The sequence below is a fragment of the Pinisolibacter sp. genome (assembly GCF_036782435.1).
In the GTDB taxonomy this organism is placed as follows: domain Bacteria; phylum Pseudomonadota; class Alphaproteobacteria; order Rhizobiales; family Ancalomicrobiaceae; genus CALBKH01.
Window position 1 is genome coordinate 56,039 of sequence record NZ_DAIPZB010000005.1, and the last position, 56,812, is coordinate 112,850.

Here is a 56,812-nt window from a genome sequence, read left to right on the forward strand (position 1 = left end):
CCTGCCGATGGCGCGGGTGCTCGGCATCCTCGATCTCGCCGGCTCGGTCCTCGGGCTGGTGCTGGTCCACACCGTCTACGGCCTCGCCTTCACCACGCTGTTCTTCCGCAACTTCTTCGTCGGCGTGTCGAACGGCATCGTCGACGCCGCCAAGATCGACGGCGCCGGGTTCTTCTCGATCTTCTTCCGCATCATGCTGCCGATGGCGCCGCCGGTGATCGTCGTCACCGTGATCTGGCAGTTCACCCAGATCTGGAACGACTTCCTGTTCGGCGTCGCCTTCACCGTCGGCGACAGCAATCCGGTGACGGTGGCGCTCAACAATCTCGTCGCCACCTCCACCGGCGTGAAGGAATACAACGTCGACATGGCGGCGGCGGTGATCGCGGCGTTGCCGACGCTGCTCGTCTATGTCGTGGCGGGCAAGTACTTCGTGCGCGGGCTCGCCGCCGGCGCGGTGAAAGGATGATCCCATGGCTTCGATCCATCTCCGCGACGTGTGGAAACGGTTCGGTGCGACCGAGGTCATCAAGGGCGTGTCGCTCGACTTCGACGACGGCGAGTTCGTCGTCCTCGTCGGTCCGTCGGGCTGTGGGAAGTCGACGCTGCTCAACCTCGTCGCCGGGCTCGAGACGCTGTCGTCGGGCACGATTCGCATCGGCGACAAGGTCGTCGACGACGTGCCGCCCAAGGACCGCAACATCGCCATGGTGTTCCAGTCCTACGCGCTCTATCCGACCAAGACGGTGCGCGACAACATCACCTTCGGCATGGTCACCCGCCGCGTGCCGCAGGAGGTCCAGGACGACGCGCTGAAGGAGGTCTCCGAGCTCCTCCACATCGACCACCTGCTGGCCCGCAAGCCCGGCCAGCTCTCCGGCGGTCAGCGCCAACGCGTCGCCATGGGGCGGGCGCTGGTCAGGAAGCCCGACGTCTTCCTCTTCGACGAGCCGCTGTCGAACCTCGACGCCAAGCTGCGCATCGAGATGCGCACCGAGATCAAGAAACTCCACCTCCGGCTCGGCCAGACGGTGGTCTACGTCACCCACGATCAGGTCGAGGCGATGACGCTCGCCTCCCGCATCGCGGTGATGGACAACGGCCATATCCGCCAGTTCGCCGATCCGGCGACGATCTACGAGGAACCGGTCGATCTCTTCGTCGCCGGCTTCATGGGCTCGCCGCCGATGAACATGCTGCCCGGCGTCATCCGCCGCGACGGCGCACCCTGTGTCGAAGTGGCGAACGGCGGCGCCGGGCCGATCCGCTTCCCGCTGGCGGCGGACGCGGCGGCGATCACCGCGACCGAGGGACAGAAGGTGGTGTTGGGCCTGCGCCCCGAGACCATCTTCGCCGCCGGCAGCAGGCTGCCCGGCCCCGATCGCTTCGTCTTCGAGGCGAGGGTCGAGGTCATCGAGCCGACCGGTCCCGACACCATGCTGGTCTTCGCTTTCGGCGACACCGAGGTGATCGCCCGGGTCGAGCCGGACAGCCCGGCGACGGTCGGCGAAGCCTTCCGTTTCGAGGTCGACATGGCCAAGGCCAAGCTCTTCGACGCCGCATCGGGCAAGCGGTTGTCCGCCCCGCGCTGACCGCCGCCCATCGAGGGTTCGGCAACCGGCGACGCGCCCGGGGCCATGGCCGGGCGTGGCCCGACGGATCATGTCGCGGCGCAAGAAAACGCGATCGAAGAACAAAGAAAAATATCACGATATTCATCATCGCGACTGTCGTCTGCGAACGTCATTGCGTCGTCGTGACGTCGCCGTTGATCTGGGTCATGGCAATTCCGACAGAAATAACAACAATAGTTCCAGTTCGGACATGCCTACCCGGCGCGATGACCAGGGAAGGAGAACGGCATGACGACCCTCCTCATTCCGAGACGCGTCCAGGACGTCGCCGCGAGCAATCTCGGCGAGTACGAGGAGGCGCGTCGCATCTTCACCTGGGAAAGCGCCCGGGCGCTGCTCGACGGGCTGAACGGCGGCGCGCTCAACATCGCCCACGAGGCGGTCGACCGCCACGTGGCGGCGGGGCGCGGGGCGAAGATCGCCATCCGCTGGATCGCCAAGGACGGCACCCGGCGCGACATCACCTATGCCGATCTCGCCGCCGAAGCCCACCGCTTCGCCAACGTGCTCACCTCGCTCGGCGTCAAACGCGGCGACCGGGTCTATACCCTGCTCGGCCGCGTTCCCGAGCTCTACGTCGCCGTTCTCGGCACGCTCGAGGCCGGCGCGGTGCTGTCGCCGATGTTCTCCGCCTTCGGCCCCGAGCCGATCGAAGCGCGCATGCGGATCGGCGGGGCGCGGGTGCTGGTGACCAGCCGCCGGCTCTACGAGCGCAAGGTGGCGAGCTGGCGGGAAAAGCTCGAGGGCCCTCTCGACGTGCTGGTGATCGACGGTGGCGGACCGCCGCCGGCGGGCACCCGCGATCTCGCCGCGGCGATGGCCGCGGCCTCGCCGCAGCACGAGACGGTGCGCACCCATCCCGAGGACATGGCGCTCCTCCACTTCACCTCGGGCACCACCGGCAAGCCGAAAGGCGCGGTGCACGTCCACGAGGCGGTGGTGGCGCATGTGGCGACCGGTCGGTTCGCCCTCGATCTCCATCGCGACGACATCTTCTGGTGCACCGCCGATCCCGGCTGGGTGACCGGCACCTCCTACGGTATCATCTCGCCGCTGGTGAACGGCCTCACCATGATCGTCGACGAGGCGGAGTTCGACGCCGAGCGCTGGTATTCGATCCTGGAGAGCGAGAAGGTCACGGTCTGGTACACCGCGCCGACCGCCATCCGCATGTTGATGAAGGCCGGCGGCGACATGGTGCGCGACCGGGATCTGTCGCATCTGCGCTTCATGGCGAGCGTCGGCGAGCCGCTCAATCCGGAGGCCGTCGTCTGGGGCGCCGAAACCTTCGGCATGCCGTTCCACGACAACTGGTGGCAGACCGAGACCGGCGGCATCATGATCGCCAACTACGCCTCGATGGACGTCAAGCCGGGATCCATGGGCAAGCCGTTGCCCGGCATCACCGCGGCGATCCTCGAGAAGACCGCCGACGGCGTGAAGCTGGCCGACAAGCCGATGACCATCGGCCAACTGGCGTTGAAGCCGGGATGGCCGTCGATGATGCGCGCCTATCTCCACGAGGAGGAGCGCTACGCCAAGTGCTTCGCCGGCGGCTGGTATCTCTCCGGCGACCTCGCGATGTGCGACGAGGACGGCTACTTCTGGTTCGTCGGCCGCGCCGACGACGTCATCAAGAGCGCCGGCCATCTGATCGGACCGTTCGAGGTCGAAAGCGCGCTGATGGAGCACCCGGCGGTGGCCGAGGTCGGCGTCATCGGCGTGCCCGACGAGACGGTCGGCGAGACGGTGAAGGCCTTCGTCGCCCTCAAGCCGGGCTTCACCGAGAGCGACGAGCTGATGCTCGAGCTCATCGGCCATGCCCGCAAACGGCTCGGACCGGCGGTGGCGCCGAAAGAGATCGCCTTCCGCCGGAACCTGCCCAAGACGCGCTCCGGCAAGATCATGCGTCGCCTCCTCAGGGCGCGCGAACTCGGCCTGCCGGAAGGTGACATCTCCACTCTCGAGAGTGACGAACGATGAACGACGCGTCCCTCAAGCCGCACGTCGACCGTGCGCATGCGCTCGATCTCCTCGGGCAGATGATCCGCATCCGCCGCTTCGAGGACAAGTGCGCCGAACTCTACACCAAGGAGAAGATCCGCGGTTTCCTCCACCTCTACGACGGTGAGGAGGCGATCGCGGTCGGCATCCTGCGCTGCCTCGGCGAAAAGGACCGCGTGGTCGGCACCTATCGCGAGCACGGCCACGCGCTGGTGCGCGGCGTGCCGATGGGCGAGGTGATGGCGGAGATGTACGGCAAGGCCGAGGGCTGCTCCGGCGGCCGCGGCGGCTCGATGCATCTGTTCTCGGCGGCGCAGAACTTCTACGGCGGCAACGCCATCGTCGGCGGCGGGCTGCCGCTCGCCGTCGGCCTCGGCCTCGCCGACAAGATGCGGCACGAGGACCGGGTCACCGCCTGCTTCTTCGGTGAAGGGGCGGTCGCCGAGGGCGAGTTCCACGAGAGCCTCAATCTGGCGGCGCTGTGGCATCTGCCGGTGCTCTTCGTCTGCGAGAACAACGGCTACGCCATGGGTACGGCGCTGTCGCGGTCCGAGGCCGAGGTCGACATCCACAAGAAGGCGGAGGGCTATTCCATCCGCTCCGAGGTGGTCGACGGCATGGACGTGGTCGCGGTCGAACGCGCCGCCTTGCGCGCCGTCGAGGCGATCCGTCGCGACGGAGAACCGTTCTTCCTCGAGTGCCGCACCTATCGCTTCCGGCCGCATTCGATGTTCGACGCCCAGCTCTACCGCGACAAGAGCGAAGTCGAGGAGTGGCGCAAGAAGGGACCGATCCATCGCTTCCGCGATTGGCTGATCGAAACCGGTCTCGTCCATCCGAGCGACGTCGAGCGTCTCGAACAGGAGATCGCCGCCGAGATCGAGGCGGCCGTCGCCTTCTCCGAGGCCGCCACCTTCGAACCGCTCGACGGGCTCACCCGCCACGTGACGGCGGGCGAACGTCCACCGGCCCCGGCGATCGTCGCCCCGTCGGCCGAGACGGTCGAGACGACCTATCGTGAAGCGGTCAAGCAGGGCATCGTCGACGCCCTGAAGCGCGACGACCGCGTCTTCCTGATGGGCGAAGACGTCGGCCTCTACGGCGGCTGCTACGCCGTCTCCAAGGGCCTCTACGGCGACTTCGGGCCGGACCGGATCCGCGACACGCCGCTGTCGGAATCGGGCTTCACCGGTGCCGGCATCGGCGCGGCGATGGCCGGGATGCGGCCGATCGTCGAGGTGATGACCGTCAACTTCTCGATGCTGGCGCTCGACCAGATCCTCAACACCGCGGCGACGGTGCGCCACATGTCGAACGGCCAGTTCGGCGTGCCGGTGGTCATCCGCATGGCGACCGGCGCCGGACGTCAGCTCGCGGCCCAGCATTCGCACAGTCTCGAGGGCTGGTACGCTCACATCCCGGGCATCCGGGTGTTGGCGCCGGCCACCCTCGAGGACGCCCGCGGCATGCTGTGGACGGCGCTCCAGGATCCCGATCCGGTGCTGATCTTCGAGAACGTCATGCTCTACAACCGCGTCGGCCGACTGGCGGTGAACGCCGGACCGGTCGACATCGACCATGCCGCGGTGCGCCGGCCGGGGAGGGACGTGACCCTCGTCACCTACGGCGGCTCACTCTTCAAGACGCTCGACGCGGCCGAGGAGCTGAGCAAGGCCGGCATCGACGCGGAGGTGATCGATCTCCGCACCCTGCGTCCGCTCGACGACGCCACCATCCTCGCCTCGGTCGCCGAGACCCACCGTCTGGCGATCGTCGACGAGGGATGGAAGACCGGCAGCCTCGCGGCCGAGATCGCCATGCGGGTGGTCGAGGCCGGTTTCTACGATCTCGACGCGCCGATCCGCCGGGTGTGCAGCGAAGAGGTGCCGATCCCCTACGCCAAGCATCTCGAGGACGCCTCGATCCCGAGCCCGGCGAAGATCGTCGATGCGGTGAAGGCGATGATGGGCAGGGGATGAGCGATGACCGAATTCCGCATGCCTTCCCTCGGTGCCGACATGGACGCCGGCACGCTGATCGAATGGACGGTGGCGCCGGGCGCACAGGTGAAGCGCGGTGACATCGTCGCGGTGGTCGAGACCCAGAAGGGCGCGATCGAGATCGAAGTGTTCGAGGACGGTGTCTTCGAGCGCCCGCTGGTCGAGATCGGCACCAAGGTGCCGGTCGGCCTGCCGATCGCGATGATCGCAGCCGCCGGTGAGGCGGCGCCACCTTCGCCTGCGGCCGCTCCGCCGGTCGAAGCCGCTCCGCCGGTCGCTGCGGCGCCGGCACCGTCGGCCGCCACCGAGACCGTGTTCGTACCCGAATTGGCCGAGGAGCCGCCTCCCACACCGCCCGCCGCGCCCGTCGCGGCGACGGTGACGTCGGCCCCGCCGGCGATATCGACGCCGATGGAGGGACGCCCGCGCGTCACTCCGGCGGCTCGGCGGCTCGCCGGGACCGCAGGCGTCGATCTCGTCGAGCTCGTCGGCTCGGGACCGGCGGGCGAGATCGTCCTCGCCGACGTCGAGGCGCGGATCGCGGCGAAGCCGGCGACGAAACCCGCCCCGGCTGCGGTACCCACTTCGGCTCCGGCCGCCGGGCGCGGCATCGATCCGGCCGCCATGCGGGCGGCGATCGCTGCGGCGATGGCCCGGTCGAAGCGCGAGATCCCTCACTACTACCTCACCGACACCGTCGACCTGACCCGCGCCGAGGCCTTCGTCACGACACGCAACGCCGGCCTCGAGCCGGCGGATCGCCTGCTCCTCGGCACGTTGTTCGTCGCGGCGGTGGCGCGAGCCGTGAAGAAGTACCCCGAATTCAACGGCCATCTCGTCGACGGCGTCTTCGCCCCGAGCAAGGCCGTCCACGTCGGCGTCGCGGTCAACATCCGCGGCACCGGTCTCGTCGCCCCGGCGATCCACGACACCGACGGGCTCGGGCTCGACGGGCTGATGGCGGCGATGCGCGACCTGGTGGTCCGGGTGCGCGCCGGCCGCTTCCGCGCGTCCGAACTCGCCGATCCGACCATCACCGTGTCGAGCCTCGGCGAGCGCGGCGTAGAGGCGCTCTGGGGCGTCATCTATCCGCCGCAGGTGGCGATCGTCGGCTTCGGAACGCCGATGATGCGGCCGTGGGCGGTCGACGGGATGGTGGGGCCGCGCAAGACCGTCGTGGTGACGCTCGCCGGCGACCACCGGGTCAGCGACGGCCACCGCGGCGCCCTCTTCCTCCACACCATCGTCACTCTGTTGCAGGAACCGGAGGCCCTATGAGCGCGAACGATCCGAGAGCCGTCCTCGTCGAGGAACTGGGCCGTATCGCCCCCGACGTCGACGTCGCCACCATCGACGAGAGCGCCGATCTGCGCGAGGAGTTCGACATCGACTCGATGGATTTCCTCAATCTGGTGACGGCGCTGGCCAAGCGCTTCGCCATCCTCATTCCCGAGGCCGACTACCCGCGGCTCGGCAGCTTCGCCAAGGCGGTCGCCTATCTCGGCGAGAAGGCCGTCGCCGCCTGACGGTGGCCGTGCGCCGGCCGCTTCCGCGCCTTCGGAGACGGGGAGGGGGCGTCGTCGGCCGGCCGAACCGTTTCGGTTGGCCGCATCCGCTCGGATGGCTATAGAAAGAGGGATGTTCCAGAAGGAAGTCCCCTCGATCGTGACGCCGCATTCGCCTCCGAAGCCGGATCGGATCCTCGACCGACCGCCGCTCCCCGAGCTCCGGGGAGCCGGGACCGTGTGGCGTGATCGCCGGCTCGCCGCCTCGCTCGGAACCGCCGATCCTCGCCGCCACGACGGCTCGTACAGGGGCCGGTGATGAGGATCCTCCAGGTCTGCCCCTATGCGATGGAACGGCGCGGCGGTGTGCAGAACCATATCCGCGACATCGCCCGCTGGCTCGCCGCCGAGGGTCACGAGGTGACGATCGTCGCGCCCGGACCGGGGGAAGCGGGCGGCGATCCATCGGTCCTGCCGCTCGGCCGCCATCTGAGCATCGGCCTGTCGGGCACCCGCTTCGAGGTGACCTGGGTCGGCAACCGCGAATTGGCCGAGGCTACGCGACGGCTCGATGCCGCCACGATCGACATCGTCCACGTCCACACGCCCTTCGTGCCGGCCTTGCCCTATCGGGTGTGGCGCGCCTTCGGCCGACCGACCGTCGCCACCTTCCACGCGACGCTGCCGCCGCAGGACCGGCTGTTGCGCTCCGTGCTCGGGCCGGTGGCGCGGAGAATGCGCGACCGCGCGGCGGCGGCGATCGCCGTCTCGCCGAGTGCGGCGGAGCTTCTGAAACCGGAACGGCGTGATCGTCCGATCGACCTGTTGCCGCCGGCGATCGACCTCTCGGCGTGGCGCGCCGCCGGACGGGCGGCGATGGACGCGGCGGTCGGAGCGCCGACCGATCGACCGCCGCAGGTGCTGTTCCTCGGCCGGTTAGAGGCGCGCAAGGGGCTCGGCGTGCTGGTCGAGGCCTGGCCGGAGATCGTGCGGCGCTGCGGCGATACGGCCCCCGAACTGATCATCGCCGGTGGCGGCGAACTCGCGCCGCTCGCCGAAGGGCTGGTGGCGCGCGGGGCCGGGCGGGTGCGCATCGTCGACACGCCCGATGACGCGACGGCGCGGCGGCTGGTGGCCGAGGCCGATCTCTTCGTTTCGCCGGCGCCCTGGGGCGAGAGCTTCGGGCTGGTGCTGATCGAGGCGATGGCGGCGGGCACACCGGTCGTCGCCGCCGCCAATCCGGGCTACGCCGGGGTGCTGACCGGACCGGGCGCGGCATCCCTGGTGCCGCCGGGCGACGCGTCGGCCCTGGCGCGCGTCGTCGCCGGCCTGCTCGCCGATGCGGACCGGCTGCGGGCTCTGCGCGCCTGGGGCTGCGATCACGTCGAGCAGTTCGATGTCGCCGCGGTCGGGCCACGGCTTCTCGACGTCTACCGGCGGGTGACGATGGGGCTGTGAAGGCGCCGCGGTTGCCGAGCGCACGCCTGTCGCGGATCAGTCTTCGGTGCGTCCGAAGGCGAGCGCCACGTTGAGGCCGCCGAAGGCGAAGGAATTGGACAGCGCCACGCCGATCGGTAGTTTCCGCGCCACGTCGGGCGTCGGGTCGATGCCGACCTCCGGGTCGGGCCCGAGATAGTTCAGCGTCGGCGGCACGATTCCATGCTCCAACGCGGCGATGGTGGCGATCGCCTCGATCGCCCCGGAGGCGCCCATGGCGTGGCCGACCATCGACTTGGTCGAGGACACCGCCACCTGCTCGTCGCGATCGCCGAAGACGGCGCGGATCGCTGCGGCTTCGGCGCGGTCGTTGGCGGCGGTGCCGGTGCCGTGGGCGTTGATGTAGTCGATCGCGCTCGCCTCCAGCCCGGCGTCGGCGAGGGCGTTGCGGATGGCGCCGGCCATGCCCACCGGATCCGGCGCGACGAGATCGCCGGCATCGCTGCTCATGCCGCCGCCGAGGTAACGGGCCGCGGGCCGGACGCCGCGCGCGGCGGCTCGGCCGGGGCGCTCCAGCACCAGCATGGCGGCGCCTTCACCGACGATCAGGCCCTTGCGGCCGACCGAGAACGGCCGGCAGGTGTCGCCGGAGACCACCCGGAGCGCGTCCCAGGCGCGCAGGTAGCCCTCCGAGAAGCAGGAATCGGTGCCGCCGACGACCGCGACGTCGACGAGGCCGGCGCGGATCATCGAGGCGCCGACGAGCATCGCATGGGCGGCCGAGGCGCAGGCGCTGGTGACGCCGAAGACCGGCCCGCGAGCGCCGATCTCTCGGGCGATGCGGCTCGCCGGGGCGCTGCCCATGGTCTGCGGGATGGTCAGCGGCGGGATGCGGCTGTCGGTCCGGAAGATGCGGCGGAAGCCGTCGTCGAGAATGTCGATGCCGGCGTTGGCCGTGCCGACGACGACGGCGATGCGGGTCGGGTCGACGGCATCACTCGCAAGGCCGCTCTCCGCCCACGCAGCCCGTGCCGCCACGGTGGCGAACTGGGCGAACCGGTCGAGCATGGAACGGGTGCGGTCGTCGAAATGGGCGGCGGGATCGAAGTCGCGGATCGGCGCGCCGTTGGAGAATCGCAGCGAGAACCCCTCGATGTCGAGGGCACCGATCGCCGATCGCCCCTCGATGATCGCGCGGGCGAACGTCTCCACCGATTGCCCGAGGCTCGACACGATGCCGCGCCCGGTGACGTCCAGCCCCGGAACCTGCATCACGAGGCGCGCTTCTCTTCGGGAATGAAGCCGATCAGGGTGTCGATCAGTTCGCCGACGGTGTCGAACTTGGCGTCGGGCGTCAGGTTGACCTCGATGTCGAACTCTTCCTCGATCGCGAAGACCACGTTGACGACGTCGATGGAATCGATGGCGACATCTTCGCGCCGCGTCTCACGCGTCAAGACCACGGACTTGTCCTGAATTTCCTTCTGGATGAACTCGATGATCCGGCGGTCGAGTGCGGACAGCTGCCCGTCCGATTCTCTGACGGTCGCTGCCGTTGCCGTGTTCGACATGTATCCATCCCTTCGGGCGGCGCGCTCTTCATCGAACCTTCGGGTGATGGTGCGAGTGCGACGCGAAATGCGGGCTCGGAGCCCCCGGCCATGATGACGATCTCGTCGTGCCGCGTATCACGAACCGAACTTGCCGTGAAGGGAAGTTGGTGAAATTCCACATTGTTCATACCTTCGACGACTTCGGGTCGCGAGTCGCTGCCGACGACCCGGTGGCGGTCGGCTGGTGGCGCCGGCATGGCGCTTCGACGCAGCCGCCGGGCTACTGCGAAGATGACCCGGGCCGAGCGACGCGATATAGATGACACACTCGCCCCGGCACGAAGGGCGCTTCGCTCCTGCGTGGCCGGAAGGATGGTCGTCGGCGGAGGAAGACGGACTCGTGCCGAGCCGATCCGACAGATTCACTCGCCGCTTTCGTCCATCGTCCAGGTGATCATGACTTCGACCACATCTTTCGAGGCGTTCGTCAAACGGCGGGCGCGCCTCGCCGGCCAGTTCTTCCTCGAGGGCCTCGGGGAGGCCAACCCGTGGTTCGCGCGTGTCGACGGCCTGCAGGAGGCGGTCGAGGCGCGCGGCCGTCGGTTCGTCAGCTTCGGCAACTACGACTATCTCGGGCTGTCGCACCATCCCGAGGTGCGGTCGGCGGCGGTCGAGGCGGTGCGTGAGCACGGGACCGGCGTCAACGGGTCGCGGCTGGTCGGCGGCGAGCGCAACTTCCATCGCGCCTTCGAGGCGGATCTGGCGGCCTTCGTCGGCACCGAAGCGGCGCTCACCCTGGTCAGCGGCTATCTGACCAATCTGACGCTGATCCCGCATCTGCTCGGCGGCGACGACCTGCTCGTCGTCGACGAATACGCCCACAACAGCATCATGATGGGCGGCCGTTCGACCCGATCGACGGTCAGGAGCTTCCGCCACAACGATCTCGATCACCTCGATCACGTCCTCGGCGAGGCGCGGGCCAACCACCGCAACTGCCTGATCGCGGTCGAGAGCCTCTACAGCATGGACGGCGACCACGTCGAATTGCCCCGCCTGCTCGACATCCGCGACCGCCACGGCGCCTGGGTGATGGTCGACGAGGCGCATTCCTTCGGCGTCATGGGTGCCACCGGGCGCGGCATCTGCGAGCATTACGGCGAGGATCCGAAGCGGATCGACCTGATCATCGGCACCCTGTCGAAGACGCTCGCCTCGTCGGGTGGCTTCGTCCTGTCGCACGGTCTGGCGATCGAACTCCTGCGCTTCACCCTGCCGGGCTTCGTCTACAGCGTCGGCCTGTCGCCGGCGGTCACCGCCGGCGCGCATGCGGCGTTGAAGGCGCTCGTCGACGAGCCGCAGCGCGTCGCCCGCCTGAAGGCCAATTCCGAGATGTTCCTCGCCAAGGCCAAGGCGGCGGGGCTCGACACCGGCATGGCGACCGGCTGCGCCATCGTGCCGGTCCTCTTCTCCGACTTCGCCGTCACGCTGGAGAAGGCCGCGGCGCTGCTGCGCGAGGGCATCTATGCCCCGCCGGTGGTCCAGGTCGGCGTTCCGCAGGATGCGCCGCGGATCCGCTTCTTCTTGTCGGCCGATCACACGGAGGCCGACATCGACGACGCCATCCGCGTACTCGCCGCCCCGACCGGTGCCGGCTGAGGCCGGGACGGGCCGAACTTGCACGGCTCATGCGGCAAGGCGTAGAAACGGCTCGCGAAACGACGGCGAGATCGAACAGGTGGACATCCGACGAGCACCCGAAAGGGGTGCGCCGAGATATGTGCTGACCGCCGATTTCGGCACCGGCGGCGTCAAGGTCGGGGTCGTCGATCGCACGTCCTCGCTCGTCGCCGTGACCGTCGAGCACTATCCGTTGTCGCGCCCCGCGCCGATGTACGCCGAACAGCGGCCGACCGACTGGTGGTCGGCCTTCGTGCGGGCGGTCGGCGATCTGCGTGCCGCCGTGCCCGATCTCGCTGAGGGGCTCGGCGCCATAGCCTTCTCCGCCCAGATGTGCGGCATCGTCTGCGTCGACGCGACCGGTCATCCGCTGCGTCCCGCGATCATCTGGCTCGACAAGCGCGCCGCCGACCTCACCCGTTCGGTGGTCGGCGGCTTTCCGGCGGCCTTCGGCTACAACATCCCCAAGGCGATCGCCTGGCTCCACCTCGCCAACGGCGGACCGCCGCTCAACGGCATGGATCCGCCGAGCAAGATCGCCTGGGTGCGCAAGCACGAGCCGGAGATCTGGGCGGCGACCGCCAAGATCCTCGACGTCCGCGACTGGCTCGTCCACCGCGCCGCCGGCCGCTTCGTCACGACAGCGGATTCGGCCAATCTCACCTGGTTGATGGACACCCGGCCGGGCAGGGAAGGGTGGTCGGAGCGGTTGTGCCGCATGGTCGGCGTCCCGAGCGACCGCCTGCCGGAGATCGTCGACGGCAGCGACGTCGTCGGTGGTCTGACGGCTCAGGCGGCGGCCGAACTCGACCTGCCGGAGGGCGTCCCCGTCGTCGCCGGCTGCGGCGACGTGGCGGCGACCGCGCTCGGCTCCGGCGCGGTGGAGTTCGGCGAGCTGCACGTCTGTGCCGGCACCAGCTCCTGGGTCGGCGGCTTCCTGCCCGATCGCCGCGTCAGCGCCCGCCATTCCTACGCCACGGTAGCGAGCCCGGTCGGCTTCCGGCCGCTGCTCATCGCCACGCAGGAGACCTGCGGCGGTGCCTTCCATTGGCTCAGCGAGGTGCTGGCGGGTCCCGGCGGGCATTTCGACGACGACATCGGCGATTTCCTGGCGAGCGCGGCGCGGCGCGACGTCGACGATCCGCTGTTCCTGCCGTGGCTCGCCGGCGAGCGCTGCCCGATCGACGACCATCGGCTGCGCGGCACCCTGCTCGGTCTGCGCTTCGGCCACGGCCGCGAGACGCTGATCCGCGCCGTGATCGACGGGACCGTGCTCAACCTGCGTTGGGCGCTCCAGGTGGTCGGCCGCGAACGCGGCGTGCGCCACGATCCGCCGCTGCCGCTGGTCGGCGGCGTCGGCCAGAGCCCGGTGTTCGCCCAGACCCTCGCCGACGCCACGGGACGAACGGTGGTGGTGACGACGCCGCGCTTCGCCGGCCTGATCGGAGTCGCGGCGCTCGCCGCGCCGGTCCTCGGGTGGGCGGCGGATCCGCTCGCGGCGATCCGCGGCGCGGTGCGGAAAGAGGCGCAGGAGTATCGGCCCGACCCGCGCGAACGGCGGCTCCTCGATCTGCGTTGGGCGGAATTCTCCTCGGCGCGGCGTTGGGTGGTGCCGTGGTCGCGGCGGCGGTATGCCGGCACGAGTGGTTTCGGAGGTGGCGGGCGATGATCGACGGCCTGTTCAAGACCCACATCGATCCCCTGTGGGAACGCGCGGCGCGGCCGCTGGCGGCGACCGGTGTGACGCCCAATCAGGTGACGCTGATCGGCCTGGTGCTGGTGGCGGTGAACGTCGCCGCATTCTCGTGGCACCGTTCGACGCTGGTGCTCGGCCTCGGCCTGATCGTCGCCTTCGCCTTCGACGCGCTCGACGGCGCGGTGGCGCGGCTCACCGGGCTCTCCAGCCGGCGCGGCGGCTATCTCGACGCCGTCGTCGATCGCTACCAGGAACTGGCGATGATGCTGGCGCTCGGCTGGGCGAGCGGCGCCTGGATGGCGGCGATCATGGGCCTCGCCGGAGCCTACCTCACCAGCTACGCCAAGGCGCGCACCGCCATCGAGATCCCGGTCGACAACGACCGCTGGCCCGATCTCTTCGAGCGCCAGGAGCGGATCCTCTTCCTCTGCGGTCTGATGATTCTCGCCGGGACGGTGTTCCGCTCGATGGAGATCGAGGTCGAGGCGCTCACCGTGGGGATGTGGATCTACGCCGGGCTCACCCAGTTCACCGCCCTGCAACGGGCGCACCGTGCCTGGACCATGCTGAAGCAGGCGGACGAGACCGATCCGCTGCCGAAGCGCGAGCCGCGGTCGGGCGATTCGGCGTGAACGGTCGACGGCCTCGCGCCGCGCCGCCGTGCTCGACCGAGAGACCGGCTCAGGAGGTGGGGTTCGGCACCGCTTCGCCGGACACCGCGGCGGTTTCGCGCGCCACGCCGCGTGACCTGGAGAAGCGCGAAACGTCGACGAAGAACGCCGCCAGATAGGTCAGGAAGACCAGGATCAGAACGGTCTCCAGCTCGACGTAGACGGAGACGATCCACCGGGTGGCCGGGCCGAAATCCATCGACTTGATGCGGAAGAAGACACCGTAGAGAGCGGCCGCGGCGACCACGACATAGCCGGCGCGGGCGCGCCAGCGGGCGGGGAAGAACGCGGTGTCGCCCGCGGCCCGGGCCGGGGCGACGAGCGAATGATAGATGGCGGCGAAGAGGATCGTCGCCGCCTGACCGGCGAAGAAGACGTAGCTGCCGATCATGTGCAGCCGATTCTCGCCGGTGGTGCTGCCGAAGCGATGGTGGGAGAGCATCACCATGCCGACGCAGGCCGCCGTCATGGCGACCCACATCACCGGCCACAGACCTCGCGCGATCCGGTCGCGAGTGACCCCGATCGCCGGCGGACGCGGATGCTCGGCGACGAACATCCACAGGATGACCTGCACCGAGAGCCACAGGATCGCCGCCGCGATGGTGATCCAGAAGGCGAAGGGCTCACCGATCGCCGGATCCGAGATGGCGCGGCTGATGGTCAGATAGACCTTCGGGTCGGCGTCGGGATGGAGGACGTGGAAGGTGACCCGCGCCCACAGGATCGCCGGGACGACGATCACCGGCACCGAGGCGATACCGATGGCGGGGAGCCACGAGAGCCGATCGGCGAACGAGCGAAAGCGGGTCGGGTTCGCGCGGGCATTGGTCATTCGTCGAGAATCCCGGTTTCTCCGTCGAAGGATCGCCGTCGCGGCGGGCCGATCCACGTCCCTCTTCGATTAGAGCAGGGGGGCTATGAAGTCCACCTCTCGCCGTGCCGGCGTGACGAGCCGGACCGGGGGCCGGGCCGAGGATGGCGCCGGCGGCGCGCCCGGGTGACCGCGCCGGCGCGTCGTGTCGACGCAGGCGGAGAAGCGCGGCATCGAAGCGGACGATCTGCCGGCGCACGGGATGGTGGCGGCCGAGCGAGCGATCTATAAGCATGGCGTTCCTCCTCGCTCGGAGACGCCGCATATGGACGCCTGCCCACCGCCGTTCCTCTCGTTGGTCGGCGAGAACCTTCGGACCCGCTGGACCGTCAAGATGTGGACGGCGTGGGGCTACGTCCTCTTCTACCGGCCGCTCAGCCTCGCCATCGCCTGGGGCTTGGCTTTCACCTCACTGTCGCCGACCTCGGTCACGCTGATCGGCGGCCTCTCGATACCGGCGATGGTCGCTGCGGTCGTCCTGCTGCCGGTCGAGGTCGCCATGCCGGTCATCGGTCTGGCGGCCTATCTCGGCGGCCTCTTCGACTGCGTCGACGGCGACCTCGCGCGCATCACCGGCCGCACCTCGCGATTCGGCGGCTACATCGATTTCCAGATCGACGTGGTGCGCTGGGCGGTCTTCTACGTCACGGCCGGCATCGCCGCCGACGAAGCGGCCGGCGACGAGCACACCTGGACGACGGTCGCGGCGACGGCGGCGTGGCTGAAGGTCTTCGCGCGCGGCGCCCGCGACTACCGCATCTCCAAATTGGGTCGCGACCCCGACACGACGGAATCGCGAGGGGTGAACCGGACGTTCGCGGGCGTGATCGTCGCGTTCTTCTCCGGCATCGACGGCAGTCTGCCGATCCTGGTGGTGGCGGGATGGTGGGCCGGCGTCGGCGGGTGGGCGCTGATCGTGCCCCTGGTCCTGTCGATCGCCGACGCGGTCGAGACCCAGTACGCCAACATCGTCCGCTACCGGCGGGCCGATCGAGAAGCCTGAGACGGGGCGGCGTCATGGCCCGTGCGAGCCGTCCGCCCGACCGCGCTCGATGTCCCAGGGGTAGGTGATCTTGACGTTGCTCTCCTCGCCGTCGATCAGGTGGACGCCGACGCCGATGCGGTGGACGAGATCGATGAGGCTCTGGCCGACGAAACCGTCGCGGTCGGCGGCTGCGATCGCGGCGCGCAGCACCTCGGTGGTGTAGACCTGCGGCGTCTGCGTCTTGACCAGGGCGGTGCGATCGACCGAACCGACGACCATGCCGTCGCGGGCGAGGCTGTAGGCGTCTCGGACCTCGACCGGCAGCGCCAGGGCGACGGCGTCGTGACCGGCGGCGGCGTCGGTGACGCGCAGGTAGAGCTCCGGCGAGGCCATCGCCCGGGCGACGTCGTGGATCAACACCTTGGCGGTCACGACCTCGCGCAGCATCAGCGCCACCGTCTCCTGACGGGTCGCGCCGCCGGGCAACACCGTCACCCTGGCCCCCAACAGCTGCTCGCCCTCGACCACGTCCTCGCTGCGCAGCGCCAGGATGATGCGGTTGCCGAGGATCCGGGCGCGCTGCACCGCCTGTTCCATCAGGGTGGCGCCGCCGACCCTGAGAAGCGCTTTCGGCAGTCCGCCCATGCGCTGGCCGGAGCCGGCGCCGAGAAGGATCGTGGTGATGTCGTCGCGGCCGCCGATGTCCATGATGTCGTCGTCACTTTCCGCCGCCGATGTCGGCCTGCGCCCCGCGTTCGCGCCGTTGTCTCCGCGGTCCGGTTCAGCTTCCGCCCGGCATGATGCCACGCGACGGTCTCGTCGCGCATCGGGGAGATTTCCGACGCCCGGTCGCGGATCGCCGCAGCCGTCCGGCGGCCTTCAGGCTCGCCAGTCGCGCGCCGCGACGACGGCGACGAACAGCGGCACCGCCGCGAGCGCGATACCGACCGGGATCCAGGCGGCGGCTTCGGGGGGGATGATTCGCAGCTCGCCGGCGGCGATGAAGACGCGGACCGCGACATGGATCGAATATCCGGCGAGAACACATCCGGCCAAGACAGGCAGGCTCGGCCGTCGGGCGCCGGCGAAGAACGACACGCTCGCCGCCAGTAGCGCCATCGCCAGCGGCATCAGCGTGTTGGCGCGACGGACCTCGAGCCACACGCGGTAGTCGGCGCCGACCAGCATGTCGGTGCCCGAGGCGATGATCTCGCGCAGGTCGTCGTCCGGGACGTATTTCGCCGGAACGCCCATGTAGGTGACGGCGAGGGGGTGCAACGGGATGGTCAGGAGTTCCTCGCCGGTCCGTGTCGAGACCCGCATCGACGAGGGTGAAGCGGGATCGCGGGTCCATCGAATCGCGTCGCGGAAGCGCCAGACGTCGGGCGTGCCGGATGGCTCGGCCCGTGCGGCGCGGATCACCTCGCTCACCCGGCCGAGGTCGTCGAGCCGATAGACGTCGACGTCGACGAGTTCCGCCGGCGGGCCGAATCGAATGTCGGCATGGACGAGACGGTCGGCCGACATGAACCATACCGGCTTCGCCGGCCGATCGCGGACGTAGCGCTCGCCGTAGGCGCCGAGTTTGGCCACCGACTGGGCAAGCACCGCCTCCGGCCGCCACCTGGTCTCGAGCGTGTACTGGAGCGGCGCCAGCACCAGGCCGACCGCCGCGGCGGGGCCGAGCGCTCTCAGCGGGTGGCGTCCGGAGATCCAGTGGATGGCACGGCGGCGGGTCAGGATCGACCACAATTCGAAGGCGAGAATGCCGACGAAGACGGCGATCGGCAGGAGCCGCGTCACCATGTCGATGATCCTGAGACCGAGGTACCAGGCGAGGAGACTGGCCTTCGCCAGAACGCCGCCGCCGGCCGCGGTCGAGGTCACCTGATCGAAATAGCGCGCCAGATCGATCGAGATGGCGACCAACAACAGCACCACCTGAACGGTGACGACGAACAGCAGGTGCCCGCGGAAGTCCTGCCGCGCCATGATGCCGGGCAGGCCGAGCGGGTGGAACAGGCCGACGTGAGGCGGGCGGCGCAGCGCGGCGGGTGTGTGACCGATCACGAGCGCCCCCCGCGCGGCGCCACGATGGCGGGATAGCGCCACACCACCGCGCTGGCGAGGACGGCGAGGAGGATCGCCACCGCGACGCCGCCCTGGAGGAAGCCACCGCCGGTGGTGGCGACGCCGAAGCCGCGCACCATCCGCACCAGGGCGAGATCGATCACCACCATGGCCGCGCCCGCCGCCGGCAGAGCGAAGAAGCGGCGCCGTCCATCGGCGAAGGAGACGGCGATCGCCGCCATGAACACCGCGGCGACCGACAGCCAGGCCCGGGTGACGATCTCGGCGGCGCGCAGGCCGACCGACTTCTCGGCGATGGTCTTCGCGGTTGTGCGGATCAGGTCGGCCAGATCGTGATATTCGGGCTGATCGGGCAGGATCGGCTCGCGCAACGCCTTGTCGAGGTCGATGTCGCGGCTCACCGTACCGAGCCGGAAACCGGAGCCGCCGGCGAGCGTCTCCTCGGTCGTGTCGGTCGCGGGCACCTTCAGCGCCAGATCGGAGACGGTGACGTCGCGCAGCGTCAGATGATAGCGACGTTGTCCGTCGATATCGGTCAGATCGTAATCGGTCGCCGCGACGATCCGCTCGACACCGTCCTGGCGCGGCAGGAAGATCAGCAGCCGGCGGGCCTCGCCGCTCTTCCAACTGGGCGAAACGAAGGTGTAGCCGTTGAGGCTTTCGACCTCGTCGCGCTTCAACCCGTTGCGCACGGCGTCGACGACCATGTCGCGGGCCGCGGTGAGGAACAGCCGGTCGCGCGTGGCGCGTGCGAGCGGGTCGACCCAGCCGGCGACGACGACGACGAGGAGCGCCGCGACGAACCCGAAGCCGAGGAGACTGCGCAGCAGCCCCCACGGGCCGACACCGGCGCCGGCGAGGACGACCGTCTCACCGCCGCCGCGAGCCTCCGTCAGGGCACGGTAGATGCCGATGAGCAGGGCGAGCGGCATCGCCGTGATCAGGATCTCCGGGGCGGTCAAGGTCAGGACCAGGGGAAGGTCGGAGAGCGGCGCGTTGCGCTTGATCAGCGTCTCGACCAGCGTGGTGAGGCGCTCCGCCAGAAAGACGACGAGGACGAGGCCGAGCGTCGCCCCCAGGGCTCCGAGGCAACGTCGGATCAGGTAGAGACCATAGGTCCGCACCATACGTGCGCAGCCTCTCATGGACGGAAGGAACATCGAACGTCGGCCCGGACGAGCCGGACTCGTCCTGGGAAGCGGAATCATATCTGATGGTGGCCATGGTCAAAAGTCTCGCCTCCGACGGTCGTCCGACCCTGCGCTTCGTCTGGTCCCATCCGGCGCACGTCGTCTCGCTGTCCGGCGGCCTCGGTGTGTCGCCGTGGGCGCCGGGAACGGTCGGTGCGGCGGGGGCGGTGCTGCCGGCGTGGCTGCTGCTCGCGCTGCCGTGGCCGTGGCTGGCGGTGATCTTCGCTGCGACATTCTGCCTCGGGATCTGGGCCGCCGATGTCACCGGGCGGGCGCTCGGGATCGACGATCCCGGCTGCGTCGTCTTCGACGAGACCTGGGCGATGGCGCTGGTCTTCCTCGCCATCCCGGCGCATCCGGTGTGGTGGCTCGCCGGCTTCGTCGCCTTTCGCTTCTTCGACATCGTCAAGCCGCAGCCGATTCGCGCCGTGCAGGACAATCTCTCGGGCGGTCTCGGGGTGATGGCCGACGATCTCGCTGCGGCGATCGCCGCGATCGCGGCGATCGATCTCGCGGTCTACGCGGTCGGGCGCTTCTGAGTCGCGGGCCTCAGACCACCATCGACACCAGGGCGAGGGCCGGGGCGGTGACGATCCAGGCGTCGACGATGTCGAGGACGCCGCCCTGGACGGGGTGGATGGCGGGATAGTCCTTGACCCCCACCTGCCGCTTGATCGCCGACGCCGCGAGGTCGCCGGCGACCGTCGCCACCGGCGCGACGACGGCGACGAGCAGGGTGTGGACGAGCGACCAGCCCATCACCGCGATGCCGAGCACCGCGGTCACCGCGGTGACCGCGGCGAGACCGACGAGGAGGCCCTCCACCGTCTTGCGCGGGCTGAGACGCGGGAAGGCTGGGCGGCGGCCGAACAGCTTGCCGCCGAGGACGGCGGCGCTGTCCATCACCTCGACCAGCAGGAAGGCGACGAGCAGGATCGCCCCGCCGTCGGGCCGCGCCGCGACGCCGGCGAAGGCGGCGAGCGCGGCGAGCGGGAAGACCAGGAGCACGGCGGCGTCCTGGTAGGTCGCCGGCTTCGACATCCAGGTCACCGCCATGACCCCGACGACCAGGACGACGAAGCCGGCCGCCGCGCCGGTCGCGCCGGAGGAGAAGGCGAGGAGGGCGGCGACGGCGGCGAGGGTGGCCACCGTCAGCGGCGTGATCGGTTCGCCCGCCCCGCGAAAGAGGACCTTCGTCGCCTCCCAGCCGCAACGGGCGGCCAGCAGCGTGACACCGAGCGCCGTCACCGGCCCGCCGGGCACGACGAAGCCGAGCGCCACCGCGACGATGGCGACCTCGGAGATCAGTGCCGGCCACAGGGCGCGGGCCTTCTCGGCGGTCGCCGGCAGGAGCGACAGCACCCCGACGAGCGTCACCGCGACGGCGAGGAAGACGCCGACGAGAACGGCGAGGGCAATGGTTTCGCTCACGGTTTTCGCCTCGTGATCGATCGGGCGACGCGGTGCTGGTGCCAGCGCAGCGCCGGGCCGAGGAGGGAATGGAGCCGGGCGAGGAGCCCGAGCGTGACGCCGGGAGCGACGGTGAACCGACCGGCGGCGGCGGCCTCCAGCATGCCCTTCGCCACCGCGTCCGCCGTCCACAGGCCGGCGCCGGCGGTGATCGCCGCGGTGACGGCCGGCTTGGTGCGGCGCTCGGCGGCGAGCTGCGGCGTGTCGGTGTCGGGCGGGTAGGCGAGGGTGACGGAGATGCCGTGTTCGGCGAGCTCGACCCGGAGGACCTCGGCGAGGCCGCGCACCGCGAATTTCGACGGCGCATAGGCCGAATAGCCGTAGATGCCGAAGAGTCCGGCGCCGGAGGAGACGAGGACGATGCGGCCACGACCGGTCGCCCGCATCGACGGCACCACGGCGTGGACCGCGGCGAGCGTGCCGAGATAGTTGACCTCGATCTGGGCGCGATGGGCGTCGAGCGGCTGTTCGACGAAGAGTCCGGGTTCGGCGATGCCGGCGGAAGCGATCAGCCAGGCGACGGGGCCGTGTTCGGCGGTCACCTTCGCCACCGCTTCGGCCACCGCCGCCTCGTCCCGGACGTCGAGCGGGTGGGTGGAGACCCGGGCGCCGGGGACGGCGGCGCGGATCGCCTCGGCCGTCGCGTCGAGGAGATCGGGGCGGCGGGCGACGAGCGCGACGGGATGGCCGAGCCGGGCGAGGCGCAGCGCCGCCGCCGCGCCGATGCCGCTCGAACCACCGGTGACGACGGCCGGCCCCGTACGGGTGGCGGTGTCGTCGCGCCCCATGGCGTCAGCCCTCGGCGGCGCCTTTCGCGAAGGCGAGCATGTCGGCGAGACCGATCTCGTCGTCGACCTGCACCGGCGGGTGCTTGAACAGGAAGCTCGCCAGCGAGCCGAGATCGCCCGCGAGGCCGCGATCCTTGGCGATCTTGGCGAGGCGGATGCCGATCAGCGCCATCGCCGCCGCATTGGGCGAATCCTCGACCGAGACGCGCGCCTCGATGTTCATCGGCACGCCGCCGAACAGCCGGCCTTCGAGCCGCACATAGGCGATCTTGTTGTCGTTCAGCCACGGCACGTAGTCGGACGGGCCGATACGGATCTGCTGATCGTCGAGCCGCTCGACCATGGCGGTCTGCACCGCCTCGGTCTTCGACAGGCGCTTGGTCAGCAGCCGGTCGTGATCCATCATGTTGAGGAAGTCAGTGTTGCCGCCGACGTTCAGCTGATAGGTGCGGTCCATCTTGACGCCGCGCATGTCGAAGAGATGCGACAGGGTGCGGTGGACGATGGTGGCGCCCATCTGCGCCTTGAAGTCGTCGCCGAGCACCGGCACGCCGCCGGCCTTGAACTTCGCCGACCACTTCGGGTCGGAGGCGATCAGCACCGGGATGCCGTTGACCAGGGCGCAACCCGCCTCGATGGCGCAAGAGGCGTAGAATTCGACCGCCTCCTGCGACCCGACGGGCAGGAAGTTGATCATCACCTCGACCTCACGCTCGCGAAGGTGGGCGACGATCGCGGCGCGGTCGAGCGCCGGCGCGGTCGAGACGACGAACGAGCGCTCGGCCATCTGGTTGCGCATGAAGGCGGAGACGCCGTCGAGGTCGGGGCCGCGCTGCACCGTCACGCCGGCCTTCGGCACGTCGGGTTTGAAGATCGCGGTGCAGTTGGGCGCCTGGAAGATGGCTTCCGAGATGTCGAGACCGACCTTGCGGGCGTCGACGTCGAAGGCGGCGACGATCTCGATGTCTTCCGGACGCCATCCACCGAGGACGGGGAAGGGAACGCCGATCGCGGCCTCGCCCTCGGCGCGGCAGTAGGCGACGCCCTGGACGAGCGAACTCGCGCAATTTCCGAGACCGACGATGGCGGTGCGAATTTTCCGAGACATGTGATGCCCCTTGGCAGGTGTTCTTCGCGCAACGACGGACGACCGGATGTCGGCGGATCGAGATCCGCCCGCGGTTTCCGCCGGTCTTCCCGACGATGAGCCGCCCCACCGCCCCCTGGCGGCACGACCCGCCGGTTCAATAGCGCCGATGGCGTCGAGGGGAAAGCCGTCGGACGATGTTTCCTCGCCATCTCGGCCCGCCGAACCGCGGTTTCACCGGAAGTTCTCACCGGATGCGGGCCGGGCAGGGGGCGCGAGAGGCGGTCTTCGAGCCGCGCCGGCCGGCCGGAGAGCCCCACGGTCGGTCGATCACCGGGCGCGAGCGCAGCCGTCCGGCCTCGCCCGAGGCGGGTCGCGGTGCCCGTGACAAAAGGTCGCGCACCGATGCGCGGGCGCACTTGTCAATTGCCGTAATCGAGCCGAATGTCGTTGGCATCGTCGCTCCGTCTTCAGCCGAGATTCCGACCCGCGATGATCCGTTCGCCGAATTCGCCGCCGCTCGCGTCGCCGAGCCTCGACACACGTCTCCATCCGTCGCGCCGGTCCGTCCTCGGTCTGGCGCTCGCTGCGGTGTGGGGAGATGCTCTCGTCGGTCGGGCGCGGGCCGAGCCGCAGATCGTCCTGCCCGCCATGCACTCGGAGATCTCGACCTTCACCGAACTGCCGGTGGTGCGGCCGCAACACGTGCCGCAGGACGACGGGATGCTGTTCTACGTCCAGCATTCGATCAACGCCAACGTCATCGTCTACGCCGCCCGGCGGGGCGCCGACGGCGGCTTGGATCGGAAGAGCCCCATCGAGGTGTTCTGGCGGCGCTATGCCTCGAAGGGCCAGAAGCGCGACCTCAGCTTCTTCGAGCGTGTCTTCGCCTTCGGTGTCAACGCGCTGTCGTCGGGTGAGGGGCGCTGGTCGATCGGCCTGGTCAGTTGGCACGAGCGCGAGGGGACGCTCGACATGGGGCCGAACGGCAAGCCGCGGCTCCTCATTCCCGTCGACAAGCGGCCGATGCGGCCGGTCTACGTCTATGCCGAGGCGGTGAACGACGGCTTCATCCCGTCGATTCGTCACATCGACCTCTACGCCGCGATTGACGGCGAGAAGGGTTACGTGCGCGAACGCGTCCATTTCGGATGAGACCGAAGGGACGACGGCGTCCACGGCCTTCCTCCGCGCGACCAACCGGGGCGGGGCCGGTCGGTGTCGGCTCGCCGGGGTGTTTCACGACCTTTGCCGTGGAGACGTACGATCGCGAACTCGATCATCGGCGGCGACGGCGCCGCGGCTCGACCCGGCGAACTTCGCGGAGCCGTCGATCGGCGTCGCGGGATCCCCCGGTTCGCGTTTCGCCATCGCTACGACCGCGTCACGGCGCGGCGGATCGATCGGGCCGTAGTGGCGATCGAGAACCGCGCGGACGCGATCGCTCCAGGAGGCCGGGATGGTGTTGAAACACATCGTCCGCGGCGCGAACCACCGCAACAGGGCGAGGCGCATCCGCACAAGGGCGGCGGTCGCGCGGCTCTCCTCGACATGGGCGAAGGAGAGGAGCACCGTATCGAAGGTCCGCACCGTGCGCGGCGAACGATCGCGCAGTTCGAAACCGTTGACCAGCATCTGCCAGTTCGCTCCGAGTTCGTCGTTCCGGAATCGCAGGGCGACGACGCGGTCGAGGAACGCGCCGCATTCCCTCCAGACCGTCTCGCAGGTCGTCCGACGCATGACGTGGAACGAATGCTCGGCTCGAAAGACCCGCCGCAGCCCGTGATCGTAGAGCCGAAGTGCCGTCTGGCTCACGGTCCGCGAGTGCCCCTCGTGGAGGACGGCGCCCGTCCGAGCCCGCCATCGCGGTAGGAAGCGGCCGCGCAGCGACAGCTCGCCGTCGACGACGAAATGCTCGCGCGGCGTGTTGCGCCAGAACAGGAAATCGTCGTTGGCGTAGAGGAAGACCTCCGACAGGCCGGGAATGCGGTGCACGAAGGGTTCGATACTGCGGTTGGAAAAGGTCGGCAGGATGGCCGCCGGCATGATCTGCGGATGTTCGACGATGTGGATGCGCGGGTCGTCGAGATCGACGGGCGGACGTTGACCGGGGGCGACGACGATGTGGATGTCGCGGATCCACGGCGCGAAGCGGCGCACCGAACGGACCGAATAGGCGATCTCGCCGATCTGGCGGTAGCGTGCGTCGTCGCCCGTGAGATCGTCGCGTTCGCTGTGACCCGTCGACGCGCTCAGATGGCGGCGTTTCAGGGCGCGGAACTTCGGGTCCGCTCCGTCGACCCACAGATAGACCAGGTCGATCGGCGCGGTCGGCGATATGCGTTCGGTCGGAGCGTCGGACAGGGGCATCGGTTCGGCGGTCGGTTTCACCGCGTCTCCGATACCGATTCGATCGCAATCGACGGATCTTCGGTTCGGATCGGTGGTGCTTCGCGGCGTCGGCCATACGGCCTGCCGTGAGGTTGCCGGTCGGGCCTTCCGAATGCGACTGACGGAAAGGCCGGCTCCGGTTCGTCTTCGACGCGCGGGCGCGCTTCGAAGCCGTCGAATTTTTCATCATCCGGCCGGAAGAAGCAACCCTTTGGGGCAATGACATCGGTCGAGGGCCGGAGCCGGCGCGGACCGGGATCCGCCGAGAATCTGCTCGTCGTCGTCCCCGTCGTGGCTTCCGCGTCCATCGAACGCGGGATTTCGGCTCGCCTCGATCGCATCGAGCCTGTAAGAGAGCGGTCGCCCGCCGACGCACGATGTCGGCGGGACGGCCTGCGCGAGCCGCGGGCGCCACCGAGCGCACCGCGAAGGGGGTGCGCGGTTCGCCGAGGTGATCGATGTTCGGGAAGATGTTCTCCTTCCTGTGGAGGAACGCGCCGAAGGGAACGGCGATCCCGGTGATCGTGCTGGCGATCGTCACCGGACTGTCGCGCAACGCCCTTCTGCACGTCACCAACGCCTCCGCCTCCGACGTCGGTAAACCCGACTTCTTCGGTCACTGGTTGCCGGTGTTCCTGGTGACGCTCGTCGCCTACGCGGTGCTTCACCTGGTCTATCCAGTGATGGCGCAGTCGCTCGTCGCCCGCATGGCGGCATCGTTGCGCCGCCGGCTGACCCACAATCTCCTCGAGGCGACGCCGCTCTTCGTCCAGAGCCGCGAGCACGGCGGCCTCTACCACATCATCACCACCGACGTTCAGGTGGTCACCGCCATCTCCCGAACGGTGATCGAGTTCCTGCCGGCGGTGATCTTCCTGATGCTGGCGACGCCGCAGGTGCTGGCGCTGTCGCCGGCCGTCGGCGGCTTCGCGCTTCTGGTGATGATCGGCGGCGTCCTCGGCTACTACCTGCAGCGACGCGCCATCTCCGGGCTGACCCGCCTCATCCGATCGGTCGAGATCGACTATTTCGAGCGCGTCTCGGACATCATCGGCGGTTTCCGCGAACTGAAGCTGCATCGCCCGCGCCGCCAGGATCTCGACGACGAGATCGGCCGCACCGTGGACGAGATCCGCGACGTCACCATCCGCATGGAACAGCGCTACGCCGCCAGCGAGGTGGTGATGCAGTCGCTGAAGTTCGTGCTGGTCGGCGGCATCGTCTTCATCGTTCCCTTTCTCGGTGGCGGCGACAGCACGGTCGTCTTCCAGTTGCTGACGGTGGTTCTGTTCTCGCTCGGCCCGTTCGAATCGGTGATCAAACAGATCCCGGCTCTGCTGCGGGCGATGGTGTCGTTCCGTCGCATCGACGAGCTGGATCTCGAGCTGAAGCGCTTCGAAGCCGTCGAAGAGGTCGATCGGCCGCCGCCGGGTCCGTTCGAGCGGTTGGCGCTGGAGGGGGTGACCGCCCATTATCCGCGTAGCGACGGACCGGGTTTCGAACTCGGGCCGATCGACTTCGAGCTGCGGCGCGGCGAGATCGTTCTCGTCGTCGGCGACAACGGTTCGGGCAAGACCACCTTCCTCAACGTGCTGGCGGGCCTTCTCGACATCGACGGTGGCCGCCTCACGGTCGACGGCGTGCCGGTCGAGGATCGCGACATGGCCGCCTACCGCGACCGCTTCTCGGCGATCTTCACGGTCTTCCACCTGTTCTATCGGCTCTTCGGCCTGTCGCAGGTCGACCCCGAGCACGCTCGCGCTCTCCTGAAGCGGCTCCAGCTCGACGAGGTCACCGACTACGTCGACGGTCGGTTCACCCAGTTGAACCTCTCCTCGGGCCAGCGCCGGCGGTTGGCGCTGGCGGTGGTGCTGCTCGAGCGCCGCGACATCGTCGTCCTCGACGAGTTCATCGCCGATCAGGACCCGGGCAAGCGCGAGTTCTTCTTCCTCACCCTGCTGCCGGAGTTGAAGGCGGCGGGCAAGACCGTGGTGGTCACCACCCACGATCTCGCCTGGGTGCCGCACTGCGACCGGCTGGTGCGCTTCTCCGGCGGGCGCATCGTCGCGATCGAGCACCCGGCCGCCGACGAGGGTCTCCTCACGGACTGACCGGGCGGGCCGCGGTGGCGGCGAAGCCGAGATCGGCGACAGCGGCGGCGCGATCGCCGACGAGGAAGAACAGGCGCATGTCGCGACGGCCCGTCGCGCCCTCCGCCGGACGTTCGCGCAGCCGCGTCGCCACCGTCGCCCCGACGGCGATCGGCGCCATGAAGCGCATGTTGAGACGGACGAGCGTCGCGTCGGGACCGGCGTCGGCGAGGACCTCCGCCGCGGCGGCGAACAGGGCGCCGGGCAGGACCGGCCCGTCGAGGCCGAGCGCCCGGGCGTGATCGGCGTCGGTGTGGATCGGATTGACGTCACCGACGAGATGCAGCCAGCGTCCGACCGGATCGGCTCCGAGCGGCCGGGTCGTGGCGCGGCCGACGGTGTCGGGGCTCGCGGCCATCGGCAGACCGGTGGCGGCGGCGAGTTGCGTCGCCTCGATCGGCCGGATCGAGGTGCGGAGCGCCGCGACGGTCGCACCGGCGACATCGACCAGATCGGCCTCGATGCGGAAGGGCGCGACGTCGCTCACCGGCTCCCCGAAGCGGAAGCAGACCTCGACCGGCTCGCCGGCGACGAGCCGCCCGCTCGCCTCGATCGCCAGTTGTTCCTGCACCAGGACGCGGCCGGGGCGCGGCGCGAACAGCGCGTCGCGGCGACCGGCGTCGAGACGGGAGAACAGGAGCAGCGGCGCGGCGAAGGGTACGGCGGGGCCGGCGGCCGTCCCGGTGACGTCGGCGACGAGGCCCAGGAGCTCGGCGATCTCGGCCGCCGTCACGGCGATCGTCTCGCCCATCGCGGTCACCCGCGTCCGGGCAGCGTCACCACCAGCGACGCGTTGATGCCGCCGAAGGCGAAGGAATTCGACATGGCGGCGTCGGCGGCGAAGGGCCGCGCGACGTTCGGCACCGGTTCGAAGCCGAGTTTGGGGTCGACGCCGAGGAAGTTGATCGTCGGCGGCGCGATCTGGGCACGCAATGCCTCGACGGTGACGATGAACTCCAGCGCCCCGCCGGCGCCGAGCGCATGGCCGTGGATCGGCTTGGTCGAGGAGACCGCCAGACCGTCGAAGGCGTCGCCGAAGACGGTACGCAGGGCGTTGGTCTCGGTGAGGTCGTTGGCGATGGTGCCCGTCCCGTGGGCGTTGACGTAGCCGATGCGCGCGGGATCGACGCCGGAGGATTCTACCGCCTTACGGATGCAGGTGGTGGCGCCGGTCTGATCGGGCCTGAGCAGATCGCTGGCGTCGGCGTTGGTGGCGTAGCCGACGAGCTCGGCGAGAACCGTCGCGCCGCGCGCCGCGGCCGCCTCCATCGATTCGAGCACGACGACGCCGGCGCCCTCGCCGAGCACCATGCCGCTGCGCTCCCGCGAGAACGGTCGGCAGTGCGAGGTGGTCATGACGTGCAGCGCTTCCCAGGCGGTGAAGGCGCCGTCGATGAGGAGCGCCTCGGCGCCGCCCGCCAGACAGCGATCGACGATGCCGGCGCGGATCAGATCGGCGGCGAGGCCGATCGACTGGGTCGACGAGGAACAGGCGGTGGAGATGCAGAGCGTCGGCCCGGTCGCCTTGAACTCCATGGCGATCCAGGAGGCCGTCGAGTTGGCCATCAACTTGGGGATCGCCATGACGTCGCTGCGCGCCGCCGGGTCCTCGACGAATCGGATGTAGCCCTGCTCGATGGTCTCTGCACCGCCGAGGCCGGAGCCCACCACGATCGCACAACGCTCGCCGAAATCCTCCGGCCCGAGCCCGGCCCGGGCCACGGCCTCGCGCGCCGCGGCGACGCCGAGAATGGCGGTGCGATCCTGGAAGCGCGGCTTGGCGGTTTCGAGCAGCGGCGCGAAGTCGGCGTCGGCGATCCGCGCCATCTGCTTGACCTGCTGGCGAAGGATGCGCGGGAAGAGCACCTCGCGCACCGCCGAGCGGCCTTCGCGAGCGGCGTCCCACAGACGATCGGCGCCGAAACCGCAAGCCGTGACCGCACCCAGTCCGGTAATGGCGATCGGTTTCAAGAGGCCACCTGTTGCCGGCGATGCTCTTCGATGTGGGCGACGACGACGTCGAGCAGCGCACCGACCGTCTTGGCCTCGGTCAGGCTCTCGTCGACAGGAACGTAGACGCCGAACTTCTCCTCGATCGCCATGAGAATCATGACGAAATCGGCGGACTCGATGCCGAGGTCGGCGAGCTGGTCGTCGACGCCGATCGTGCGGTCCTTGACCATCCCTTCCTCGGCGACGATCGCCAGCAGGCTCCGGCGCAGATCCTCGCCCTTCTCGGACCCTTCGGCCATGTGCCACTCCCCGTCTCGTGCTTGTCGCACTGTTCACCCCGTTGTTTACGCCAATGTTTCGGCTCTGCAAAGAACGCAAGGCTACCGACCGCGATGGTGCGCGGCGCCGGCTGGCCCGACCCGGGAGCATTTCGCCGGGTCGCCGGGGCCGACGGTTCGGACCGGCGAAATAGCGGCTTCCGCGCATTGGTGGGGCCGCGAGCGCATGCTAGGAAGGCCCGCGATGCGGAGCGGACCGCCGGGCGCCCGCGGCAGCGGCGAACGGCCGCAAGCGGCGGGCATCCTCCGACGAAGGGGGCGAAGAGGTCGGATCTTGAAGAGCACGTCGGTCGTCGTCAGGTCGATCCTCTTTCACGTCGCCGCCCTCGCGGCGGTCGTTCTTCTCCTTCCGCTCACGCCCCTGCTCGTCTTCGACCGGCGCGTCTGGTCGCCGATCGTCGTCGCCTATCTCAGGGTGTTGGGCTGGCTCCTGAAGGTGATCTGCGGCGTCGATCACCGCATCGACGGGCTCGAGCATCTGCCGAAGGCGCCGTATCTGCTCGCCTCGCGACACGAATCCGCCTGGGAAGTGCTGTTCTACCCGCTGTTCTTCGACGATCCCGTGGCCTTCGCCAAACGCGAGATCTTCTCCTATCCGCTCGGTGGGCGGATCGCCCGGCGCGGCGGCCACATCTCGATCGACCGCAGCGGCGATCTCGCCGGGATTCGCGCCGCCTTCCAGAGCGCCCGCGACACGGTCGCCGCGGGGCGCAGCGTGTTGATCTTTCCTTCCGGCACCCGACACGTCGAGGGCCGTGACCGCATCCAGTCCGGGGTGGGCGCGCTCTACGACCTCCTCGGCGTGCCCTGCGTCCCGGTCGTTCTCGATTCCGGACGCTGCTGGCCGCCCGACAGCTGGCTGAAGTACCCCGGGACGATCCACGTCCGCATCGGCGAGCCGATCGCTCCGGGGATCGATCGCGTCGCCTTCACGGCCCTGCTCAAGGAGCGCCTCGGGCTCACCGAGCCGGCGAGCCCGGCCGCCGTCGCTGCCGAGCCGATACACGCACCACGATGACGCTCAGCTTCGGGCCTCGATCCGCCGGCCGGTGGCGGCGTCGAAGAGGTGGAGGTGTTCGCGCCGGGCGATGAAGCGGCGCGTCGTGCCCGGCGGCAGCAGCATCTTGCCGTGCTCGCGCGCCGTGAAGGACTGTCCGACGCCGCCGAGGCGACCGTGCAGATAGGTCTCCGCACCCACCGCCTCGACCGCGTCGATGGTGAGGTCGAGATCGACGTCGCCGGGGCGGTCGGTGATCGGCGGTTCGCCGTCGGCGGAGACGGCGAGATGTTCCGGCCGGATGCCGAGGAGCGCGCCCGCCGGCGGAACCGGGAGGGACTGGACGCCGTCGAGGCCGGGCGGCGGTGCGGCGCCGGGCGAAAGCTCGATCATGTTCATCGGCGGCGCGCCGATGAACTGGGCGACGAAAGTGGTCGCCGGCCGTTCGTAGAGCGTCAGCGGATCGCCGATCTGCTCGACCACGCCCTGATTCATGACCACCAGCATGTCGGCCAGCGTCATCGCCTCCAACTGGTCGTGGGTGACGTAGATCGCGGTCACGCCGAGCTGGCGCTGCAATTTCTTGATCTCCACCCGCATGGCGCCGCGCAGCTTGGCGTCGAGGTTCGACAGCGGTTCGTCGAAGAGGAAGACCTGCGGCTTGCGCACGATGGCGCGGCCCATGGCGACGCGCTGGCGCTGGCCGCCCGAGAGCTCGCGCGGCCGACGCTTCAGATAGGGCTCGAGTTCGAGGATGCGGGCAGCTTCGGCGACCCGCGCGGCGATCTCCGGCTCCGGCGTCTTCCGGTTCCTGAGGCCGTAGGCCATGTTGTCGTAGACGCTCATGTGCGGATAGAGCGCGTAGTTCTGGAACACCATGGCGATGTCGCGGTCCATCGGCTCGACCCGGTTGACCACCCGGTTGCCGATGCTGACTTCGCCCATGGTGATGGTCTCGAGCCCCGCGATCATCCGCAGAAGCGTCGACTTGCCGCAGCCGGACGGGCCGACGAGGACGCAGAAGCCACCGTCCGGCACCGCGAAGGTGATGTCCTTCACCGCCGGCACCGAGCCGGCGTAGATCTTGCCCACCGCTGACAGGGCGACTTCGGCCATCGGATCATTTCTCCGTTTCGGTGAGGCCCTTGACGAAGAGCTTCTGCATCAGGACCACCACCACGACAGGCGGCAGCATGGCGAGAATGGTCGTCGCCATGGCGAGCTGCCATTCGGTGAGGGCGTCGGTGACGTAGAGCATCTTCTGGATGCCGATCACGATCGTCTGCATGTCGTCGCTGGTGGTGATCAGCAGCGGCCAGAGATACTGGTTCCAGCCGTAGATGAACTGGATCACGAACATTGCTGCGATCGACGTCATCGACAGCGGCAACAGTGTGTCCTTGAAGAACATCCACGGCCCCGCGCCGTCGATCTTCGACGCCTCGAGCAATTCGTCCGGCACCGTCATGAAGAACTGGCGGAACAGCAACGTCGCGGTGGCCGAGGCGATGAGCGGGATGGTCAGGCCGGCGTAGGTGTTGAGCAGCCCGAGATCGGCGACGATCTTGTAGGTCGGATAGATGCGCACCTCGACCGGCAGCATCAGGGTGATGAAGATCACCCAGAAGGCCGTGTGGCGGAACGGAAAGCGGAAGTAGATGATCGCGAAGGCCGAGATCAGCGAGATGGCGATCTTGCCCGTGGAGATGATGAGGGCCATCACCAGGGAGTTGAACAGCGGAACGATCATCGGCTGTTTCGTCGATCTTTCCGTACCTTCGAAGAGAACTTTCCAGTAGTTCTCGAAGAGATGTCCCTCGGGGAGGAGCCCGAGCTGGCCGTTGGCGATGGTGGTCGGATCGGACGACGAGGCGACCAGCGCCAGATAGACCGGGAAGGCGACGATGGCGACGCCCAGGATCAGGATGGCGTGTGAGACGAGGTCGGCGAGGGGGCGGTTCTCGACCATCAGTAGTTGACCTTGCGCTCGATGAAGCGGAACTGGAAGGCGGTCAACCCGATGACGATCGCCATCAGGATCACCGACTGGGCGGCCGAGCCGCCGAGATCGCCGCCGGCGCGACCGTCGTTGAACACCTTGTAGACCAGCGTCGTCGTCGCTCCGGCCGGACCGCCGTTGGTGACTGCGTGGATGATGCCGAAGGTGTCGAAGAACACGTAGACGATGTTGACGGTGAGCAGATAGAAGGCCGTCGGCGACAGGAGCGGGAAGATGATCGTCCAGAAACGACGCATCGGTTGGGCGCCGTCGATGGCCGCCGCCTCGATCAGCGACTTCGGGATCGCCTGCAGCCCGGCCAGGAAGAACAGGAAGTTGTAGCTGATCTGCTTCCAGGCGGCGGCGAGGACGACGAGCGTCAGAGCGTCGCCGGAATTGAGATAGGGGTTCCAGTCGACGTCGAGCTCGTGCAGCCCGCGGGCGAGTGTGCCGAGCGACGGCTGGAACATGAACAGCCACAGGACGCCCGCCACCACCGGTGCGACCGCATAGGGCCAGATCAGCAGCGTCTTGTAGACGCCGGCGCCCTTGAGATTCTTGTCGGCCTGGACCGCGAGCAGAAGCGCGATGGAGAGCGCCAGCGCCGTCACCAGGATCGAGAAGACCGCGGTCACCGACATCGCCTGGTAGTAGGCGTGATCGGCGAACAGCAGCTGGTAGTTCTCGAACCAGACGAACTGGGTCGAGATGCCGAAGGCGTCCTGCAGCAGGAACGACTGGTACACCGCCTGAACGGCCGGCACGTAGAAGAAGATGATGGTGACGAGAAGCTGCGGCGCGAGGAGCGCATAGGGCAGCAGCCGGCCGGCGAAATACGAGCGCTTTTCCATGCGGCTGTCCGATCGGAGGGAAGAATGCCGAGCTTCACGCCGGCGGCGGTCCGGCAGCCACAGCCGCTTTCGCCGCGTCGGTCGTCGAGGCGGGAAAACGGGACGAACCGCGCATCACGGACGACGAACGGCGATCGGCCGAAGATCGCGTTCCGGCGGCGCCGCGACGGCGGTCGGTGGGATGCGGAGGCGGGGAGAGGACCCCGCCTCCGCGCCGCATCACTTCGCGGTGCGCTCGAACTGGCGCAGCATCTGATTGCCGCGTTCGGCGGCGGCGTCGAGGGCGGCCTGCACCGACTTCTTGCCGGTCAGAGCCTGCTCGATCTCCTCGGCCCAGACGTCGCGGATCTGCACCAGGTTGCCGAGGCGCAGGCCGCGCGAGTTCGTCGTCGGTTCCTTGTTGGTGATCTCCTTGATGGCGATCTCCGCCGCCGGGACCTTGTCGAAGAAGCCCTGCTTCTTGGAGTACTCGTAGGCCGCCGGGGTGATCGGCAGATAGCCGGTCTCCTGCGACCACCACGCCTGGACGGCGGGGCTCGACAGATAGGTCAGGAACTTGGCGACGCCCTTGTATTCGGCCGCCGGCTTGCCACCCATCACCCACAGCGAAGCGCCGCCGATGATCGAGTTCTGCGGCGCGCCGGCCACGTCCGGATAATAGGGCATCGGCCCGGCGGTGTAGTCGAACTTGGCGTTGGCCTTGACGTTGCCGTAGAAGGCCGACGAGGTCAGGAACAGCGGGCATTCACCCGAGGTGAAGCGGCCTTCGCCCTGGTTGGTGCGGCCGGCGTAGTCGAAGATCTTGTCCTTCTGGTACTTCACCAGATTTTCGAAATGCTTCACCACCGCGGGGCTCTTGTTGAACGTCAGCTCGGTGTCGAAGCCGTCGAGACCGTTCGCCTTGGTCGAGAGCTGCTGGTTGTGCCAAGCGGTGAAGTTCTCGAGATTGACCCAGGTGACCCAGGCGGTCGAGACGCCGCACTTGTCCCAGCCGGCCGCCTGGAGCTTGGCGGCGGCGTCGAAGGTCTCCGGCCAGGTGGCGGGGATCTTGTCGATGCCGGCCTTCTTCAGAGCGTCGCGGTTGACCCACATGACGACGGTCGAGGAGTTGAAGGGGAACGACAACATGTCGCCCTTCGAGGTCGAATAATAGCCGGTGACCGCCGGCAGATAGGATTTCGCGTCGAAGGGTTCGCCGGCTTCCTTCATCAGCTCGTGGACCGGCTTGATGGCGCCCTTGGCGGCCATCATCGTCGCGGTGCCGACTTCGAAGACCTGGAGGACGTGCGGCGCGCCGCCGGCGCGGAAGGCGGCGATGCCGGCGTTCATGGTGTCGGCGTAAGAGCCCTTGAAGGTCGGAACGACCTTGTATTCGCTCTGCGAGGCATTGAAATCATTGGCGATCTTGACGATGCGATCACCGTTGGCGCCGCTCATGGCGTGCCACCATTGGATCTCGACCTGGGCCGCGGCCTGGAGCGAGGTGGCGGTGAGAAGTGCGGTTCCGAAGAGAATAGGCTTCAACGATCCCATGATACCCTCCCTGGGCGGGCGACCTGCCGACATCCGGCGATGGAGCCGGCGTTATTATCTTGGTGTGAACGTCTCGTGACGGCACGTCATGCAAGACAATAGCCGGCGGCAGAACGAAATCAATCGCATGTACAAGAGGGCTGGGCCGCGGAACCATGGAGGCGCCGCCGACCGGACGGCGGATCCGTCATCCGGGCGGGCCGGAATCGCCGCCTGCCGCGGCGATCCGCTCGTGATGTCCGCCGCGCCGCCGACGGCGGTCGTCTCGGACGGCCGTCGTCTCCCACGCCGCCGCGGCACCGGCGCCTTGCGCGAATCGCGGGTCCGGTGCGGCGGTCGGGGCCGGCGTGCCGCGCCTCACCCGCCGATGTCGGCGAGGTCAAACGGCGTCGTCTGGTAGACCTGATTGATCCAGTTGGAGAACAGCAGGTGGGCGTGGCTGCGCCAGTGATTGCGCGGGTGCCGCGTCGGGTCGTCCTCGGGGAAGTAGTTGGCCGGAAGGGCGATTCGCTCGCCGCGTTCGATGTCGCGGAAATACTCCTGGGCGAGCGAATCCGAATCGTACTCGATGTGATTGAACATGTAGAGCGCGTGGTGGCGGATGTCCTCGACCAGACACAGGCCGACGCCGGGCGAGTCCATCAACACCTCGAGGCCGGGAATACCGGCGATGTCCTCGCGGCGAACCTCGGTCCAGCGCGACACCGGAATGGCGAAGTCGTCGGAGAAGCCGCGCAGATAGGGCGAGGCGGGAGCGAGATTGCGGTGGCTGTAGACGCCGAAGCACTTGCTCCCCAGCGCATGTTTCGGCACGCCGTGGAAGTGGTGGATCGCCGCCTGCGCCCCCCAGCAGATGTGGAACGAGGAATGGACGTGGGTCTGCGTCCAGTCGAAGATCTCGCAGAGCTCGTCCCAATAGGTGACCTCTTCGAAGGGCATCTTCTCGACCGGCGCCCCGGTGACGACGAAGCCGTCGAACTTCTCCGAGCTGACGTCCGACCACGGGCGATAGAAGGCGTCCATGTGATCCGACGACGTGTTGCGCGAGACGTGGTCCGTCATCTTGACGAGCGTCAGCTCGACCTGCAGCGGCGTCGCCCCGAGAAGGCGGGCGATCTGCGTCTCGGTACGGATCTTGTTGGGCATCAGATTGAGGAGCCCGATGCGCAGCGGACGAATGTCCTGTCGCACGGCGTCGGTCTCTCGCACGACCATGACGCCCTCGGCGAGAAGCGCCGCGAAAGCAGGGAGGTCGTCTGGGATCTTGATGGGCATCTCGGCTCGTCCTTCGGCGTCTCGACGCGTCGAGGTGAGCGAGGATGCGAACTCATGAGATGGCTGTCCCGTTGGTTGCCGGTCTGGCCACATCCTCCTCTTCCGAGGAGCGCCACCTTGCCGGGTTCAGCAGGTTGGCGTTGAGCGTCGCTCAACTCTCGATGCTGTCCTCGATGTACACGCGGCCGGGCGAATTGGCAACGAATTCTGTTTGCGGAGCGAATGGCGAAATCGTCACCGAAGCGAGCGGCGCAGACCCTGCCTCGACCGAGCCGGCGCGGTCACGTCTCGGCCGAGGCGGCCGTCGCCGCCTCTGCTCGCCGGGCGACCGCGAAAAGGGGCCGCCCCCCCTCGGGACCGGCCCCCCTCGCGCATTCCGCGTCGCGGCGTCACTTCGTCACGGCCGTCATCTTCGTGGTGAAGGGGTTGGCGTGGCAGGAGTTGCAGCCGACGTCGTAGTTGGCCGGCAGCGTGATCGTCGTCTCGCGGCCGACGCACAGAGCGCCCTTCTCGCATTTCAGGCCGGGACGGGCGATCGCGGTGCGGGCGAGCGGCGTTCCCTCACCCTTGGTGCCGTGGCAGGTGGCGCAGGAGGCCGTCCCCTTCGATTCCACGTGGTCGCCGTGTCGCGACACCCAGGCGGCGGAGTTGCCGTCGTTGCCGACCGGATGCAGGCCGTGCGGGCCGTTCAGGTTGGCGGCGAGGATGCCGGTGTGGCAGGTCGAGCATTCCATCACCTTGCCGGTGTGGCCCTGGAGCTGGACAGCGGCGACGTTGTCGTTGCCGGCCGGGTTGGTGGTCGGCCATTCGGCGTGGGTCGAGCCGTGGCAGCCTTCGCAGAAGACGCCGCCGTGCTTGTCGACGCTCATGCGATAGAGCTGCGGATTGCCCTTGGCGGCGCCGGCGGTGACGCGCGGTTCGGCGAAGCGCAGGTTGGTCGGCAGGATCGGCTTGGCGTGGCTGTCCGTCGTCAGATAGGCCTGCAACAGTCGGATCGCGTCGGGGGCGGCGACCGCGCCGGTCTTCTTGGCGAGGTTGGAGACCGCGTCGCCGGTGTGGCAGGAGCCGCAGCCCGGCTCGTTGGCCCACGGCACGCGCGGCGTCGAGGCGTTGGTGTAGTAGTCGGAGCGGACGATGAAGGCACCGCCCGGCTTGGCCCGCGAGAAGTCGTCGCCGACCTGCGCCATGTCGCCGTGGCAGTCCTGGCAGACGATGCCGGCGCCAGCCATGGTGCCGCGCAGACATTCGGTGCGCTTACCCGGATGGCACTTGTAGCAGGTCGCTTCGAGCGTCGTCTTCTCGAAGTCGTTGATCGGCTTGGTCGCCTGATCCTGCGTACGGCGCGGGTCGTTCGGCGGTGGCATGACCGGGAAGACCGGGGTGCCGTTGGCGTTCTTCAGCTTGCCGTGGGCGGTATGCATGACGCGCGACATCGTGCCGTGCGCCGTCTGGGTCAGGCCGTGAGCGTCCTGCGGACCGAGGTGCAAGAGGTCGAGCGCCGGCGTGTAGTGGCAGGTCTGGCAGGCGACCGGCTTGCCGGCGACGCCGGTGGTCGAATTGTAGCCGCTGTAGAGCTTCGTCCCGTGCATGGCGTCGTGGCTGCGCAGGATGTTGATGTCGGCGGCCCACTCCTCGCTCGCCCAGGCGATGACCTTACCCTTCTGCGGATCCATGGCGGGCGTGGCGGGCGACGAAAGGCGCTTCAAGGCGCTGCCGTCGCCGTAGGGGGCGGCGAGATGGCAGTTCTTGCAGTCGGATTCGCCGGCCACGGGCACCACGGTGTCGAGCGACGACACCACCTTGCCGGTGGCGTTGAGCTTCGCCTGGACTCGCATCAACGGATAGGCATTCTCGCGCCCGTTGTCGTCGAAGGGGGCGACCGGAATACCCTCGGCCGAGAACCACTTCACCTTGGGCGCGGTGTAGCCGAAGGGGAAGTACACGAACAGCGGGAAATCGGTCTCGAACGTCTTCACCGGTTGCGGGCGGTTCGCCCGGTAGGCGGCGACGGTGACCGAGGTCGGCGCTCCGCTGGTCGGGTCGGTGACGAAGGAGGTGACGCTCGGCATGGTCTGCTGGGTGATCACCACCTTGCCGTCGCCGAGATAGAGGCGCTCGACATCCGGCACCGGCAGGCCGACATCGACGCCCTTGGCCGGCAGCGTCGCGGGATAGAAGGCGGCCAGCGTTCCTGCGGGGTAGAACGGGGCGTAGGTCGCGAGCGCGGTCTGCCAGAAGTTCGTCTTGAAGACGCTGCCGTCGGCGGCGACGATCGGCGCCTTGGCGAGGGCCGGGTCGGCCGCCTGTCCGGAGGCGGAGTAGACAACGCTGGCGGTGTTGCGGTCGAGGATGGTCGGCTTGGTGCCGCGCTTCAGGACCTGGGCGTGGAGAACGTTGAACGGCGGCAGGATCGTGACGATACGGTCGTCGAGATCGCCGCAGTGCATGCCGAGGTCGTTGGCGGCGAGCAGCCGGTACCCGGCGTCGTTGGTGAAGGCCTGCAACGGCACCGGCGTCATGTTGCCCGCCGGTCGCGCTTTGCTGGTCGAGTTGATCGACGGTTCCGCGGCCGAAGCCGCGCCGACGATCGACAGGATCGCCACGGCGCAGGTCGCGACCGCGGCGGAGAAACTCGTTTTCCCGGTCATCTGTTCCTCCCGAGGGGCGGCCGCGAAATGTGATCCGTTCGCCCCATATTCAACACGAGATTCGTCGTTTCGTTCGTCGGATCGAGAAATCGGTGAAGAAATCGTCGACGACGAAAGATGAAATCACTCGAGTATCGCGACGTCCGAGCATCGAACGCGCTTGAAACACGTACTCCACTCGGCGGCTACGACGGCAAAACCAACCACCCGAGACGAGGTTCGTCGAACTTCGCCGTCGAACCGGCATCGTGACGATGCGATTCGCGCTGGTGAGACGATGACCGAGGTCGGCTGACGGGAAGCTGACAGGAACGAGCACGACGCGCCGGGCCGGTGCGTCCACGGAAATTCCGGGAGGAAGACTGGCGGCTTCGTCAGCGGGGCGTAAGTTCGAATGGTCTAAATCGAGTCAATTCGCGGATCGGGTGCGGCTCGATCGCCTCGATTCGGTGTTTCCGAGTTCCACCATGCCCGTCGTCGGTCGCTCACGTCTGTTCCTCTCCGTCCTCCTCGCCGCGGTCCTCGTGGCGTCGCCGGGGCTCGCCCGCGACGGCGGTGGCGAGAGTGGTGGTGGCCACGGCGGTGGCGAAAGCGGTGGCGGCCATGGCGGCGGCGAGAGCGGCGGCGGCCACGGTGGCGGCGGCTCGGATGGTGGCGGCTCCGGCTCGGGGTCCGGTGGCGGCGAGCACGGCGAAGGCGGCGGCAAGAGCGACGGCGGCGGCAAGGGCGAAGGTGGCGGTAGAGGCGACGGCGGCGGCAAGAGCGACGGCAGCGGCAAGAGCGACGACGGCAAGACCAGCACCGACACCGCCGTCGAGGGCGACGACGGCCGGTCGGGATCCCGGACGAGCGATCCCGAGAAGGGGAGAGCCGCGCCGGGCGGTCTCGCCGCATTTTCGGCGGAAGATGCCGCGGAAGCGCGGAAGGCTCTCGCCGAGGGGCGGATCATGCCGTTGAGCGACATCCTGGCGCTGGCCAACAGAACCGCGCCGGGGCGTGTTCTCGAGGTGGAACTGCACCACGGCTTTCTCGATTCCTGGACTTACGAAGTGACCATGCTCGGCAGGGACGGGCGCTATTCCGAAATCCTGATCGAGGCCCGCGAGGGGCGGTTGATCGACACGAGGAGGCGGTGATGCGGATCCTGATCGCCGAAGACGAGAAGGACATCGCCGAAGAGGTGGCGGCATGCCTCCGGGGCGCCGGCTACGTCACCGACATCGTCGGCGACGGCGAGACGGCGTGGTTCAAGGGAGAGACCGAAGACTACGACGGGATCGTCGTCGATCTCGGTCTGCCGCGCCTCGACGGGCTGTCGGTGGTGCGCAACCTGCGCCAGGCCGGCTGCCGATCGGCGATCGTGGTGCTGACGGCGCGCGGCGCCTGGATGGAACGGGTGGCCGGGATCGACGCCGGCGCCGACGACTATCTGCCCAAGCCGTTCCACGCCGAGGAGTTGATCGCCCGCCTCGGCGCGGTGCTGCGTCGCTCGCAGGGCCACACCACGCCGATGATCGAGATCGGCGGCCTCAGGCTCGACACGCGTGCCATGTCGCTGAGCCGTGCCGGCCGACCCATCGCTCTGACGCCCCTCGAGTATCGGGCGCTGCGCTATCTCGCCCACAACCGCGGCCGGGTCGTGTCGCAATTCGAGTTGTGCGAGCACGTCTGGGCCGGCAGCCAGGAGCCGGGCTCCAACACCTTGGAGGTATTGATCGCCCGCCTGCGGAAGAAGATCGGTTCCGACGTGATCCGGACCCAGCGCGGCCATGGCTACGTCATCGCCGCCTGACGCGCCCGGTGGGGACACGGGTCGCAGCTGGTCGCTGCGCCTGCGCGTGCTGGCGATCGCCGCGGCGACCCTGGTGGCGACCCTGACCATCGGCGGCTTCGCGCTCTCCGACATGTTCGAGAATTCGATCGAGCAGACGCTGGAACAGGATCTCGACGTCTATTGGAACGAACTGGCCTCCGCCTTCGCCCTCACCGACGGAACGAAGCCGTCGGTGGTCCGCGAAATGTCGGATCGGCGGTTCCACACCCCCTTCGCCGGCGCCTATTGGCGGATCGAAGAGAACGGAGAGGCGGTCCTCAGGTCGCGTTCGCTGTGGGACCAGGATCTCGTCGCCGACCTGCCGACGCATCTGTCGCCGCGCGGCCTGGCCCGCGAGGAGCACGGACCGGAGGGTCAGATCGTCTACGTCCTGCGTCGTCCGGTGACGCTCACCGGGAGCGAAGGCGAACGCGGGTTCACACTCGCCGTCGCGCTCGACACCCGCGACATGCAGGAACTGCGGGCGAAGTTCGGCAGCGACCTGACCAGCGCCCTCGGGCTGATCGGCCTCCTGCTGTTCGGCGGCGCCGCGGTGCAGGCGTCGTTCGGCTTCGCCCCGCTCGGGCTCCTCCGCCGTCGGCTGGCCGCCGTGCATGCGGGGACCGCGCGGCGCCTCGAGGGCGCCTTCCCCGAGGAGGTGGCGCCGCTCGCCGAAGACCTCAACGCCCTGCTCGGGCGGCAGGAAGATCTGGTTCGGCGGGCGCGGGCGCGGGCCGGCGATCTGGCGCACGGCTTCAAGACGCCGCTGACCATCCTGCAGGGCCTGGAACGCCGCCGTCGCGACGCCGGCGACACCGACAGCGCCGATCTCCTGCGCCAGCAGATCGAAGCGATGCGTGCCCATGTCGAACGCGAGTTGTCGCGCGCCCGGACCCACGGCGCCGCCGCCGGCGGCGGGACGCTGACCGACGCGCGCGCCACCGTCGATCGGTTGATCGCGCTCCTGTCACGGGCGCCGCGCGGCGGCGATCTGCTGTGGCTGAACGATCTGGCCGAAGAGCTGAAGCCGCGCATGGATGCCGACGACTTCGGCGAAGTGGTCGGCAATCTGCTCGACAACGCCCGCAAGGTGGCGCGCACCACGGTGCGGGTGAGCGCCGAGCGCATCGACGCGGAGCTGCGCATCGTCGTCGACGACGACGGGCCGGGGATCGCGCCGGAACGGGTTCCGGATCTCCTGACCCGTGGACACAGCGAGGACGTCACGGCGGAAGGCGCGGGCCTCGGCCTGTCGATCGTGTCCGACGTGCTCGCCGAATACGGCATGCGGCTCGATCTCGATCGCTCGCCGCTCGGCGGCTGTCGCGCCAGTTTCGGGCCGATCGAGGCGGTGCTGCGGCGCGGCTGACGCGGCTCCTGGTTGGGCCTCGTCAATGCGTCACGGCGGTCGCGCCGGTGAACCACAACAGCGCCGAGAGCGAGAAGAACGACGCCACCGTCGCCATCACCAGGGCGGCGGCGCAGATGCGCTCGCGCCCGTAGGGCCGGCCGAGGAGGGCGTAGATCGTCAGCATCGGCGAGGCGGTGATGACCAGCAGCGACAGGCGCAGGTCCGCCGACGCGAGCGGCAGGACGGCGAGCCCGCCCAAGGTGACGAGCGGGTGGAGAAGCAATTTGGCCGAGACCGGCAGCAGCGCTTCCTTCGCCACGTCGCCGACACCGCCGCCGGCGAGCGCGCCGCCGATGACGAAGAGCGCCGTGGCGCCCGACGCCGCCGCCAACATGCCGATCGGCTTGGCCAACACCGCCGGCAGGCCGACGCCGCTCGCCGACACGATCATGCCGACGACGATCGCCAGGATCATCGGGTTCTTCGCCAGCCGTCCCGCGACGAGTGCGGCGACCCGGGCGATCGGCGTCCCGGCGTGCGCCTCCGATTCCGCCACCGCCAGGGCGAGCGGGATGGTGACGACGTTCTCCACCGTCATGGCGAGGGCGAGCGCCGTCGCCGCCGTCGTCGGGCCGACCACCAACGAGGCGACGGGGAAGCCGACGAAGCCGCTGTTGGGCGACGCCGCGCCGAGGGCGTGGACGGCGCTCGCCGCCGGGCCGCGCTTCAGCCCGAAGCGCGCCACGGCGTAGACGAAACCGAAGACCACCAGCGAGGCGGCGGCGTAGACGAGGAGAAAACGGACGTCGATCACCTCGCGCAAGGGCCGTGTGGAGAGCGCATGGACGATCAGCGCCGGCAGGGCGAAGCGCACCACGAAGGTGCCGAGCGAGCGGACGTCGTCCGGTCCGATCACCCGGAAGCGGGTGGCGGCGTAGCCGAGCAGGATCAGCAGGAAGATCGGCGTGGTGATGCCGAGGACGGCGATCATGCGGGTTCATCCATCCGACGAATCCAGGGAAGCGGGCGGCGGCGGCGAAGCATGCGCCGTCGCCGTGGCGAATGACATCACGATCTTGCTCCGCGCGCCGAGCCGATTCCGGTGCGACGAACCGACGAACCGACGAACCGACGAACCGACGGGCCGGGCTTCCGCGCCCTCGACCCGCGCGACGACGGTGGCGTATCCTGTCGCCACGCAGGCACAGGAGGCGGACGATGACGAACCTCGTGCTCGAACGACCGTTCCATCGCTGGGCCGAGATGACCAGCCATCGGCTGTGGCTCCTCGAGGAGGCCGGCCGCATCCTCTCGTTCTTCGAGCGCCACGCCCGCGATCCCGCCGGCGGCTTCTTCGAACTCGACGCGGTCGGGCGGCCGCTCGAGGCCGAGTGCTTCCTCGGCGGGGTACCGACCCGCGCCCTGCACCTGACGGCGCGCGCCGTCCACGGCTTCGCCATCGCTCATCTCATGGGGCGCCCGGGGGCCGAGGACCTCGTCGACCACGGCATGGACTTCCTGTGGAACGGCCATCGCGATCCCGCGCACGGCGGCTACATGTGGGCGATCGGCGCCGACGGACCGACGAACGACACCAAACAGGCCTATGGCCACGCCCACGTGCTGCTCGCGGCGGCGAGCGCCAAGGTGATCGGTCATCCGGATGCCGACAGGCTGCTCGAGGACGTCGCCATGGTCCTCTACGAGCGCTTCTGGGAGGAGGCGAAAGGGGCGGTCGCCGAGGAGTTCGGCCGCGACTGGACGCCGATGGGCGGCTATCGCGGCCAGAACTCCAACATGCATCTGACCGAAGCAGCGATGGCGGCCTACGAGGCGACCGGCGAACGCGACTTCCTGGTGATGGCCGAGCGCATCGCCGAGCGGATCGTTCATCGCAACGCCGAGGCCGCCGGCTGGCACGTCGCCGAGCATTTCGACGAGACCTGGGCGTTCGATCGCGATTACGACGGCGATCCGATGTTCCGCCCCTACGGCACGACGCCCGGCCACGGACTCGAATGGACGCGACTGCTGCTGCAGCTGTGGGAGCTGAAGGGCCGACCGGACGACTGGACGGCGGAAGCGGCGCGGCGGCTCTTCCGCCGCACCGTCGCCGACGGCTGGGACGCCGAGAAGGGCGGCTTCTACTACACCCTCGATTGGGACGGGAGCCCGCGCATCCGCGATCGCTACTGGTGGCCCTGTTGTGAGGGGATCGCCGCCGCCGCCTTCCTCGGCGCCATCGACGGCGACGCCTATCACGAGAGCTGGTATCGCCGGATCTGGGGTTTCACCGCCGCCCGGTTCATCGATCCCGAAAAGGGGGGCTGGTTCCCGCAGATCGACGACGATCTGAAGCCGAACACCTTCCCGTTCTTCGGCAAGCCCGACATGTACCACTCGCTCCAGGCCTGCCTGATCCCGCTCCTGCCGACGAGCGGTTCCGTCACCCGCGGACTGGCGACCGTCGGCATCCGATTGTGACCGGGAGCCGGAGCCCCGGCTGTCCGATGCGTTCCGCGGGTCGCACCTTCCCTTCTCCCCTTGCGGGAGAAGGTGGCCCGTAGGGTCGGATGAGGGGGATGGGCCTTTCGAAACGGCAGAAATTCTCGGGTTCTTCCTCTGGCGCGCTCACGCGCGCGTTCCTTCATCCGCGCTTCGGGCACCTCCTCCCGCAAGGGGAGGAGGGGGCCGTGCCGTGTCCGGGAACGGACGAATTCACCCGATGAGGCGGGCGAGTGCCGCGTCGAGATCCTCGCGGCGGAACGGCTTCATCAGGATCGGCAGATCGATCGGCGCGGCGCCGACGTAGCCGGTCGTCACCAGCACCGGCAGATCGGGGCGGATCGCGCGCAGTGCCGCGGCGAGGGCGACGCCGTCCATGCCGTTCTGCAGAGCGAGGTCGGTGAGCACCACATCGAAGGTCGGATCGGCGGTGAAACGGGCGATCGCCTCGGCGCCCGACGTCACCGCCCGCGCCACATGACCGGAGGTCGCCAGAAGATCGAGGACCGCGTCGCGGACCCGGGCATCGTCCTCGACCACGAGGATGCGCAACGGCCGGCAGGTTGCCGCCGCCCGCACCGCGATCGGGGCGGGAGAGGCGGCCGGGGCGGCGTCCGCCGCGGGCAGGTCGATGGTGACGGTGGTGCCCACCCCCGGCGTCGAGGCGACGTCGATGCGGCCGCCGGACTGGCGGACGAAGCCGTAGACCATCGAGAGCCCGAGACCGCTGCCGGCGCCGGCCGGTTTGGTGGTGAAGAAGGGCTCGAAGATGCGGGCGAGCGTCGCCGCGTCCATGCCGGCGCCATCGTCGGCGATCTCGATCCGCACCATCCCGTCGGGCGCATGGCCCGCGGAGACGGTGATCCGGCCGCGTTCGCCGACGGCGTCGCGAGCGTTGAAGACGAGGTTGATCAGGGCGTTCTCGATCTGCCCGGGGTCGACCAGGGCGAAGGGCGGCGCGCCGTCGTCGGACCGCGCCTCGAGGACGATGCCGCCGCCGAGGCTGGCGGCGACGAGATCGAGCAGCGCGGCGATCAGCTCGGAGACGTCGGTCGCCACCGGCGCCAGCATCTGGCGCCGGCCGAAGGCGAGGAGATGGTCGACCATTGCCGCGCCGTTCTCCGCCGCCGCGAGCGCCCGGAGCGCTCGCGCCCGGGTCGGCGTGTCGGGTTCGGCGTCGTCGTGGATCAGCTGCACGTTGGTGGCGACGGCGGTCAAGAGGTTGTTGAAGTCGTGGGCGATGCCGCCGGTCAGCCGGCCGATCGCCTCGAGCCGTTCGGCGTGGCGCAGCCGGCTCTCGATCTCGGCGCGTTCGCGCGCCTGTTCCTTGAACACGTCGAAGGCGCGGGCGAGGGCGCCGATCTCGTCGGGTCGGCCGCGACCCGGCGCGCTCACCGCGGTGTCGCCGCCGGCGAGCCGCCGCATCGCCTCGGCGATGCCGAGGAGATCGGCGACGACGCCGCGCAGGAAGGCGTTGGCGAAGCCGAAGGCGACGATCAGCCCGAGCGCGCCGACGAGACCGGCGGCGATCTTGCCGAGGCGCAGGTCGGCGGCCGTCGCCTCGGCGCGGGCGCTGTCGGAGCGTTCCACCAGCGAGGCGTAGTCCTTGACGAGGCGGCTCATCACCGTGGCGGCGACGTCGGTGGCGGCGAGCAGGAAGCGCTGACGCGGATCGGCATAGACCCGGTCGCCGGGCGCGCCGCCGCCGAGGCTCGCCTCGCCATGCGTCGCCGCCGCCGCTTCGCGCTCGCGCGTCGCGATCGCCTCCTCGGTCACCGCGAAGAGATGGCGCAGGATTCCGTCGAGCCGGTCGGCGAGGCGGACGATGGTCGGATCGAGGGTCGGCAGCGCCGGCCGGTCGACCGGCACCGGCAGCGCCGCCGCCAGCGCCGCGATCTCCTCGAGCCGACCTTCGAGCGCGCGTTCGGCGACATCGAGGGTCGGCCGATCGCGGATCTCGGTGACGGCGTGGGCGAAGGCGGAGAGGCTCGAGGCGCTCTCGGCGAGCGTCAACACCCGGCGGACGTCGGCGAGCGCGTCGGTGCGGGTCTTGCCCAGGGAGCGCTCCAGCCGGTCGAGCCCGATCCAGGCGAGGGTCTCGGCGATCAGGATCACGCCGATCACCCCGGCCGCCATCAGCATCAACCGGCGGCGCAAGCCGCGTTTCGCCCTCATGCCCGTCCGCTGTCGCCTCCGCGGCGGGACGACGCGCGTCCCGCCGGGGTCGATCCTAGTCGCCGCGCGGCACCAGCGCCACGCCGTCCTCGCGGAAGGTGGCGAAGGCGCTCGTCCCCGGCGGCACCGGCGTCTCGGAGGTCGGATCGACGACGAAGAGCTCGCCGACCGAACTGTCGAGGACGTATTCGAGGTGGGAGCCGAGGTAGGTGGCCTTGCGCACCGTCACCGGAAGCGACGCGGGGCCACCCTCGGCGGTCAGCCGGATCGCCTGCGGCCGGACGCCGACGGTGACCGCGTCGCCGCGGCTGCCGGGGTCGGGGAGTTCGACCGTCGCCTCGCCGAAGGTGACTGTGGCGCGGCCTTCGGCGCGGCGGACGATGGTGCCGTCGAGGAGGTTGGAGATGCCCATGAAGTCGGCGACGAAGCGGGAGTTCGGCCGGCGATAGAGATCGGCCGGCGTGCCTTCCTGGGCGATCACCGCACGGTTCATGACGATGATCCGGTCCGAGACGGCGAGCGCCTCCTCCTGATCGTGGGTGACGTAGACCGAGGTCAGTCCCAGCTTCAGCTGCAATTCGCGGATGTCGTCGCGCATCTTGCGGCGCAGCTTGGCGTCGAGGTTGGAGAGCGGCTCGTCGAACAGCAGCACCTCGGGTTCCAGCACCAGAGCACGAGCGACGGCGACGCGTTGCTGCTGGCCGCCCGAGAGCTCGCTCGGCAGGCGGTTCTCGAAGCCGTCGAGGCCGACCATGGCGAGGCCCTCCATCGCCTGCGCCTCGCGTTGTGCCTTGGGCACGCCGGAGACCTCGAGGCCGAAGGCGACGTTGTCGAGGACGTTCATGTGGGGGAAGAGCGCGTAGCTCTGGAACACCATGGTGACGTCGCGGTCGGTCGCCGGCAGCAGCGTCACGTCGCGGCCGCCGATGAGGATGGTGCCCTCGGTCGGCGCCTCGAGGCCGGCGATCATCCGTAGCGTCGTCGTCTTGCCGCAGCCCGACGGCCCGAGCAGGGTGACGAGCGTCCCCGGCTCGACCTTGAACGAGATGTCGTCGACGGCGGCCACCGTCCCGTAGCGGCGGCTCACCGAGCGGAACTCGACACCGCCGACCTTCTTGCCGGATCCGATCATGCGGCGACCTCCCGAGGACGTGCGGTTGGAGTGTGGCTCGTCGGCCGGGCGATGCGCCGTTCGCCGACCGCCCACTGGATGACGATGATGGCGAGGCCCATCAGCACGACGAGCACCGAAGAGTAGGCGATGGCGAGGCCGAAGTCGCCGATCTCGACGCGCCCGACGATGTAGGACGTCGCCATGTCGTGGCGGGCCGAGACGAGGAAGATGACGGCGCTGACCGAGGTGATGGCGCGGACGAAGGAGTAGACCAGCGCCGCGACGATCGCCGGCCTGAGCAGCGGCAGGATCACCCGGCGGATGGTCTGGGCGCTGTTGGCGCCGAGCGTCAGGGCACATTCGTCGAGGTTGCGGTCGAGCTGGCTCATCGAGGCGACGCCGGCGCGGATGGCGACCGGCATGTTGCGGAAGACGAAGCAGACGACGAGGATCGCCGCGGTGCCCGTCAGTTCCACCGGCGGCTGGTTGAAGGCGAGGATGTAGGCGACGCCGATGACCGTACCGGGGATGGCGAAGCTCAGCATCGTCATGAACTCGAAGGCGGCGCGGCCGGCGAAGCGCTGGCGCACCAGCAGATAGGCGGTGAGCAGGCCCATCGCCGCGGTGAGCGGCGCCGCGACCGCCGAGACCTCGAGGGTGGTGAAGAGCGAGTTCCACGCCCGCCCGGTCCACACCAGCCCGTGCTTGCCCCATTCGAGGCCGAAGTCGGTGATGTAGTGGCGCAGCGTGAAGGCGTTGTTGCGGCCCCAGTTCTCGACGAAGCCGCCGTAGAGGATGAGCCCGTAGAGCAGGAAGGTGAAGGCGGCCCAGGGCAGCGCCGTGGCGTAGACCGCCCGCTTCAACCACACCGGCAGTTCGGCCGGCGTGCCGGCGAAGCCCTTGCCGCCGACGGTGGTGTAGGAGGCCGTGCCGACCCAACGGTGCTGGACCAGGAAGGCGCCGACGCACAGCGCCAGGAGCACGATGCCGAGCGCCGCGGCGCGGCCGGGATCGTTCTGGGCGCCGACCACGGCGTAGAAGATCTTGGTCGAGAGCACCTCGTAGCCGCCGCCCATGACCAGCGGATTGCCGAAATCGGCGAGGCTCTCGATGAAGCCGACGAGGAAGGCGTTGGCGAGGCCGGGCCGCATCAGCGGCCAGGTCACCCGCCGGAACGTCTGCCAGCGGCCGGCGCGCAGCGTCTGCGCCGCTTCTTCCATCGACGGAGCGATGCCCTGGACGACGCCGATCAGCACCAGGAAGGCGATCGGCGTGAAGGCCAGCGACTGGGTGAGCAGGATGCCCGGCAGACCGTAGATCCAGCGCGTCGCGGTCAGCCCGAAATTGTCAGCGAGGAACAGGGTCACCGTGCCGTTGCGGCCGAAGAGCAGGATCACCGCGAGGCCGATGACGAAGGGCGGGGTGATGATCGGCAGCACCGACAAGAGGCGCAGCAGACGCTGGTAGGGGAACTTGGTGCGGGTGGCGACGAGCGCGAAGGCGAGGCCGAGCACCGTGGTGATGACGCCGCACAGCGTGCCGAGTACCACCGAATTCCACACCACGCCGCAGCGGGTGTCGCCGAAGACGCAGCCGAGCGACCAGATGTCCCGCGCGGTGAGACGATGGGCGAGCGCCATCGGGCCGCTGAGTCCGTCGTCGGGCAGCATCGCCTGGGAGAAGACCGTCGACACCGGCCAGAACACGAAGAGCGCGATCGAGGCGATCAGGAAGCCGATCGCCCCGGTGGTGAAGCGGTCGCCCTTCATGGCGCCGCGCGCCGCCAGCCCGAGCGTCAGGAAGAACAGGAAGGCCAGCGCCGTGGCGGCGGCGCCGAAGCCCATGCCGGCCTGACCGTGGGCGAGCGGGCCGAAGAGATTGGCCAGGAACGGCCACGACCAGCCCCGCAAGCCGATCGCCGAGCCTTGCGCCATCATCCAGACGAGACCGCCGATGCCGGCGGCGATCAGCGCCGCACCGACGTGGCGCGAGCGGGTGAGGACGAAGGGGATCGGCAACGCCAGGAACAGACCGAGCGGCAGCAGCCACGGCGCGTCGTCGAGCCCGGCGAGGAGGCCGGAGGGCGGCCAATCGCCGAGGAGCGGCCGTGACCGCGACGAGGCGAAACCGTACCAGGGCGCGAGCGCCCAGCCGATCCAGCCGACGATCAGCCACAGGAGATGAGAGCGGAACATGGCGCCGTCTCCGAGCCCGTCACGAGGGGGAGAGAGGCCTCCCGGGGGACCCGGGAGGCGCGACGGTGATGTCCGCGGATCAGCGCAGGCTGCCGATCTCGTTGTCCCAACGCGCGAGCAGGCGCTTGCGCTCGGCCGCCGAGCCGAACTTCTTGAAGTCGTAGTCGATCAGCTTGACCTTCTCCAGCCGCGGCGCGTGGGGCGACAGCGGCGTGGCGACGTTGGCCTGCACCTGATAGCTCTTCGACTTGTCGGCGGTCTCCTGGGCCTTCGGAGTCAGGGCGAATTCATAGAATTTCTTGGCGGTCTCCGGGTTCGGGCCGCCCTTGATGATGCCCATCGAGCCGACTTCGTAGCCGGTGCCCTCGCACGGCGCGATCACCTTGACCGGGAAGCCGTTGACGCCCTGGGTGACGCCGTCGTGCATGAAGACGATGCCGATCGCCGTCTCGCCGCGGGCGGCGGCCACCGCCGGGGCGGCGCCCGACTTGGTGTACTGCGAGACGTTGCCGTGCATCTTCTTCATGAAGTCGAAGGCCGGGTTCTCGCCGAAGATCTGCACCAGCGTCGCCAGCGTGGCGTAGGCGGTGCCGGAGGAGTTCGGGTTGGCGATCTGGATCTCGCCCTTGAACTCCGGTTTCACCAGATCGGCCCAGCAGGCCGGCTCCTTGACGTTCTTCTTGGCCAGCACCTCGGTGTTGACGGCGAAGCCGAGGCCACCGGCGTAGATGCCGACGGCGCGATACTGCGCGTCCGCCGCCTGGCGCTGCGCCCACGGGTGCAGTTCGGAGAGCTTCGGCGACTTGTATTCGACGAGGAGCCCGTCTTCGGCGGCCTGCAGGAAGGCGTCACCGGTGCCGCCCCACCACACGTCGCCCTTGGGGTTGGAGCCTTCCGCCTTGACCTGGGCATAGGTCTCGCCGGCGCTCTTGCGCGTCATGGCGACCTGGATGCCGGTCTCCTTGGTGAAGGCGTTCATCATCGCCTGACACCATTCCTCCTGGACGCCGCAATAGACGACCAGTTCCTCGGCCTTCGCGGTGGCCGAGCCCATGGCGAGGGCGAAGAGGGCGGTGGCGGCGAGAGCGGTGCGGCGGGTGGCGAGCGACATGTTTTCCTCCATGCGATCCGCCGCCGTTTGTCGAAGGGTCGGACGCCCCGGTCGACGGTCGGATCTCTCGACGTAACTTCTTCCCCGTCCGGCGGGGCCGGGGGGCCGGCGGCAGTGTCCGTCGGTCGCGTGAACCGGGGATTTCGACGTCACGTCATCTCGCTGTAACATTGTTCACCGAACCGGCGCGATCGAGTGACGCCGGAGGGTCTCGGCGTCGACCGGATCGCAGCATCCGCGGCGCGAGGCCGAACGACGATCCGGCGGGCGAGGGGGCGCGCGGCGGAACGAGGGAGGAGAGGAGCGTGACGTCGTGTGTCGGTCATCCGACGCGGATCGCGGTCGTCGACGACGACGAGACGGTCCGCTGTTCGGTCTGTGATCTCGTCGCCTCGGAGGGCTTCGAGACCGTCGCCTGTCGCGACGCCGCCGGGCTCTTCGCGGCGCTGGCGAGCGGTCGCATCGACCTCGTCGTCCTCGACCTGCGCCTGCCCGATCGCGACGGCTTCTCGGTCGCCGCGACGATCCGCGCCTCCAGCGACGTGCCGATCATCATGGTCACCGGCCGCGGCGGCGATCTCGACCGTATCATGGGGCTGGAGATCGGCGCCGACGACTATGTGGTGAAGCCCTTCGTCGCGCGCGAACTGCTGGCCCGCATCAAAGCGGTGCTGCGCCGAACCGGGCGTGACGGCGCGGCGATCGCCCCGCCGCCGGTGCGTCACGGCTGGCGCTTCGTCGGCCACGAGATCGACCTCGATCGACGCCGCCTGACCACGCCGGACGGCGCGGCGGTATCGCTCACGGTGGCGGAATTCGATCTCCTGGTGGCACTGGTCGGGGCGGCGGGGCGGGTGCTGTCGCGCGATCATCTGCTCGACCTCACCCACCGCGCCGGCGGCGACGTCTTCGACCGCACCGTCGACGTGCTGATCCTGCGGCTCAGGCGCAAGATCGAGGCCGATCCGACCAACCCGCGCTTCATCCGCACCGAACGCGGCCACGGCTACGTCTTCGACGCACCGGTGGAGGCGATCGAGCCCGGGTGATCGGCGAGGGCTGTAAGGATCGCGGAATAAAATTTCCATTCGAGGACCCATCCGTTCTAAGCTCACGACAGGGCGCCACGTCCCGGGAGCGAATTGCGATGGATCGGAACGAAACGGCGCCGCGCGATTTCGAGAGCCTGAAGGCGCATCTCGTCGCGGCCCACGGCGGGTTGCCGAAGCGGCTGAAGCAGGCCGCGGACTTCGCTCTGCGCCACCCCGACGACGTCGCGCTCGGCACGGTGGCGGAAATCGCGGCTCGGGCCGACGTGCAGCCCTCGACCCTGGTGCGGCTCGCCCAGACCATCGGTTACGGCGGCTTCAGCGAGATGCAGCAGGTGTTCCTGGCGCGGCTCAAGGCCGGCTGGCCGGACTATCACAAACGCTTGGAAGCCTTGAAGACGGTGGGGCCGGAGCCTCATCCGGGCCTACATCTCCACGGTTTCTCGCAAGCGGCGATCGCCTCGATCGAGCGGCTCGGCGCGACCCTCGACCCGATCAGGCTCGAGGCGGCGGTCGACCTGCTCGCCGGCGCCGACACCATCCATCTGGTGGCGGCACGACGGGTCTTCCCCGTGGCCGCCTATCTCGCCTATGCCTTCGCCAAGATGGGGGTGCGCGCGACGCTGGTCGACAACGTCGGCGGGATGGGGGCCGAGCAGATCGCCGCGGCGCGACCGGGCGACGTCGTGCTGGCGGTGAGCTTCGCTCCCTACACGCAGTCGACGCTGGATCTGGCGGCGAACGCCGCCGCGGCCGGGATCCCTGTCGTGGCGATCACCGATTCCGCCTTCTCGCCGCTGATCGCATCGGCACGGGCGTGGCTCGAGGTGGCGGAAGCCGACTACGGCGCCTTCCGCTCGCTCGCCGCCACCTTCGCGCTCGCCATGGCGCTCGCCGTCTCGGTCGGCGAGAAGCGCGAAGGCGCGCAGGGCTGAGACGCGACGCGCCTCAGAGCCGCATCGGTTTCCCGGTCTTCCAAGACAGAGTCGCGGCGTCGGCGAGACGTTGGGCGGCGAGGCCGTCCTCGCCGGACGGCGAGGGGGCTTCGCCCTTCTCGACACAGTCGACGAAGGTGGCCAGTTCGGCGCGATAGGCCTCGGCGTAGCGTTCCAGGAAGAAGTGCTGCACCGGATCGGCGCAGAAGCCGTCGGCCGACGCCAGTTCGATCGTCGATTCGTGGACGTTGCCGGCGCGCAGCATGCCCTTAGAGCCGTGCACCTCGATGCGCTGGTCGTAGCCGTAGGTGGCGCGGCGCGAATTGGAGATCTGCACCAGCCGCCCGGCGGCGGTCTTCATCACCACCAGCGCCGTGTCGGCGTCGCCGGCGGCGCCGATCTCGGGATCGACCAGCGCCGAGCCGAGGGCGTGGACCTCGACCGGCTCGTCGTCGCCGAGGAGGAAGCGGGCCATGTCGAGATCGTGGATCATCATGTCGCGGAAGATGCCGCCGGAGGTGGCGACATAGCTCGCCGGCGGCGGTGCCGGATCGCGCGACAGGACGGTGACGATCTCGACCTCGCCGATCGCTCCTGCGGCGAGGCGGCGGCGCAGCGCCGCGAAATTCGGGTCGAAACGGCGGTTGAAGCCGATCATCAGCGGCACGCCGGCCGCCTTCACCACCTCGAGACAGGCGACGATGCGCTCGGCGGAGAGGTCGACCGGCTTCTCGCAGAAGATCGCCTTGCCGGCGCGCGCCGCCTTCTCGATGAGGTCGGCGTGGGTGGTGGTCGGCGTGCCGATGATCACCGCGTCGACGTCGGCCGACGCGATCGCCGCATCGATGTCGCGGACCTCCGCGCCGGTCGCCGCCGCCAGTTCCTCCGCCGAGGGACGGTGCGGATCGGCCACGGCGACGAGTTTCACGCCCGGCCGGGCGGCGACGTTGCGACCGTGGATCTTGCCGATACGGCCGGCACCGAGAACCGCGATTCTCATCTCTCGTCTCCCCGTCGAGGTCGATCGCGGCTCACGCGACTCGACCGATAGCGAACATCTGTTCCGAATTGACATCATCATAGAACGGAAGTTTCATGGCGACAACGATCGACACCGCCCGCGCCGGCCGAGTCGTCGCGACGTGATCGCGGCGCGAGACGCCGGGATCTCCGTGCGACTTTCCGCGAAACCTGCGGCGATCGAGCTTCGGGAGGACGCGAGATGGGCCAAGCGAGCGGAACCGAACCGCGCCTCGACGTCGTCACCATGGGGCGCTCGTCGGTCGATCTCTACGGGCAGCAGATCGGCGTGGCACTCGAGGACATCTCGAGCTTCACCAAGGCGGTCGGCGGCTGTCCCTCCAACATCGCCATCGGTGCGGCGCGGCTCGGGCTGAAATCGGCGGTGATCACCGGCGTCGGCGACGAGCAGATGGGCCGCTTCATCCGCGAACAGTTCGTGCGCGAGGGCGTCGACGTCACCGGCGTCAAAACCGACCCGACGCGGCTGACGGCGCTGGTTCTCCTGTCGGTGCGCGACCGCAAGACCTTCCCACTGATCTTCTACCGCGAGAACTGCGCCGACATGGCGCTGGAGCCGGCCGACATCGACGAGGCCTTCGTCGCCTCCGCCGCCGCGGTCTTGGTGACGGGCACGCATTTCTCGACGGCGAACACCGCCGCGGCGCAGATGCGGGCGATCGACATCGCCCGCGCCCACGGCCGCAAGGTGATCTTCGACATCGACTATCGCCCCAATCTCTGGGGGCTGGCCGGTCACGCCGCCGGCGAGGAGCGCTACATCCGCTCCGACGCGGTGACGGCGCATCTGGCGCCGGTGCTGGCGCTGTGCGACCTCGTCGTCGGCACCGAGGAGGAGCTGTTCATCGCCTCCGGCCGCACCGAGATCCTCGAAGCGCTGCGCGAGGTCCGCAGGCTCGCCCCCGCCGCCACCATCGTCTGCAAGCGCGGGCCGATGGGCTGCGTGGTGTTCCCGGGCGAGATCCCGGCGAGCCTCGACGAGGGTATCCGCGGCCCCGGCTTCCCGGTCGAGGTCTACAACGTCCTCGGCGCCGGCGACGCCTTCATGGCCGGCTTCCTGCGCGGCTGGCTGCGCGGCGAACCGCTCGAGACCTGCGCCACCTGGGCCAACGCCTGCGGCGCCTTCGCCGTGTCGCGGCTCCTGTGCTCGCCGGAGAACCCGACCTGGACCGAGCTGCAGCATTTCCTCGGCTATGGCAGCCGCCACCACGCTCTGCGCTTCGACGCGGCGCTGAACCACATCCACTGGGCGACGACGCGGCGGCCGCAGGCGGAGACGCTGATGGCCTTCGCCATCGACCACCGCGCCCAACTCGAGACGATGGCCGACGACCTCGGCGTCGATCGCGCCCGTATCGCCGACTTCAAGGTGTTGGCGGTGGAAGCCGCCGCCCGCATCGCCGCCGGCCGGCCCGGTTACGGTATCCTGCTCGACGGCACCCATGGCGCCGAAGCGCTGTTCCGCGCCACCGACCACGGTCTGTGGATCGGCCGGCCGGTCGAGGCGCCCGGCTCCCGCCCGCTCGACTTCGACCACATGGCGAGCCTCGGCGCCCATCTCGCCGACTGGCCGGTGCACCACACGGTGAAGTGCCTGTGCTTCTACCGCCCCGACGATCCGGACGAGCTGAAGGCGCGGCAGGAGCGCGAGTTGCTCCGCGTCCACGACGCGGTCCGCACCCTCGGCCGCGAGTTCCTGCTGGAGATCGTCGCCGGTGTGCACGGCCCCCTCGAACCCGACACCGTGCCGGCGGTGCTCGATCGGATCTACGATCTCGGCATCCATCCCGACTGGTGGAAGCTCGAGCCGCAGGCCGATCCGGCGGTGTGGCGGGCGATCGGCGAGGTGATCCGCCGCCACGATCCCTATTGCCGCGGCATCGTCCTCCTCGGCCTCGACGCGCCGGAGGCGGAGCTCGCAGCCGCCTTCGCCGCGGCGCGGGGCGAGCCGCTGGTCCGGGGCTTCGCCGTCGGTCGGACGATCTTCGCCGACGCCGCGCGCGCCTGGCTCGCCGGGCGCATCGACGACGCGGCGGCGGTCGCCGAGATGGCGGCGTGCTTCGAACGGTTGACCCGCGCCTGGAGCGGTTGCGCCCCACCGGGGTGAGGCGGACACTCACGACCGCCGGCCCGTTCCTCGTCGGAAGGCCCGTTCCGCTTCGCAAGGATGGACTCCCATGAAGACCCTCCGCCTCACCACAGCTCAGGCGCTCGTCCGCTTCCTCACCGCGCAGAAGACGGAGATCGACGGCGAGGTGATGCCGATCTTCGCCGGCTGCTGGGCGATCTTCGGCCACGGCAACGTCGCCGGTCTCGGCGAGGCGCTGTGGCACGCCCGCGAGGCGCTGCCGACCTACCGTGCCCACAACGAACAGGCGATGGCGCTGGCCGCGGTCGCCTTCGCCAAGCAGACGCGGCGGCGGCGGATGATGGTGGCCACCACCTCGATCGGCCCCGGAGCCACCAATCTGGTGACGGCCGCGGCAGTCGCCCATGTCGACCGCCTGCCGGTGCTGCTGCTGCCCGGCGACGTCTTCGCCTCGCGCCGGCCCGATCCGGTGTTGCAGCAGGTCGAGGACTTCGGCGACGGCACCGTTTCGGCCAACGACTGCCTGCGCCCGGTGTCGCGGTATTTCGACCGCATCACCCGGCCCGAACAGCTCGTGCCGGCGCTGACCCGCGCCATGCAGGTGCTGACCGATCCGGCCGACTGCGGGCCGGTG

Annotated in this window: 48 protein-coding genes and 1 riboswitch (2 of these 49 cut by a window edge); of the genes, 23 read left to right on the forward strand and 25 right to left on the reverse strand. The window is 69.3% G+C overall.

Annotated features, from left to right (window positions below; all coding sequences use genetic code 11):
• The 7 genes from V7Q42_RS03395 to V7Q42_RS03425 all read left to right on the forward strand — a co-directional run.
• A protein-coding gene (locus tag V7Q42_RS03395) for a carbohydrate ABC transporter permease (protein ID WP_333822468.1) crosses the window boundary here: on the forward strand, window positions 1–469 show its 3' portion. The gene continues 425 nt to the left of window position 1, outside the view; only the last 469 of its 894 coding nucleotides appear in the window; its start codon lies off the left edge, out of view; the stop codon is at window positions 467–469.
• 4 nt (window positions 470–473) lie between these two features.
• Window positions 474–1,592 (forward strand): ABC transporter ATP-binding protein, encoded by a 1,119-nt coding sequence (locus V7Q42_RS03400; RefSeq protein WP_333822469.1) that lies wholly within the window; start codon window positions 474–476, stop codon window positions 1,590–1,592.
• A gap of 270 nt (window positions 1,593–1,862) precedes the next feature.
• Window positions 1,863–3,617, forward strand: coding sequence for an acetate--CoA ligase (acsA, locus tag V7Q42_RS03405; protein WP_333822471.1), 1,755 nt, complete (start codon window positions 1,863–1,865; stop codon window positions 3,615–3,617).
• Window positions 3,614–5,617, forward strand: coding sequence for a pyruvate dehydrogenase (acetyl-transferring) E1 component subunit alpha (gene pdhA, locus V7Q42_RS03410; protein WP_333822473.1), 2,004 nt, complete (start codon window positions 3,614–3,616; stop codon window positions 5,615–5,617). The genes acsA and pdhA overlap by 4 nt, the downstream gene beginning before the upstream one ends.
• Window positions 5,618–5,620: 3 nt before the next feature.
• Window positions 5,621–6,916 carry a dihydrolipoamide acetyltransferase family protein gene (locus tag V7Q42_RS03415; RefSeq protein WP_333822475.1) on the forward strand — a complete coding sequence of 432 codons (1,296 nt, stop codon included), beginning with the start codon at window positions 5,621–5,623 and terminating at the stop codon, window positions 6,914–6,916.
• On the forward strand, window positions 6,913–7,164 hold the full coding sequence (locus V7Q42_RS03420) for an acyl carrier protein (RefSeq protein WP_333822477.1): 252 nt from the start codon (window positions 6,913–6,915) through the stop codon (window positions 7,162–7,164). The genes V7Q42_RS03415 and V7Q42_RS03420 overlap by 4 nt, the downstream gene beginning before the upstream one ends.
• A 297-nt stretch (window positions 7,165–7,461) precedes the next feature.
• Complete coding sequence (locus V7Q42_RS03425) at window positions 7,462–8,601, forward strand: glycosyltransferase family 4 protein (RefSeq protein ID WP_333822478.1); 1,140 nt, start codon at window positions 7,462–7,464, stop codon at window positions 8,599–8,601.
• A 36-nt stretch (window positions 8,602–8,637) separates the two neighbouring features.
• Here V7Q42_RS03425 and V7Q42_RS03430 read toward each other — a convergent pair whose 3' ends face one another.
• Together V7Q42_RS03430 and V7Q42_RS03435 are read right to left on the reverse strand one after the other, a co-directional pair.
• Window positions 8,638–9,852, reverse strand: a complete 1,215-nt coding sequence (locus V7Q42_RS03430) for a beta-ketoacyl-[acyl-carrier-protein] synthase family protein (protein WP_333822544.1) — start codon at window positions 9,850–9,852, stop codon at window positions 8,638–8,640.
• Window positions 9,852–10,151 carry an acyl carrier protein gene (locus V7Q42_RS03435; protein WP_333822479.1) on the reverse strand — a complete coding sequence of 100 codons (300 nt, stop codon included), beginning with the start codon at window positions 10,149–10,151 and terminating at the stop codon, window positions 9,852–9,854. Before V7Q42_RS03435 ends, V7Q42_RS03430 begins: the two co-directional genes overlap by 1 nt.
• A 438-nt stretch (window positions 10,152–10,589) precedes the next feature.
• Here V7Q42_RS03435 and V7Q42_RS03440 point away from each other — a divergent pair, with 438 nt between their 5' ends.
• The 3 genes from V7Q42_RS03440 to V7Q42_RS03450 all read left to right on the forward strand — a co-directional run bounded on the left by V7Q42_RS03440 (window position 10,590) and on the right by V7Q42_RS03450 (window position 14,141).
• Window positions 10,590–11,792 (forward strand): aminotransferase class I/II-fold pyridoxal phosphate-dependent enzyme, encoded by a 1,203-nt coding sequence (locus V7Q42_RS03440; RefSeq protein ID WP_333822481.1) that lies wholly within the window; start codon window positions 10,590–10,592, stop codon window positions 11,790–11,792.
• Window positions 11,793–11,913: 121 nt separating this feature from the next.
• Window positions 11,914–13,482 (forward strand): xylulokinase, encoded by a 1,569-nt coding sequence (locus V7Q42_RS03445; protein WP_333822482.1) that lies wholly within the window; start codon window positions 11,914–11,916, stop codon window positions 13,480–13,482.
• Complete coding sequence (locus tag V7Q42_RS03450) at window positions 13,479–14,141, forward strand: CDP-alcohol phosphatidyltransferase family protein (protein ID WP_333822483.1); 663 nt, start codon at window positions 13,479–13,481, stop codon at window positions 14,139–14,141. The genes V7Q42_RS03445 and V7Q42_RS03450 overlap by 4 nt, the downstream gene beginning before the upstream one ends.
• Window positions 14,142–14,190: 49 nt before the next feature.
• Here the strand turns inward: V7Q42_RS03450 and V7Q42_RS03455 are convergent, their stop codons facing one another.
• Window positions 14,191–15,015, reverse strand: a complete 825-nt coding sequence (locus V7Q42_RS03455; RefSeq protein ID WP_333822484.1) for a hypothetical protein — start codon at window positions 15,013–15,015, stop codon at window positions 14,191–14,193.
• 304 nt (window positions 15,016–15,319) lie between these two features.
• On the opposite strand from V7Q42_RS03455, the gene V7Q42_RS03460 reads away from it, so the two are divergent.
• The gene (locus V7Q42_RS03460) at window positions 15,320–16,057 is read left to right on the forward strand and encodes a CDP-alcohol phosphatidyltransferase family protein (RefSeq protein ID WP_333822486.1); all 738 of its coding nucleotides are present in this window, start codon (window positions 15,320–15,322) and stop codon (window positions 16,055–16,057) included.
• Window positions 16,058–16,069: 12 nt separating this feature from the next.
• Here V7Q42_RS03460 and V7Q42_RS03465 read toward each other — a convergent pair whose 3' ends face one another.
• From V7Q42_RS03465 to V7Q42_RS03475, 3 genes are all read right to left on the reverse strand, one after another.
• A complete protein-coding gene (locus tag V7Q42_RS03465; protein WP_333822487.1) occupies window positions 16,070–16,747 on the reverse strand; it encodes an IspD/TarI family cytidylyltransferase in 678 nt (225 codons plus the stop codon).
• A gap of 171 nt (window positions 16,748–16,918) precedes the next feature.
• Window positions 16,919–18,109, reverse strand: a complete 1,191-nt coding sequence (locus V7Q42_RS03470; protein WP_333822488.1) for an LptF/LptG family permease — start codon at window positions 18,107–18,109, stop codon at window positions 16,919–16,921.
• On the reverse strand, window positions 18,106–19,257 hold the full coding sequence (locus V7Q42_RS03475) for an LptF/LptG family permease (protein WP_333822490.1): 1,152 nt from the start codon (window positions 19,255–19,257) through the stop codon (window positions 18,106–18,108). The genes V7Q42_RS03470 and V7Q42_RS03475 overlap by 4 nt, the downstream gene beginning before the upstream one ends.
• An 86-nt stretch (window positions 19,258–19,343) precedes the next feature.
• On the opposite strand from V7Q42_RS03475, the gene V7Q42_RS03480 reads away from it, so the two are divergent.
• Window positions 19,344–19,859: a phosphatidylglycerophosphatase A family protein gene (locus V7Q42_RS03480; protein WP_333822491.1), complete on the forward strand. Its 516-nt coding sequence runs from the start codon at window positions 19,344–19,346 to the stop codon at window positions 19,857–19,859.
• A gap of 10 nt (window positions 19,860–19,869) precedes the next feature.
• Here V7Q42_RS03480 and V7Q42_RS03485 read toward each other — a convergent pair whose 3' ends face one another.
• The 3 genes from V7Q42_RS03485 to V7Q42_RS03495 are packed head-to-tail and all read right to left on the reverse strand — an operon-like array spanning window position 19,870 to window position 22,686.
• Window positions 19,870–20,751, reverse strand: a complete 882-nt coding sequence (locus V7Q42_RS03485) for a phosphatidate cytidylyltransferase (protein ID WP_333822492.1) — start codon at window positions 20,749–20,751, stop codon at window positions 19,870–19,872.
• Window positions 20,748–21,578 carry an SDR family oxidoreductase gene (locus V7Q42_RS03490; protein ID WP_333822494.1) on the reverse strand — a complete coding sequence of 277 codons (831 nt, stop codon included), beginning with the start codon at window positions 21,576–21,578 and terminating at the stop codon, window positions 20,748–20,750. Before V7Q42_RS03490 ends, V7Q42_RS03485 begins: the two co-directional genes overlap by 4 nt.
• A gap of 4 nt (window positions 21,579–21,582) precedes the next feature.
• Window positions 21,583–22,686 carry an inositol-3-phosphate synthase gene (locus V7Q42_RS03495; protein WP_333822495.1) on the reverse strand — a complete coding sequence of 368 codons (1,104 nt, stop codon included), beginning with the start codon at window positions 22,684–22,686 and terminating at the stop codon, window positions 21,583–21,585.
• A gap of 471 nt (window positions 22,687–23,157) precedes the next feature.
• On the opposite strand from V7Q42_RS03495, the gene V7Q42_RS03500 reads away from it, so the two are divergent.
• On the forward strand, window positions 23,158–23,820 hold the full coding sequence (locus V7Q42_RS03500; protein WP_333822497.1) for a DUF4833 domain-containing protein: 663 nt from the start codon (window positions 23,158–23,160) through the stop codon (window positions 23,818–23,820).
• Between the two features lie 84 nt (window positions 23,821–23,904).
• Here V7Q42_RS03500 and V7Q42_RS03505 read toward each other — a convergent pair whose 3' ends face one another.
• A complete protein-coding gene (locus tag V7Q42_RS03505) occupies window positions 23,905–25,056 on the reverse strand; it encodes a stealth family protein (protein ID WP_333822498.1) in 1,152 nt (383 codons plus the stop codon).
• Between the two features lie 458 nt (window positions 25,057–25,514).
• On the opposite strand from V7Q42_RS03505, the gene V7Q42_RS03510 reads away from it, so the two are divergent.
• Window positions 25,515–27,167, forward strand: coding sequence for an ATP-binding cassette domain-containing protein (locus tag V7Q42_RS03510; protein ID WP_333822499.1), 1,653 nt, complete (start codon window positions 25,515–25,517; stop codon window positions 27,165–27,167).
• On the opposite strand, the gene V7Q42_RS03515 is transcribed toward V7Q42_RS03510, so the two are convergent.
• Genes V7Q42_RS03515 through V7Q42_RS03525 form a run of 3 tightly spaced genes read right to left on the reverse strand, consistent with a single transcriptional unit; the run spans window position 27,157 to window position 29,458 of the window.
• Window positions 27,157–27,957, reverse strand: coding sequence for a MaoC family dehydratase (locus tag V7Q42_RS03515; protein ID WP_333822500.1), 801 nt, complete (start codon window positions 27,955–27,957; stop codon window positions 27,157–27,159). The genes V7Q42_RS03510 and V7Q42_RS03515 overlap by 11 nt on opposite strands.
• A 5-nt stretch (window positions 27,958–27,962) precedes the next feature.
• Entirely contained in the window at window positions 27,963–29,177 is a 1,215-nt protein-coding gene (locus tag V7Q42_RS03520; protein ID WP_333822501.1) for a beta-ketoacyl-[acyl-carrier-protein] synthase family protein, read from the reverse strand.
• A complete protein-coding gene (locus tag V7Q42_RS03525; RefSeq protein WP_333822502.1) occupies window positions 29,174–29,458 on the reverse strand; it encodes an acyl carrier protein in 285 nt (94 codons plus the stop codon). The genes V7Q42_RS03520 and V7Q42_RS03525 overlap by 4 nt, the downstream gene beginning before the upstream one ends.
• A gap of 313 nt (window positions 29,459–29,771) precedes the next feature.
• Here V7Q42_RS03525 and V7Q42_RS03530 point away from each other — a divergent pair, with 313 nt between their 5' ends.
• Window positions 29,772–30,515, forward strand: coding sequence for a lysophospholipid acyltransferase family protein (locus V7Q42_RS03530; protein ID WP_333822504.1), 744 nt, complete (start codon window positions 29,772–29,774; stop codon window positions 30,513–30,515).
• Window positions 30,516–30,518: 3 nt separating this feature from the next.
• Here V7Q42_RS03530 and ugpC read toward each other — a convergent pair whose 3' ends face one another.
• From ugpC to V7Q42_RS03560, 6 genes are all read right to left on the reverse strand, one after another.
• A complete protein-coding gene (gene ugpC, locus V7Q42_RS03535; RefSeq protein ID WP_333822505.1) occupies window positions 30,519–31,610 on the reverse strand; it encodes a sn-glycerol-3-phosphate ABC transporter ATP-binding protein UgpC in 1,092 nt (363 codons plus the stop codon).
• Window positions 31,611–31,614: 4 nt separating this feature from the next.
• Complete coding sequence (ugpE, locus tag V7Q42_RS03540) at window positions 31,615–32,463, reverse strand: sn-glycerol-3-phosphate ABC transporter permease UgpE (RefSeq protein WP_333822506.1); 849 nt, start codon at window positions 32,461–32,463, stop codon at window positions 31,615–31,617.
• Entirely contained in the window at window positions 32,463–33,344 is an 882-nt protein-coding gene (ugpA, locus tag V7Q42_RS03545; protein WP_333822507.1) for a sn-glycerol-3-phosphate ABC transporter permease UgpA, read from the reverse strand. Before ugpA ends, ugpE begins: the two co-directional genes overlap by 1 nt.
• Window positions 33,345–33,563: 219 nt before the next feature.
• Window positions 33,564–34,877 (reverse strand): sn-glycerol-3-phosphate ABC transporter substrate-binding protein UgpB, encoded by a 1,314-nt coding sequence (gene ugpB / locus V7Q42_RS03550; RefSeq protein WP_333822508.1) that lies wholly within the window; start codon window positions 34,875–34,877, stop codon window positions 33,564–33,566.
• Window positions 34,878–35,234: 357 nt separating this feature from the next.
• Complete coding sequence (gene metA, locus V7Q42_RS03555) at window positions 35,235–36,152, reverse strand: homoserine O-acetyltransferase MetA (RefSeq protein ID WP_333822509.1); 918 nt, start codon at window positions 36,150–36,152, stop codon at window positions 35,235–35,237.
• A gap of 61 nt (window positions 36,153–36,213) precedes the next feature.
• Window positions 36,214–36,322: riboswitch (SAM-I-IV-variant riboswitch) on the reverse strand.
• Window positions 36,323–36,541: 219 nt separating this feature from the next.
• Window positions 36,542–38,800, reverse strand: coding sequence for a hypothetical protein (locus tag V7Q42_RS03560; protein WP_333822510.1), 2,259 nt, complete (start codon window positions 38,798–38,800; stop codon window positions 36,542–36,544).
• Between the two features lie 467 nt (window positions 38,801–39,267).
• Between V7Q42_RS03560 and V7Q42_RS03565 the strand changes: the two genes are divergently transcribed.
• The 3 genes from V7Q42_RS03565 to V7Q42_RS03575 are packed head-to-tail and all read left to right on the forward strand — an operon-like array spanning window position 39,268 to window position 41,982.
• A complete protein-coding gene (locus V7Q42_RS03565) occupies window positions 39,268–39,936 on the forward strand; it encodes a PepSY domain-containing protein (protein WP_333822511.1) in 669 nt (222 codons plus the stop codon).
• Complete coding sequence (locus V7Q42_RS03570) at window positions 39,936–40,592, forward strand: response regulator transcription factor (protein ID WP_333822512.1); 657 nt, start codon at window positions 39,936–39,938, stop codon at window positions 40,590–40,592. Before V7Q42_RS03565 ends, V7Q42_RS03570 begins: the two co-directional genes overlap by 1 nt.
• Window positions 40,570–41,982, forward strand: a complete 1,413-nt coding sequence (locus tag V7Q42_RS03575; protein ID WP_333822513.1) for a HAMP domain-containing sensor histidine kinase — start codon at window positions 40,570–40,572, stop codon at window positions 41,980–41,982. Before V7Q42_RS03570 ends, V7Q42_RS03575 begins: the two co-directional genes overlap by 23 nt.
• Window positions 41,983–42,004: 22 nt before the next feature.
• Here the strand turns inward: V7Q42_RS03575 and V7Q42_RS03580 are convergent, their stop codons facing one another.
• Complete coding sequence (locus V7Q42_RS03580; RefSeq protein ID WP_333822514.1) at window positions 42,005–42,955, reverse strand: AEC family transporter; 951 nt, start codon at window positions 42,953–42,955, stop codon at window positions 42,005–42,007.
• A gap of 227 nt (window positions 42,956–43,182) precedes the next feature.
• Between V7Q42_RS03580 and V7Q42_RS03585 the strand changes: the two genes are divergently transcribed.
• Window positions 43,183–44,448 (forward strand): AGE family epimerase/isomerase, encoded by a 1,266-nt coding sequence (locus V7Q42_RS03585; protein ID WP_333822515.1) that lies wholly within the window; start codon window positions 43,183–43,185, stop codon window positions 44,446–44,448.
• 234 nt (window positions 44,449–44,682) lie between these two features.
• On the opposite strand, the gene V7Q42_RS03590 is transcribed toward V7Q42_RS03585, so the two are convergent.
• The 4 genes from V7Q42_RS03590 to V7Q42_RS03605 form a co-directional block, all read right to left on the reverse strand.
• Complete coding sequence (locus V7Q42_RS03590) at window positions 44,683–46,644, reverse strand: hybrid sensor histidine kinase/response regulator (RefSeq protein WP_333822516.1); 1,962 nt, start codon at window positions 46,642–46,644, stop codon at window positions 44,683–44,685.
• 55 nt (window positions 46,645–46,699) lie between these two features.
• Complete coding sequence (locus V7Q42_RS03595) at window positions 46,700–47,776, reverse strand: ABC transporter ATP-binding protein (RefSeq protein WP_333822517.1); 1,077 nt, start codon at window positions 47,774–47,776, stop codon at window positions 46,700–46,702.
• Window positions 47,773–49,953: an ABC transporter permease gene (locus V7Q42_RS03600; protein WP_333822518.1), complete on the reverse strand. Its 2,181-nt coding sequence runs from the start codon at window positions 49,951–49,953 to the stop codon at window positions 47,773–47,775. Before V7Q42_RS03600 ends, V7Q42_RS03595 begins: the two co-directional genes overlap by 4 nt.
• 79 nt (window positions 49,954–50,032) lie before the next feature.
• Window positions 50,033–51,064 carry an ABC transporter substrate-binding protein gene (locus V7Q42_RS03605; protein WP_333822519.1) on the reverse strand — a complete coding sequence of 344 codons (1,032 nt, stop codon included), beginning with the start codon at window positions 51,062–51,064 and terminating at the stop codon, window positions 50,033–50,035.
• A gap of 305 nt (window positions 51,065–51,369) precedes the next feature.
• On the opposite strand from V7Q42_RS03605, the gene V7Q42_RS03610 reads away from it, so the two are divergent.
• Window positions 51,370–52,113 (forward strand): response regulator transcription factor, encoded by a 744-nt coding sequence (locus V7Q42_RS03610; protein ID WP_333822520.1) that lies wholly within the window; start codon window positions 51,370–51,372, stop codon window positions 52,111–52,113.
• Window positions 52,114–52,211: 98 nt separating this feature from the next.
• Window positions 52,212–53,048, forward strand: a complete 837-nt coding sequence (locus V7Q42_RS03615) for a MurR/RpiR family transcriptional regulator (RefSeq protein ID WP_333822522.1) — start codon at window positions 52,212–52,214, stop codon at window positions 53,046–53,048.
• A gap of 13 nt (window positions 53,049–53,061) precedes the next feature.
• On the opposite strand, the gene iolG is transcribed toward V7Q42_RS03615, so the two are convergent.
• Complete coding sequence (iolG, locus tag V7Q42_RS03620; protein WP_333822523.1) at window positions 53,062–54,048, reverse strand: inositol 2-dehydrogenase; 987 nt, start codon at window positions 54,046–54,048, stop codon at window positions 53,062–53,064.
• Window positions 54,049–54,270: 222 nt separating this feature from the next.
• On the opposite strand from iolG, the gene V7Q42_RS03625 reads away from it, so the two are divergent.
• On the forward strand, window positions 54,271–56,196 hold the full coding sequence (locus tag V7Q42_RS03625) for a bifunctional 5-dehydro-2-deoxygluconokinase/5-dehydro-2-deoxyphosphogluconate aldolase (RefSeq protein ID WP_333822524.1): 1,926 nt from the start codon (window positions 54,271–54,273) through the stop codon (window positions 56,194–56,196).
• Between the two features lie 70 nt (window positions 56,197–56,266).
• Window positions 56,267–56,812: the beginning of a 3D-(3,5/4)-trihydroxycyclohexane-1,2-dione acylhydrolase (decyclizing) gene (iolD, locus tag V7Q42_RS03630; RefSeq protein ID WP_333822526.1), read on the forward strand. It continues 1,302 nt past the right edge of the window; only the first 546 of its 1,848 coding nucleotides appear in the window; the start codon lies at window positions 56,267–56,269; its stop codon lies off the right edge, out of view.

Excerpts from the sequence above, each read along its gene's own strand:
- V7Q42_RS03615 (WP_333822522.1), top strand. The coding sequence starts at position 52,212 with ATGGATCGGAACGAAACGGCGCCGCGCGATTTCGAGAGCCTGAAGGCG.
- V7Q42_RS03600 (WP_333822518.1), bottom strand. The coding sequence starts at position 49,953 with ATGTTCCGCTCTCATCTCCTGTGGCTGATCGTCGGCTGGATCGGCTGG.
- V7Q42_RS03625 (WP_333822524.1), top strand. The coding sequence starts at position 54,271 with ATGGGCCAAGCGAGCGGAACCGAACCGCGCCTCGACGTCGTCACCATG.
- V7Q42_RS03605 (WP_333822519.1), bottom strand. The coding sequence starts at position 51,064 with ATGTCGCTCGCCACCCGCCGCACCGCTCTCGCCGCCACCGCCCTCTTC.
- V7Q42_RS03425 (WP_333822478.1), top strand. The coding sequence starts at position 7,462 with ATGAGGATCCTCCAGGTCTGCCCCTATGCGATGGAACGGCGCGGCGGT.
- V7Q42_RS03480 (WP_333822491.1), top strand. The coding sequence starts at position 19,344 with ATGGTGGCCATGGTCAAAAGTCTCGCCTCCGACGGTCGTCCGACCCTG.
- V7Q42_RS03475 (WP_333822490.1), bottom strand. The coding sequence starts at position 19,257 with ATGGTGCGGACCTATGGTCTCTACCTGATCCGACGTTGCCTCGGAGCC.
- V7Q42_RS03570 (WP_333822512.1), top strand. The coding sequence starts at position 39,936 with ATGCGGATCCTGATCGCCGAAGACGAGAAGGACATCGCCGAAGAGGTG.
- V7Q42_RS03495 (WP_333822495.1), bottom strand. The coding sequence starts at position 22,686 with ATGTCTCGGAAAATTCGCACCGCCATCGTCGGTCTCGGAAATTGCGCG.
- V7Q42_RS03415 (WP_333822475.1), top strand. The coding sequence starts at position 5,621 with ATGACCGAATTCCGCATGCCTTCCCTCGGTGCCGACATGGACGCCGGC.
- V7Q42_RS03565 (WP_333822511.1), top strand. The coding sequence starts at position 39,268 with ATGCCCGTCGTCGGTCGCTCACGTCTGTTCCTCTCCGTCCTCCTCGCC.
- V7Q42_RS03490 (WP_333822494.1), bottom strand. The coding sequence starts at position 21,578 with ATGGGGCGCGACGACACCGCCACCCGTACGGGGCCGGCCGTCGTCACC.
- V7Q42_RS03465 (WP_333822487.1), bottom strand. The coding sequence starts at position 16,747 with ATGGACATCGGCGGCCGCGACGACATCACCACGATCCTTCTCGGCGCC.
- ugpA (WP_333822507.1), bottom strand. The coding sequence starts at position 33,344 with ATGGAAAAGCGCTCGTATTTCGCCGGCCGGCTGCTGCCCTATGCGCTC.
- ugpC (WP_333822505.1), bottom strand. The coding sequence starts at position 31,610 with ATGGCCGAAGTCGCCCTGTCAGCGGTGGGCAAGATCTACGCCGGCTCG.
- V7Q42_RS03510 (WP_333822499.1), top strand. The coding sequence starts at position 25,515 with ATGTTCGGGAAGATGTTCTCCTTCCTGTGGAGGAACGCGCCGAAGGGA.
- V7Q42_RS03455 (WP_333822484.1), bottom strand. The coding sequence starts at position 15,015 with ATGACCAATGCCCGCGCGAACCCGACCCGCTTTCGCTCGTTCGCCGAT.
- V7Q42_RS03560 (WP_333822510.1), bottom strand. The coding sequence starts at position 38,800 with ATGACCGGGAAAACGAGTTTCTCCGCCGCGGTCGCGACCTGCGCCGTG.
- V7Q42_RS03400 (WP_333822469.1), top strand. The coding sequence starts at position 474 with ATGGCTTCGATCCATCTCCGCGACGTGTGGAAACGGTTCGGTGCGACC.
- V7Q42_RS03580 (WP_333822514.1), bottom strand. The coding sequence starts at position 42,955 with ATGATCGCCGTCCTCGGCATCACCACGCCGATCTTCCTGCTGATCCTG.
- V7Q42_RS03585 (WP_333822515.1), top strand. The coding sequence starts at position 43,183 with ATGACGAACCTCGTGCTCGAACGACCGTTCCATCGCTGGGCCGAGATG.
- V7Q42_RS03500 (WP_333822497.1), top strand. The coding sequence starts at position 23,158 with ATGATCCGTTCGCCGAATTCGCCGCCGCTCGCGTCGCCGAGCCTCGAC.
- ugpE (WP_333822506.1), bottom strand. The coding sequence starts at position 32,463 with ATGGTCGAGAACCGCCCCCTCGCCGACCTCGTCTCACACGCCATCCTG.
- V7Q42_RS03575 (WP_333822513.1), top strand. The coding sequence starts at position 40,570 with ATGGCTACGTCATCGCCGCCTGACGCGCCCGGTGGGGACACGGGTCGC.
- V7Q42_RS03435 (WP_333822479.1), bottom strand. The coding sequence starts at position 10,151 with ATGTCGAACACGGCAACGGCAGCGACCGTCAGAGAATCGGACGGGCAG.
- V7Q42_RS03460 (WP_333822486.1), top strand. The coding sequence starts at position 15,320 with ATGGACGCCTGCCCACCGCCGTTCCTCTCGTTGGTCGGCGAGAACCTT.
- iolG (WP_333822523.1), bottom strand. The coding sequence starts at position 54,048 with ATGAGAATCGCGGTTCTCGGTGCCGGCCGTATCGGCAAGATCCACGGT.
- V7Q42_RS03590 (WP_333822516.1), bottom strand. The coding sequence starts at position 46,644 with ATGAGGGCGAAACGCGGCTTGCGCCGCCGGTTGATGCTGATGGCGGCC.
- V7Q42_RS03440 (WP_333822481.1), top strand. The coding sequence starts at position 10,590 with ATGACTTCGACCACATCTTTCGAGGCGTTCGTCAAACGGCGGGCGCGC.
- V7Q42_RS03430 (WP_333822544.1), bottom strand. The coding sequence starts at position 9,852 with ATGCAGGTTCCGGGGCTGGACGTCACCGGGCGCGGCATCGTGTCGAGC.
- V7Q42_RS03420 (WP_333822477.1), top strand. The coding sequence starts at position 6,913 with ATGAGCGCGAACGATCCGAGAGCCGTCCTCGTCGAGGAACTGGGCCGT.
- V7Q42_RS03595 (WP_333822517.1), bottom strand. The coding sequence starts at position 47,776 with ATGATCGGATCCGGCAAGAAGGTCGGCGGTGTCGAGTTCCGCTCGGTG.
- acsA (WP_333822471.1), top strand. The coding sequence starts at position 1,863 with ATGACGACCCTCCTCATTCCGAGACGCGTCCAGGACGTCGCCGCGAGC.
- V7Q42_RS03450 (WP_333822483.1), top strand. The coding sequence starts at position 13,479 with ATGATCGACGGCCTGTTCAAGACCCACATCGATCCCCTGTGGGAACGC.
- pdhA (WP_333822473.1), top strand. The coding sequence starts at position 3,614 with ATGAACGACGCGTCCCTCAAGCCGCACGTCGACCGTGCGCATGCGCTC.
- metA (WP_333822509.1), bottom strand. The coding sequence starts at position 36,152 with ATGCCCATCAAGATCCCAGACGACCTCCCTGCTTTCGCGGCGCTTCTC.
- V7Q42_RS03525 (WP_333822502.1), bottom strand. The coding sequence starts at position 29,458 with ATGGCCGAAGGGTCCGAGAAGGGCGAGGATCTGCGCCGGAGCCTGCTG.
- V7Q42_RS03515 (WP_333822500.1), bottom strand. The coding sequence starts at position 27,957 with ATGGGCGAGACGATCGCCGTGACGGCGGCCGAGATCGCCGAGCTCCTG.
- ugpB (WP_333822508.1), bottom strand. The coding sequence starts at position 34,877 with ATGGGATCGTTGAAGCCTATTCTCTTCGGAACCGCACTTCTCACCGCC.